At 50.5% G+C, this 57671-nt stretch carries 51 protein-coding genes (2 of these 51 cut by a window edge); 11 read left to right on the forward strand and 40 right to left on the reverse strand.

Annotated elements, in window-relative coordinates; translation table 11 throughout:
• The 24 genes from GN111_RS05630 to GN111_RS05745 all read right to left on the reverse strand — a co-directional run.
• Positions 1 to 1166 carry the 5' portion of a tetratricopeptide repeat-containing sulfotransferase family protein gene (locus GN111_RS05630; RefSeq protein WP_155302815.1) on the reverse strand. 694 nt of this gene lie to the left of the window's left edge, so only the first 1166 of its 1860 coding nucleotides appear in the window; it begins with the start codon at positions 1164 to 1166; its stop codon lies off the left edge, out of view.
• Positions 1167 to 1179: 13 nt separating this feature from the next.
• The gene (locus tag GN111_RS05635) at positions 1180 to 3657 is read right to left on the reverse strand and encodes a tetratricopeptide repeat protein (protein ID WP_170302145.1); all 2478 of its coding nucleotides are present in this window, start codon (positions 3655 to 3657) and stop codon (positions 1180 to 1182) included.
• A gap of 238 nt (positions 3658 to 3895) precedes the next feature.
• Entirely contained in the window at positions 3896 to 4843 is a 948-nt protein-coding gene (locus tag GN111_RS05640) for a tetratricopeptide repeat protein (protein WP_155302817.1), read from the reverse strand.
• A gap of 143 nt (positions 4844 to 4986) precedes the next feature.
• Positions 4987 to 7326 (reverse strand): tetratricopeptide repeat protein, encoded by a 2340-nt coding sequence (locus GN111_RS05645; RefSeq protein ID WP_155302818.1) that lies wholly within the window; start codon positions 7324 to 7326, stop codon positions 4987 to 4989.
• 360 nt (positions 7327 to 7686) lie between these two features.
• Positions 7687 to 9555: a motility associated factor glycosyltransferase family protein gene (locus GN111_RS05650; RefSeq protein WP_170302146.1), complete on the reverse strand. Its 1869-nt coding sequence runs from the start codon at positions 9553 to 9555 to the stop codon at positions 7687 to 7689.
• Positions 9556 to 9780: 225 nt separating this feature from the next.
• On the reverse strand, positions 9781 to 10839 hold the full coding sequence (locus GN111_RS05655) for a sialidase family protein (RefSeq protein ID WP_155302820.1): 1059 nt from the start codon (positions 10837 to 10839) through the stop codon (positions 9781 to 9783).
• Positions 10840 to 10868: 29 nt separating this feature from the next.
• Complete coding sequence (locus tag GN111_RS05660) at positions 10869 to 11663, reverse strand: glycosyltransferase (protein ID WP_197740497.1); 795 nt, start codon at positions 11661 to 11663, stop codon at positions 10869 to 10871.
• Positions 11664 to 11999: 336 nt separating this feature from the next.
• The gene (locus tag GN111_RS05665; RefSeq protein ID WP_155302822.1) at positions 12000 to 13769 is read right to left on the reverse strand and encodes a B12-binding domain-containing radical SAM protein; all 1770 of its coding nucleotides are present in this window, start codon (positions 13767 to 13769) and stop codon (positions 12000 to 12002) included.
• The gene (locus GN111_RS05670) at positions 13751 to 14629 is read right to left on the reverse strand and encodes a hypothetical protein (RefSeq protein WP_155302823.1); all 879 of its coding nucleotides are present in this window, start codon (positions 14627 to 14629) and stop codon (positions 13751 to 13753) included. The genes GN111_RS05665 and GN111_RS05670 overlap by 19 nt, the downstream gene beginning before the upstream one ends.
• Positions 14602 to 15399: a glycosyltransferase family 2 protein gene (locus GN111_RS05675; RefSeq protein ID WP_155302824.1), complete on the reverse strand. Its 798-nt coding sequence runs from the start codon at positions 15397 to 15399 to the stop codon at positions 14602 to 14604. The genes GN111_RS05670 and GN111_RS05675 overlap by 28 nt, the downstream gene beginning before the upstream one ends.
• 2 nt (positions 15400 to 15401) lie before the next feature.
• The gene (locus GN111_RS05680; protein WP_155302825.1) at positions 15402 to 16130 is read right to left on the reverse strand and encodes a class I SAM-dependent methyltransferase; all 729 of its coding nucleotides are present in this window, start codon (positions 16128 to 16130) and stop codon (positions 15402 to 15404) included.
• An 83-nt stretch (positions 16131 to 16213) separates the two neighbouring features.
• Positions 16214 to 16945 (reverse strand): cytidylyltransferase domain-containing protein, encoded by a 732-nt coding sequence (locus tag GN111_RS05685; RefSeq protein ID WP_155302826.1) that lies wholly within the window; start codon positions 16943 to 16945, stop codon positions 16214 to 16216.
• A 74-nt stretch (positions 16946 to 17019) separates the two neighbouring features.
• Positions 17020 to 18057 carry a glycosyltransferase family 2 protein gene (locus GN111_RS05690; protein ID WP_155302827.1) on the reverse strand — a complete coding sequence of 346 codons (1038 nt, stop codon included), beginning with the start codon at positions 18055 to 18057 and terminating at the stop codon, positions 17020 to 17022.
• A 3-nt stretch (positions 18058 to 18060) separates the two neighbouring features.
• Complete coding sequence (locus tag GN111_RS05695) at positions 18061 to 18801, reverse strand: WbqC family protein (RefSeq protein ID WP_155302828.1); 741 nt, start codon at positions 18799 to 18801, stop codon at positions 18061 to 18063.
• On the reverse strand, positions 18798 to 20018 hold the full coding sequence (locus tag GN111_RS05700) for an aminotransferase class I/II-fold pyridoxal phosphate-dependent enzyme (RefSeq protein WP_155302829.1): 1221 nt from the start codon (positions 20016 to 20018) through the stop codon (positions 18798 to 18800). The genes GN111_RS05695 and GN111_RS05700 overlap by 4 nt, the downstream gene beginning before the upstream one ends.
• Entirely contained in the window at positions 20015 to 21205 is a 1191-nt protein-coding gene (locus GN111_RS05705) for a DegT/DnrJ/EryC1/StrS family aminotransferase (protein ID WP_155302830.1), read from the reverse strand. Before GN111_RS05705 ends, GN111_RS05700 begins: the two co-directional genes overlap by 4 nt.
• Positions 21206 to 21214: 9 nt before the next feature.
• On the reverse strand, positions 21215 to 22027 hold the full coding sequence (locus GN111_RS05710; protein ID WP_155302831.1) for a sulfotransferase family protein: 813 nt from the start codon (positions 22025 to 22027) through the stop codon (positions 21215 to 21217).
• Positions 22012 to 22722, reverse strand: a complete 711-nt coding sequence (locus tag GN111_RS05715) for a class I SAM-dependent methyltransferase (RefSeq protein WP_155302832.1) — start codon at positions 22720 to 22722, stop codon at positions 22012 to 22014. Before GN111_RS05715 ends, GN111_RS05710 begins: the two co-directional genes overlap by 16 nt.
• The gene (locus GN111_RS05720) at positions 22700 to 23722 is read right to left on the reverse strand and encodes a hypothetical protein (protein ID WP_155302833.1); all 1023 of its coding nucleotides are present in this window, start codon (positions 23720 to 23722) and stop codon (positions 22700 to 22702) included. The genes GN111_RS05715 and GN111_RS05720 overlap by 23 nt, the downstream gene beginning before the upstream one ends.
• The gene (locus GN111_RS05725; RefSeq protein ID WP_170302147.1) at positions 23722 to 24600 is read right to left on the reverse strand and encodes a sulfotransferase family protein; all 879 of its coding nucleotides are present in this window, start codon (positions 24598 to 24600) and stop codon (positions 23722 to 23724) included. Before GN111_RS05725 ends, GN111_RS05720 begins: the two co-directional genes overlap by 1 nt.
• A gap of 311 nt (positions 24601 to 24911) precedes the next feature.
• Positions 24912 to 25649: a glycosyltransferase family 8 protein gene (locus GN111_RS05730; protein WP_170302148.1), complete on the reverse strand. Its 738-nt coding sequence runs from the start codon at positions 25647 to 25649 to the stop codon at positions 24912 to 24914.
• Between the two features lie 220 nt (positions 25650 to 25869).
• A complete protein-coding gene (locus GN111_RS05735) occupies positions 25870 to 26808 on the reverse strand; it encodes an N-acetylneuraminate synthase family protein (protein WP_197740499.1) in 939 nt (312 codons plus the stop codon).
• A gap of 9 nt (positions 26809 to 26817) precedes the next feature.
• Positions 26818 to 27441, reverse strand: coding sequence for a winged helix-turn-helix transcriptional regulator (locus GN111_RS05740; RefSeq protein WP_155302836.1), 624 nt, complete (start codon positions 27439 to 27441; stop codon positions 26818 to 26820).
• 375 nt (positions 27442 to 27816) lie between these two features.
• Positions 27817 to 29058, reverse strand: coding sequence for a tetratricopeptide repeat protein (locus tag GN111_RS05745; protein WP_155302837.1), 1242 nt, complete (start codon positions 29056 to 29058; stop codon positions 27817 to 27819).
• Between the two features lie 323 nt (positions 29059 to 29381).
• On the opposite strand from GN111_RS05745, the gene GN111_RS05750 reads away from it, so the two are divergent.
• Both GN111_RS05750 and GN111_RS05755 read left to right on the forward strand, forming a co-directional pair.
• Positions 29382 to 30581 (forward strand): ATP-binding protein, encoded by a 1200-nt coding sequence (locus tag GN111_RS05750; RefSeq protein WP_155302838.1) that lies wholly within the window; start codon positions 29382 to 29384, stop codon positions 30579 to 30581.
• Positions 30582 to 30650: 69 nt separating this feature from the next.
• Positions 30651 to 31211, forward strand: a complete 561-nt coding sequence (locus tag GN111_RS05755) for a hypothetical protein (RefSeq protein ID WP_155302839.1) — start codon at positions 30651 to 30653, stop codon at positions 31209 to 31211.
• Here GN111_RS05755 and GN111_RS05760 read toward each other — a convergent pair.
• The 4 genes from GN111_RS05760 to GN111_RS05770 form a co-directional block, all read right to left on the reverse strand.
• A complete protein-coding gene (locus GN111_RS05760) occupies positions 31208 to 31474 on the reverse strand; it encodes a PilZ domain-containing protein (protein ID WP_170302149.1) in 267 nt (88 codons plus the stop codon). The two genes, GN111_RS05755 and GN111_RS05760, sit on opposite strands and share 4 nt — an antisense overlap.
• Positions 31475 to 31651: 177 nt before the next feature.
• The gene (locus GN111_RS05765; protein ID WP_170302150.1) at positions 31652 to 32080 is read right to left on the reverse strand and encodes a DUF3783 domain-containing protein; all 429 of its coding nucleotides are present in this window, start codon (positions 32078 to 32080) and stop codon (positions 31652 to 31654) included.
• A 44-nt stretch (positions 32081 to 32124) separates the two neighbouring features.
• Complete coding sequence (locus tag GN111_RS33320) at positions 32125 to 32511, reverse strand: hypothetical protein (protein WP_170302151.1); 387 nt, start codon at positions 32509 to 32511, stop codon at positions 32125 to 32127.
• Between the two features lie 189 nt (positions 32512 to 32700).
• On the reverse strand, positions 32701 to 33402 hold the full coding sequence (locus GN111_RS05770; protein WP_155302842.1) for a YkgJ family cysteine cluster protein: 702 nt from the start codon (positions 33400 to 33402) through the stop codon (positions 32701 to 32703).
• Positions 33403 to 33696: 294 nt separating this feature from the next.
• On the opposite strand from GN111_RS05770, the gene GN111_RS05775 reads away from it, so the two are divergent.
• The 6 genes from GN111_RS05775 to GN111_RS05800 all read left to right on the forward strand — a co-directional run bounded on the left by GN111_RS05775 (position 33697) and on the right by GN111_RS05800 (position 41024).
• Entirely contained in the window at positions 33697 to 35652 is a 1956-nt protein-coding gene (locus tag GN111_RS05775; RefSeq protein WP_155302843.1) for a proton-conducting transporter transmembrane domain-containing protein, read from the forward strand.
• A gap of 78 nt (positions 35653 to 35730) precedes the next feature.
• Positions 35731 to 36651, forward strand: coding sequence for a respiratory chain complex I subunit 1 family protein (locus tag GN111_RS05780; RefSeq protein ID WP_155302844.1), 921 nt, complete (start codon positions 35731 to 35733; stop codon positions 36649 to 36651).
• Positions 36648 to 37289, forward strand: a complete 642-nt coding sequence (locus tag GN111_RS05785; RefSeq protein WP_155302845.1) for an NADH-quinone oxidoreductase subunit K — start codon at positions 36648 to 36650, stop codon at positions 37287 to 37289. The genes GN111_RS05780 and GN111_RS05785 overlap by 4 nt, the downstream gene beginning before the upstream one ends.
• An 11-nt stretch (positions 37290 to 37300) precedes the next feature.
• Complete coding sequence (locus GN111_RS05790) at positions 37301 to 38722, forward strand: proton-conducting transporter transmembrane domain-containing protein (RefSeq protein WP_155302846.1); 1422 nt, start codon at positions 37301 to 37303, stop codon at positions 38720 to 38722.
• Entirely contained in the window at positions 38722 to 40230 is a 1509-nt protein-coding gene (locus tag GN111_RS05795) for a hydrogenase large subunit (RefSeq protein WP_155302847.1), read from the forward strand. Before GN111_RS05790 ends, GN111_RS05795 begins: the two co-directional genes overlap by 1 nt.
• Positions 40231 to 40280: 50 nt before the next feature.
• Positions 40281 to 41024 carry an NADH-quinone oxidoreductase subunit B family protein gene (locus GN111_RS05800; protein WP_155302848.1) on the forward strand — a complete coding sequence of 248 codons (744 nt, stop codon included), beginning with the start codon at positions 40281 to 40283 and terminating at the stop codon, positions 41022 to 41024.
• Between the two features lie 203 nt (positions 41025 to 41227).
• On the opposite strand, the gene GN111_RS05805 is transcribed toward GN111_RS05800, so the two are convergent.
• Entirely contained in the window at positions 41228 to 42649 is a 1422-nt protein-coding gene (locus GN111_RS05805; protein ID WP_155302849.1) for a transferase, read from the reverse strand.
• Positions 42646 to 43224 (reverse strand): CBS domain-containing protein, encoded by a 579-nt coding sequence (locus tag GN111_RS05810; RefSeq protein ID WP_155302850.1) that lies wholly within the window; start codon positions 43222 to 43224, stop codon positions 42646 to 42648. Before GN111_RS05810 ends, GN111_RS05805 begins: the two co-directional genes overlap by 4 nt.
• A gap of 236 nt (positions 43225 to 43460) precedes the next feature.
• On the opposite strand from GN111_RS05810, the gene GN111_RS05815 reads away from it, so the two are divergent.
• Complete coding sequence (locus tag GN111_RS05815) at positions 43461 to 44015, forward strand: CBS domain-containing protein (protein ID WP_155302851.1); 555 nt, start codon at positions 43461 to 43463, stop codon at positions 44013 to 44015.
• Positions 44016 to 44073: 58 nt separating this feature from the next.
• A complete protein-coding gene (locus GN111_RS05820; RefSeq protein WP_155302852.1) occupies positions 44074 to 45555 on the forward strand; it encodes an SLC13 family permease in 1482 nt (493 codons plus the stop codon).
• A 90-nt stretch (positions 45556 to 45645) separates the two neighbouring features.
• On the opposite strand, the gene folE2 is transcribed toward GN111_RS05820, so the two are convergent.
• The 7 genes from folE2 to lon all read right to left on the reverse strand — a co-directional run bounded on the left by folE2 (position 45646) and on the right by lon (position 52060).
• On the reverse strand, positions 45646 to 46431 hold the full coding sequence (gene folE2 / locus GN111_RS05825; protein ID WP_155302853.1) for a GTP cyclohydrolase FolE2: 786 nt from the start codon (positions 46429 to 46431) through the stop codon (positions 45646 to 45648).
• 92 nt (positions 46432 to 46523) lie between these two features.
• Positions 46524 to 47255 (reverse strand): PP-loop family protein, encoded by a 732-nt coding sequence (locus GN111_RS05830; RefSeq protein WP_231715682.1) that lies wholly within the window; start codon positions 47253 to 47255, stop codon positions 46524 to 46526.
• A 28-nt stretch (positions 47256 to 47283) separates the two neighbouring features.
• Positions 47284 to 47484 (reverse strand): DNA-directed RNA polymerase subunit omega, encoded by a 201-nt coding sequence (gene rpoZ / locus GN111_RS05835; protein WP_155302854.1) that lies wholly within the window; start codon positions 47482 to 47484, stop codon positions 47284 to 47286.
• A 14-nt stretch (positions 47485 to 47498) separates the two neighbouring features.
• A complete protein-coding gene (greA, locus tag GN111_RS05840; RefSeq protein WP_155302855.1) occupies positions 47499 to 47966 on the reverse strand; it encodes a transcription elongation factor GreA in 468 nt (155 codons plus the stop codon).
• Between the two features lie 186 nt (positions 47967 to 48152).
• On the reverse strand, positions 48153 to 48821 hold the full coding sequence (locus GN111_RS05845; RefSeq protein WP_155302856.1) for a phosphatidylserine decarboxylase family protein: 669 nt from the start codon (positions 48819 to 48821) through the stop codon (positions 48153 to 48155).
• Between the two features lie 88 nt (positions 48822 to 48909).
• On the reverse strand, positions 48910 to 49590 hold the full coding sequence (gene tsaB / locus GN111_RS05850; RefSeq protein ID WP_170302152.1) for a tRNA (adenosine(37)-N6)-threonylcarbamoyltransferase complex dimerization subunit type 1 TsaB: 681 nt from the start codon (positions 49588 to 49590) through the stop codon (positions 48910 to 48912).
• A 10-nt stretch (positions 49591 to 49600) separates the two neighbouring features.
• Entirely contained in the window at positions 49601 to 52060 is a 2460-nt protein-coding gene (gene lon / locus GN111_RS05855; RefSeq protein ID WP_155302858.1) for an endopeptidase La, read from the reverse strand.
• A 139-nt stretch (positions 52061 to 52199) separates the two neighbouring features.
• Between lon and GN111_RS05860 the strand changes: the two genes are divergently transcribed.
• A complete protein-coding gene (locus GN111_RS05860; protein ID WP_155302859.1) occupies positions 52200 to 52976 on the forward strand; it encodes a prepilin peptidase in 777 nt (258 codons plus the stop codon).
• 119 nt (positions 52977 to 53095) lie between these two features.
• Here the strand turns inward: GN111_RS05860 and GN111_RS05865 are convergent, their stop codons facing one another.
• The 3 genes from GN111_RS05865 to GN111_RS05875 form a co-directional block, all read right to left on the reverse strand.
• A complete protein-coding gene (locus GN111_RS05865) occupies positions 53096 to 54454 on the reverse strand; it encodes a PAS domain-containing protein (RefSeq protein ID WP_155302860.1) in 1359 nt (452 codons plus the stop codon).
• Positions 54455 to 54520: 66 nt separating this feature from the next.
• Positions 54521 to 56851, reverse strand: a complete 2331-nt coding sequence (locus GN111_RS05870; protein WP_155302861.1) for a putative nucleotidyltransferase substrate binding domain-containing protein — start codon at positions 56849 to 56851, stop codon at positions 54521 to 54523.
• A 290-nt stretch (positions 56852 to 57141) separates the two neighbouring features.
• On the reverse strand, positions 57142 to 57671 hold the 3' portion of the coding sequence (locus tag GN111_RS05875) for an Mrp/NBP35 family ATP-binding protein (RefSeq protein ID WP_231715683.1). 319 nt of this gene lie beyond the right edge of the window; only the last 530 of its 849 coding nucleotides appear in the window; the start codon falls outside the window, past its right edge; the stop codon is at positions 57142 to 57144.

Genomic DNA, 57671 nt, shown 5'->3' on the forward strand with positions numbered 1-57671 from the left:
GAACGCGGCATTCCTATGATAAAAATGGGTGTCTGGTCGTCGCAACCGTATCCATTCCTCTCTTTGATCCAGTCTTCACGAAAAACAGTTTTTATCGAGGCGACTTCATTCTTAATGATGGTTTCATCATAATCAAAAGTCTTTCTTCTCAACCGATTTCCCTCCGCCATCAGCTGGAAAGACCGATCATAATTCTTAAGATCTCCATACGCTTTGGATAGTGCAAAATTCAAATGGATTTTCTGGGAAACTGAAAGTTTTGGATCTGCAAGCAATGTTTCCATTGCAACAACAAACCGATCCTTTTTCTTGAAATGCCTTAGAGCTACGATATGAGCATAGGCTTGAACATGATCGGGCTTTACGCCAATTGCATTTTCCCAGCAAGATATGGCCGCTTTATCATCACCCAAAAACATAAATGCATTGCCCATATTGCCAATCGCGCGATGGAAGTCAGGCTTGTATTGGATTGCTTTTTGATAAAACTGGACGGCTACTTGAAATTGCCCTTTATCTTTCAGCAGGTTCCCCAAATTGAAATAGGCTTCGGGAAAATCTGGCCGATTTTCAATTGCCTTTTTATAATATTGTTTGGCTTCATCCAACTTACCGAGTTTATGGTTAAGAAGACCGGCTTGATGCAGTGCTTCAGGAAAGTTAGGGTTGATCGACAACGCCTTGCGGCAAGCCAGCATTGCTTTGTTGCGATCTCCTTTCTTGCGGAAAACAATCGATAAATTGTGATGCGTATCCGGCAAATTTGGGTTGATAATAAGCGCTTTCTGAAAAGCTTTTATGGCTTTTTCCAGAGAATCGAGTTTCAGGTACAGGATTCCGATGTTGTTGAGGAGAACAGGGTTGTTGCTGTTGAATCGCAGGGCAATTTGCAAGTGATGCAATGCTTCGTCCAATTTTCCCAACGACTCTAGGGAGACACTCATGAGATTTCTAATGTCAGAATTTTCGGGTTGCCTTTGTACGCCAAGGGTTAATGCTTTGACGGCCTTTTCATGGTCTTCTTTTTTTTGCAGCGATCTAACGTATTCCAGATATGCAGAAAAATCATCCGGTTGCATTTGCATAGCTTGACGATACAATCGTATCGCCCTTTCGATTTTTTTGCGGCCCTCTGGCACGGCTTCCCTCAACTTATTTCTGATCATCTTAAAGTAGACATCATTTCAACAATTTTCCGTCATAAGCTGCAGTGACGGCACGCTCGAAGAAAGATTCAAGTTCTCTGACATCTTCAAGATTCTCAAACAATATACTGGATTTTTGTTTTATTTTTTTTCCAATCTGTTCCCTCCAGGGATGGTCATGGGCCAACCGGTAAGCGATCTCAGCATACTCGTCTGCATCCTCGGCGATGCAGTCCGACACACCGATTCGACGATAATATCCATAAGTGAGCCGGCCGGCCATCTGTGAACTCGGCCAGGTGACGACCGGAACACCAAGTGCAAAACACTCTAAACTTGTGTGACCACCGCTGAAATAGATTGAATCGATAACGGCATCTGGCAATAGGAACAATGATACAAACTGCTCGCGCGGCAATCTTGGAAGAAAAAAGATCTTTTGACGTGCATCCGGATCAATCATCTCCAACCTTTTAACAATGAGTTCGTTCCAAGCGCTATGCTGCCCGTCTAGCAGCAAAAGCATTGCATCCGGGTCCCTTTTGAAAATTTTGCCAATAAAATGATCAAAGTCGGGGTGAAGTTTAAAAAGGCTCTGCAGGCATGCATATGTGGTCTTGTCGGTAGGCAAACCCAGTTGTTCCGATGTCAGCTTCTTTTTCGGAAGTGTTGGTCGCTGGATAAAATAGCCAAGCGTATCAAGCTGGACCAACTTTTCCGAGTAATTTTCTGCAGCGTTCGAAGGTTCGGTAAATTTTGATGAAATGAAATAATCGATAGCCGGGATCCCCATGGTAACCCCGAAACCCTTTTTGCATTGTACCGGTGCAAAGCGTGTGAATGCGATAAAGTAAGTGAGCGGATCGAGCCCTATCTCAGGATAGAACACGACATCCATTGAATATCTGGCAATAATTTTCCTGGCAGATTGAAAATCATTAGGCAGATGAACCAACTCGTCCGCAGATTTGGCTATTAATCGGGAAAGTGAATCGTCTTTCCAGTCAAAGGCAAACAGAATCAGTTCAAACTTGTCCTTGGCAAGGTTATTGATGATCCCATGATAGAGATTCCCGATCGTACATGAGTGAAAATAACGGGACACCATGCCAATTACAATTTTATCGGTTTTTTGCTTTTTTAATGACGGTGAAGTCCAATTTAAATCCGGACAGACCTTCAGATAAAATGAGGCGATTTTCTTTCTGATGTTTTTCTCATTATACCCATGAAGGGCCAGAGAAAAATTGGCTATTCCCACTTGGGAAAAAGGGTCTTGGATGGTATCTTCTCTGTCAAGCAGTCGATCCAATTCAGTATTGAATCGTCCTCTAATATCATCAATCTCGCTTTTGGATGTATAAATCTGGGGAATAAGCATGCATTTTTTGATTTCAGTGGCAAAGTCGCGCCGGATCATTAACGATTCCCCAAGGCAGGCGATCGCTTCTTCGTACTGATTGGTATCGTGATAAACCAAGGCCAAGTTATGATAAGCCGAAATCAAGTCCGGGTTTAAGGTTATCGCGTTTTGAAAATGCCCGATTGCTGCTTTGTAATCTTTCATCATTTTATAAACGACGCCCAACCCGTTGAACAGTCGTGCATCGGATGGAGATTCATCGATCAACTGGCGATATTGTTCCATTGCCGCGGTGTATCTTCCATTCTTTCGCAAACAATTGGCAAGATTATAACGCGCTTCCCTAAAGCCGGGTTGGGCGGAAGTGGCCTTTCGATACCAGGTTAGCGCTTCTTCCGACTTGCCCTGCACCAAACAAAGGTTTCCCAGATTGTTCAGGGCCTCCGGAATATCCTTTTTAATAACAAGAGCAGACTCATAGGCACGCCGCGCCGATTCGATCTCTTTATTAACCATATAAATGGTGCCTGTGTTGACATGTGCCTCGTAAAGCTTGGGATCGATGTCCAGGGCTTTGCGGTAGTGGTTCAATGCCAGGTGATATTTGTCGAGTTTTTGCAAGGCCAGCGCCAGGTAAAAGTGGTTCCCACTATTTTCCGGTTGTATTCGAACGGTTTTTTCGAATGCTTGGAAAGCCTCTTCAAATTGTGTGTTGTTCAAATGAATATTTCCAATTAGAAGGAGTGCCTCAACGCAGTCCGGCTCCAGGAGCAGCGCTTTTTTCAGCATGGCCATCGCTTCCTCGGGCATGCCTTCAGCAGACAGGGAGTGAAAAAGGCCGATGAAGACGCCTGCGTCCAGCGAACCCAGAACAAGCGTTTTTCGATAGCACGCCGTCGCCTTAAGAAAGTTTTTTTGGCGCCTGAAGGCATCACCGAGGCTTTTCAAGTATCCGGCTTGTATGCCATCTGCAGCAATTGCCTTTTGTATCAGCCTAATGGCTTTTTCTGGTTTTCCGTTTTCGATTTCCAGCCGGGCCAAATGATGCAAGGCCGTAAATTGGTTCGAATCCAGAGCCAAGACTTTCTCATACCATTTCATGGCTTCCATGGGCATCCCCAGCTTTTCCGATGCAATCGCTTTTTGCATATATGGTCCGATTATAGCTGGGCGGCCCGTTCTTTCATTTGGATTCAGATTTGATTGCAACCATTCTTCTCCCGGCCATGCTAAGACGAACGAAAACATGAAGCCCTAAACAAGGGGTTCTCGACACTGTCATGCTAATCTTGACAACATCCTAGCTTCGGTTCCGTCAGTTCTTCCCCTTGACACCCCTTTTTAAAAACATTCCCAAAAGATGCTATCCTTCCATATTAACGGCTCTTTATTGTTCTGGGCTTTTCGCCAGTTTATCAAGTGCCTCACTGGCTTCTAGATTCCAAGGTTCCACATCAATTACACGCTCATAAAATGTTTTTGCAGATTCCGTTTTACCCATTGCAGAACAGATTTTACCGGCAACCATCAACACATCGATATCCTCAGGATCGTCGGTGAGTACCGACAAATAGATCTCCAGCGCATTTTCCACTTCGCCGTTTTCGATAAGATAAAAATCGGCCAGATTTTTCTTGAAATTCGCATTCTCGGGCTGCAATTCCACCGCCTTTTCGTAAAACTGCTTGCACAACTGCTTGTCCCCACGCTGATAATACAACACCCCCAGATCGTTATACGCTATCGCGAAGTCTGGGTGTTTTTCCACCAATGTTTCAAGACCGGCGAGTGCGGCATCGATCTGCCCGCTGTCAACTAATTCCTGACAGCGCCTGTAATCGGTCACCGGATCCATATCCCCATCGACATGTTCCCCCTTCTGCTGGATGCGGTCCACGAACTGTTGGGCCTCGTCATTCCAGGGTTCGATATCCAAAACCCGATTGTAGTGATCCAGGGCATCTTCGAACTTCTCGAGGGAAACGCACAAGTGTCCGGCAATCATCAATGTCTGAATATCGTCGGGCCTTAATGAGAGAATACTTTCGTACAATTCCAATGCTCGGGCCACATCCTTCTTTTCACTGTATAAAAGATCCGCTAGATTTTTCAGGTATAACGGATTCTCCGGTTCCAATTGAACGCTTAATTCATAATGTGTCAGCGCCTTGTCCAATTGGCCAGCCGTATAGTATAGGTTTCCAAGATCGAGCTGAGCCGGTGCAAAACCATTGTATTTGGTCACCAACTGGTCCAGTGCTGCGATCGCCTCGTTGTATTGTTGCTGTCCAATCATCTCTTGAATTTGTTTGTACCTTTCCTCGCAAGTCGGCATTTCTTCACCTTTCTTTTTTCGGTCATCAAAACATTTCTACGCCATTCGGCGTTTTGGTTTCTCCGTTGAAATAAGATCGACTATAGATTCCATTCGTTTGGCGGTCATCTGTTGCCTGATGCTTACACTTTTTAAGGCGTCCTTCATGCGCACCGAAGGCACTCCTGTACCTCTATCCGGCGAAGCAGTTGACCGGATCGATATCTATGGATCATTTCCTGATAAGCACTTTCAAGATTCCTTGTGAATCGGGAAGTATCGAACAGCGGCTCCGTCAACCGATTTTTGCCGACTTTTTGTTTCAACATTCCAAACAGCCCCGGATCGGTTGCGAGCTTCACGGCCAGATCCTCGTATTTTCCTATTTCATCAACGATCAATTCGGGAAGAGCGATGGCTTGCAGAATGCTCGCCGAAACCCGGGATGCGAAATGGTCCCCCTTTAGCGTCAGCACCGGTATGCCGGCCCACAGGGAATCGCTGGTGGTTGTATGGCCGTTGTATATTCTCGTATCGAGCGACACGTCCATCAATTGCAGTCGTTTCAGATGTTCGTCCTTAGGAAGCTTTTCGAGGAAAATCAAACGATCCGGAGCCACATCAGCCCGGATCGCTTCGCGTTTGATATTCCGCATAAGGAACCTTTCTCCCGTTAATAAACACAAAACACTCTGGGGAACCCGCTTCAATATCCGCATCCAACAATCGAACATCACGGGCTCCAGTTTGTAATGGGTCGCGAACGAACAGAAAACAAAAGCGTCTTGGGGGATGCCGAATTCACCGCGATACATCGTCCGGTCGGAGATTTTCTGTAAGTTGTCATTGGCTTGATAACAATGCGGCATATACACAACGGATTCTCCGAAATGGGAGGCATGATTGGCCGGCACGACGATTTTATCGGCAATGATATAATCGATGTAATCCGCTCCCGTTGTTCCGGGATATCCCAAGTAGGCGACGTGGATCGGCGCCGGTCGTAGCGCGTTGATTCCCAATCGGCTTCCTTGTGTAAACCCCCTCAAATCAACCAAAATGTCGATTTGTTGTCTGTGAATCAAATCCGCCGTCTCTCCGTCGCTTAACCGAAAAATATCGAAAAACCGATCACTATCCTTCTCGATCCGTTTTCGGTAGATACTTCCGTCATTGGCACCGTAAGAGAAGCAATAGATGCCAAATCGGGAACGGTCATGATGCCGAAAGACACCGGAAATCAACTGAGCCCCCGGATGATTTCTGAATGTGTTTGAGAGATATCCGATCCTTATGACTTCACTGCCCCCCCCACCTTCATCGAAGTTATATTGAGGAGACCTTTTAGTTTCTGCCATCCTCCGGCTCCAAGATGAAGCTACCTTCATATTCAAGGCAGGGTCGGCGTGCCTGGTAATATTCTGGAAAGGGGTCTCGTCTGGAACTGCACCGGCTTCCAACGACCGATGGGTGAAATCGTCCAGTTTTTTGTCTAACACCTTTAAATCTTTCCAGGAACAAAGTTGGTAGAGCAACCTTACAAGGTACGCACATGCCTTGGTGTAGGTCGGATCGATCCGCAAGGCCTTGCGATAACAGGAAAGCGCTTTGCATTTTTTGTTTAAATATCCCCAAGTGATGCCCATATTCAACCAGGCAACGGCATTTGATGGTTTGAGTTTCAAGGCTACTCTGTACCAATGCAATGCCCTTTCATAGCGTCCTTGTTCCTGCAACGCATTACCCATATTTGCATGCACCGCATCGGAACCGGGATTGAGTTTGATCGCTTTTTGAAAACATTCGATGGCCTTGTCGGCCATATTTAAAACCAGATAGGCGGTTCCCATGTTGTTGTAGGCATCGAAATGGTTCGGCTTATATCGGATGGCATCGCCATAATACCTTATGGCCTCTTCGAATCTGCTGGTCTCTTGATAGGCCAATCCAATGAAATAATGGGTTTGGGCGTGTCCTGGTTTAATACGCAGTACCTGTTTATAACTTGCTATTGCTTTCTCGAATTGCTGCTTTTCATGGAAAAGCATGCCCAAATTGAAATGCGCCCTCAAAAAGTCTGCATTCGTGCGGATAGCCATCGTGTAATACTTCCGTGCGTTCTCGCCATCCTTTAGCATATGGAAAGTCTGGGCCAAATTGCAGCATGCATCATCATATTCCGGTTTCAACCGCATCGCTTCGCGGTAGCAGGAAAGCGCTTCTTCATATTTCCGGCCCTTCCTGAGTACCGTACCAAGATCATTGAAAAAATGTGGATTGTCAGCTTTTACAGCAATTGCCTGCCGGATCAGGTGCTCAGCCTTATTCAGGCTTCCTTTTTGATATGCGGAGGTACCCAGCCTATGCAGCTGTTCAGCGGAATCGGCGCCCTTGAGGAAAATGTTGTTCACGCAGGCCCCTTTATCTTTGCGGTGCTCCATCGAATAAAAAGGATTTCGATTCATCCGTTTTAGCACCGTCTTTTTTTCGGGTTTTCTCCACATGATTTCCGACAGATGCCAGTCATTTTCCTGTGCTATAATTTTCTTTTATGCCAACCTTAGTCCTCGCCGGATATGTCATTATAATGACCTACGCCCGTTGTTCCATTGACACTGATCCGGCCAAATGGCCTCCAATATGAAGCCAGAGGCCAATACAACTCTATTTTCATAACTTAGCGAAAATTATGAGCAACACCTATGCCAAATTATTTCACCTGGATTTGCATCCTATGTTTTCCAAAAAGTACACTTAATATCAAAAACCAAAGGGGCTGGCATAATCTGCCAAGCCCCTTCGGGAAAAACCACAATATCTTATCTATCCTTATATCAGAAAACGTTGCCTTTGATGTTGCTCTCTCATAAGCCGTTTTTATTGACTTCCTGCAGCGAACCGATCAGGATCGAGACATGTTCGGCGAATTCCGTCAACACACGATACCGTGCCAGCAGCGTCTCCAAGCGATCAGATATTTTTTTTTCTCGGGAGCTATTCACACTTGCTGCGATCTCTTCCTCTCTTTTAACGATCGCTTGCTCATCCTGCAGCATAGCTTCAAGAAAAATGCGAATGACACGGTCGTATTTTTTTATTAACCGCCCATAATCATCCATGCATCGATCATACATATCTTTCAAGTCACATTCGACATCTCTGTTGGATAACGTTTGCGACACATTTTGAGCATCCGTATAGCCGTATCCGCAATTATCTTTCAATTCGATCAATCGATCGTTAACCAATGACAATAAGTCTGAAATTGCTGTATGGTCGTGCTGCGGCGACCAGGTTATCGCATCCAACACCCCTTTTACATCAACAGGCTTTTGTAATTCTGTGTCGATGACCTGTTCCAACGGTTTCAGCTCGGCCCCGTTGATTAAAGCGCCTCGTAAACTTGTACTGATAACTCGGCATGGTTGTCGTTGGATGTTCTGCTCCAAAACCAACCGATCGGTAACCAACTGTGGTGGTGAAAAAACTGTATTGCCGTCAGCCCCTGGGATGGCAATCAATTTTTCCTTTGGCGGGATCTGGGTGAAAACCGATCCCTTTGCATGGCTTTGTCCGTCCAGATAGGCTAAATCGACTCCGACCAGAACAATCGGATCGGCCCCCATGGCCATGGCCAGCGATACTGCCAAATGGGTAACCGAAGTCATCGGCGGGACAGCGCATTGAAGATTCAGTTCGGCATCGAACCAATCCAATACCAATTTGCTGTAGGCTGTCATGCCCACCTGCCGGGATCCCAGAAAAGAGTGGACATTCTCAGGGTTGGATTCAACGCCGAATGCAAGGATCGAGTCGCACAGTTTCTCCATATTCGGCTTCAGTTTCGCGATATTGGCCGGATGGATATCGGCGGTGGCAACGATATGGGGGCGAATGCTGGCGCTCAAAAGGCTGCCGACGGCCGAGTCACAGGCAATAAGCAGCGTATTTTTTACCCTTTTCAACAGCGGCAGGGCCTGATTCAAAGAAGGACCTGCCGCTATACATATGGCCGGGATATCCTTAAACCGCCCCCGCAATGCACGTAGTGGTGCTCCCTCAAGCAACCTGGGAAGATTTGCTACGGAATTGGCCAGCATCTGTCCGCCAAAACGTCGGATCGTATGCCACCTGTCTCTGACTGATCGGATCTGGTGCGTTAAATCGGACACTAAATGACCATACCGCTCATCAATCATGTAATGGCGATAGGGATGGATAAACAACAGCGTTCGCCCGACGGGAAGGATATTCTGGCAGTCTCCGATAACGCGCTCCGCATTGGCATCGTTTCCCAAATAGATCTTCAACCGGCTGCAGGCAAGCAACGTCTCAAGATCCGTGTTTTCAAGGGCAAGTTTCAACAATCCCGGAAATGGTTCGACGATAACGATGCGCGGCCTATTCGTATACATCCGGACGGCATCGAGCGCGGCACGTCCAAGCCCGATTCCAATGAAAAAGACGACGTCGTAGGATTCGGGTGAGTTGGCGGCTGCAACTTTTTGACGCAGTTGGTCATCCTCCCCTTTCTGATAAAACGGTTGCGATCTCCCGTCGCCGCATTGAACGTAAATGGTCCGGAGACGATTGTTACCCTCGGCCGTAAAAAAAGGTTGGGATGCGTCGCCAATAGACGCGTCCATGCGCTTAGCGGCTTTGGGGAATCGCTTTTTCAGCAGCGCCGCATTCCTTCGATAAATATCAGCCTGACCCGTTCCAGGAATACTCATTTGACTCCTATTGGATTTCAAATGGCCGATGGATATAAAATGATGATCCAATTTCCGTCGGGACGATCCATTCCACCAAGAATCGATCTGCCAATTATCATTCATACAAACTTCATACCAAAAAAGGCCATGCTTTTCGGCATGGCCTTTTTACAAAAATCATCTACCAACAATGTCAACTTACAATGGAACCCGATTCACCGCCTTCCATGTTACCGAAACCGGTTAAATGCCTAACCAAGAAAGGTCAAATCGAATTAGCGCCATAGAACAGCAATCGTCTGGGGAAGAAGCGATCCCCTCCATAGTGGGGGTTGTCTTGTATATTAAAAGAACGGTACCATCATTGGCTACTGTCATTGAAGAATAATCGAACCATGTCCCCCAAGTGGTAACCTCTTTATGCAAAGGCCAGCTTTTTCCTCCATCGAAGCTGACATGCACGGCACCATGTTCCCGGAATTTTCCAGTGCTGTCTGGATTGGCAAATAATAAAATATCTCGTCCGTCGCACATTTCCGGCGGATAGCGAATCATACTGGCATTGCATCCCTGTCGTATTTCACACAATTGGGCATCCGGTGGACCTTCAATAAAATGGACGCCACCATCTTGACTGACTGCAGTGTATCTTCCTCCGTCATCGAAATAGGCCCGGGCATTGAAATAGATATCCCCGCTTAATCGCTCAGCCAGGCACGCTTCTCCGGTTCCTTGCAAAAAATAATTGGAACTATGGATCGTTTCACCGTGATCATCGCTGTAAAACACCATGCTATAGCATTTCATTCGGCGGTCCGGTATAGAAAGATCATCATAGCCGTCCGAAGTGACGATGGTGCGCGCCGGCCAGAGAATCCGTCCTTTGTGTACCCCATATTGTATGACGATACCGGGAACGCTACCATGGGTGCTGCCTCTGGTGGTGCCTTCGACTTCGTGTACCAGCGGCTGCCAATCCACCCAGGTATCACCATTGTCGGCGCTCTGCAGCCAGCCACCGCCACACATCAGCAGCACTTTTTTGGTATCCGGATCGACGACGGCCGACCCCATGTGGTATTTTTCCCCAGCCTTCTTTCGAAGGTGAATCAGTTCCACCCATGTATTCCCATTGTCCGTACTTTTTTTCATGACAATATGGCATTCCCCCGTATCGTCGCATGGCGAGCACCAACGCTCCTCGCAGAAAGCCAGTATGCTTCCGTCTGGAGCCACGGTTATGGATGGTACATGATAGAAGGCATGCGTTCTTTGGGGAAATATTATCTGTTTTTCAAACATGATAGAACATCCCTGCTTTCAAGGGATATTTACGTATGGTTTTGATTAAGATAATCTCGCGCCCTCTGGGCACAACATCTTGACTCTGCTAATAGCTTTTCATATCGAGCCGGAGCGTGCTGGCCTGTTTTGCGATCGGGTCCATGCCATCGGACCGAATAGAGAATTTTGGGAAGGTGGTAAAATCGGCATCCGGCCATTGCAAAGCGCAGGTAGTGGTCATAGTCGTTGGCCGCCGTATAGGCTTCGTCCATCAGCCCGACGCTTTTGTGCAATCCGGTACGATAGAGTTTGCTGACCCCCAAGTGGAACCAGTCGGCCAGGCAGGTTTTAAAATCGTAATCCGGCAGCCGCATCTGGCGAATTATACAACCGGCATCGTCCACCACGTTCATGTCCGAATAGACGAAGTCGACGTTTTTCTCTTCAAGGGCCGACACCATCCCTTCGATCATGTGGGGATGGGGCATATCATCCCCAACAACATATGTGCAATATTTACCGGTAGCCTTTATTAATCCTTCGTTATACGTCCGTGTCGCTCCGATATCTTCATCGAAGTTAAGAATGATCAGTTTCCGATTCTGGGGATAGATAGTTTTGGGGGCTCGGATAATATCCCCACTCTCGCTCATCGATGATACCGGCTCGATAGTCGTTGTTTCAATTCTCCTCTGGAGAGATTGCAAGTACGCCTTTGTACCATCTTCGGAACCACCATCAACAATGATGATTTCTAAATTTGGATGCGTTTGAAACAGGCAATGGTCGACACATGCCGGCAGGTAATCACCTTGGTTAAAAGCAGGGATGACTATGGTCACTAGAGGTACTTCCTGGCAAGGTGACGAAGGGATTTTATTTTTAGACGGTACCGGATTCATGGCATAGAATCGAAGACCTGATGCATGTCATCTACTATTGCAGATCACTCTTGTCATCAACTAATTGTTCAGGCAGGGCCTTGTCCCACCTATGGGGGGATTTATCAAAACCGCGCCTTCTGGATGCGGATATTTACTTTATGCGCAAACCCTTAAGAGGTTTTATCTTTGCGAAATGTTTTTTGTGATTACAGGGCAGCTCCGTATCAACAGCGCTGAATCGCGTTCAGCCAGAAATGCTGCCCCCCTCATCAATTGATTGTACAGTCTGCTGATTCATGGAATCGGTATATCCCGCCTCATCCCCCTTATCTGTTGATAAATTTCCTTCTTGTAGGTCGAAAATATGAACAGTGGCTTAGGAGGCAGATGTTTCAATTCCTCAGGATCGTGAATACTGACCCCCGTATCGGTCTCGATGCCATGGAGACGTCTATTATTATCGAAGACGTGGCTGATGACGCAACCGTCAAGCAGGGAGGCACTGTCTTTGTAACCCTGTGAATAGCCAAAAACGTAAACCTCCTGCCCCTGCATTCTCTCAGCAACGGCCTCATAGGCCTCACGCTGCTCCTCGTTGGCCTGGATAAAAGTTCTTCGACACTGCATGATGTCGTCAATCGTCAGGTCACGAATAAGGTCCCTGAGTTCGGTATTTGTTGAATTTTCCATAATGTGCTGAAAGTCATCGTCATCCAGTTGAGTACGAAGATAAAGCAGATACCCTCTTCTCAGCCACAGTTCCGGTTCCCTCTCCAACAGAAATTCCATGCCATAGCGTTTAACGATAGGAGATTCTGGAAACGGTGTAAAATAAAACCAATCCAGCCTGTTCTTGGCAAGATCGAACGGCAGTTCCTTAAACAGTGCCAAAGTTTCTTCGAATGTCTCCTCATTCTCAAGCGGATTTCCACCAATCACGTGATACTGGACACCGAGATCATAGGAATGTATAGCACGTGCATGATCGACAATCTTATGATTGGGGATTTTCCGGTGATAAATATCTTTGGCAAATGACTCTGACCCGGATTGAATGCCAATGCTGGTTTCATCCAATCCGGCTTCAAGCATCAAGTGAAAAATGTCTGGATAGTTTTTTAAAACGATGGGATGAACGTGTGCAAAGAATTTGAGCCCAATCTCATCTCGGTATCTTGTCATGAACTCCCTGAAAAAACTGGGGGTAAAAAAGAAAAATTCATCCCGGAAACTGATACGTACAAATCCATTGGCCTTTGCCCTGGCCAATTCATTCATGACGTCATCCAACTCCCGGACCCGTCTGGATGACATTTTCAGTCCTTCATCCGAATAAAGGGTCTTCCAGTTTCCTCCAGAGCAGTAGCTGCACTTTTGCAGGCAACCCCGCCCCACAATGATCGGATACGAAAGATTCCATGGTTCGATCTGAAGGGCCTTGTCATTATCGATAACCGCGATATTTTCACTCCCGTACTCAGGATGCGGATACCTGGACAAATTTTCTTCCGGAGGCCGGAGCGGGTTGTGCTTTACACCTTCGCCGGTCTTAAAGGAAACGTTCCGGATTGATTCGAAACTTCCGTCGTCTCGCACGGCATCCGCAATATCCAGGCACGCTTCCTCACCATCACCGCGGACGACCAGATCAAATTCGGACAGATATTTTTCTGCAGACAATGTCGGCCCGAACCCCCCGGCGATTTTTAGTATCGACGGAAATCGCTGGCCTATTTTCATCGCAAGCACGGTGGCATAATCATCGAACAGAGACCGAGTCCCGACACCGACAATATCTGTGTCGAATTTTCTTATCTCACCAAACAGAAGCTCTTCCTCACTCTCGGATATGGGATTGATATCGTTTCCGCTGGCGAACAACCTTCCGTTTTCCAGCTTCTGATACTGGATTGGATGTTTCTGGACCAAATCGTTTCTTTTCTTCGAAAAGCACTTCAAAAAAACCATCTTCGTTTCATGCCCATTCTCCCTCAAATATGACGAAATGATCCTCAATCCGATTGCGACCTCATCGTAAAACGTCATCAAGAGCACTTTTGACATGAACTGATTCCTTCAATAATCGAACTTTTCGAAACGGAGAACCTGCCGGCGGTTTGCTTTACAAACATGCAAATCGATTCAGCAAACAGTGGCAGGAAGGTATCTTTAACAATTTTAGAGTTAAGGGCGTTGTCCAACTTCTTCTTTTTAGCGACATCTTTCTCAAAAAAACCGTCAATGAATTCTTCCAGCGCCTGCTTTGTTTCGAGGCCATTTCCGCCGGTCATATGTGTCACCAGCAACTGCCGCATGTGTCGGCCATAATGATAAAAGGCCTCGTTTTCGTACTTCACCGGGTGCCTACGGTGAAAAGCTATTCCAGGCTCAATCTGCACCGTCTTGAATCCTGAAAGCAGGGCTGCCATTGGGAGCCAGTAGTCCCACCAAGGCGCCCCGATGCAGAAGTGGCTGTTCGGAATTTTTTCAACCATGGATGGGTCGAATGCGAAAAAATCAAACCCCAATTCGTATAGACATCCATCTGTCTTGTTTATTTCATCGACATCGATACGACTCGAAAAATAGAGATGGTTGTGGATGTAAGACTGGAGCATCCTGTTCAGACCGGGGGAACGAAGCACAATGTCTGAATTTATTATTCCGAATATGGGCCTCTTATTTGTTTTCTCCAGCGAAAAAATGATGTCATCCAAATAAACAAGGGGTCTATTGTGCAGACTTCTGGCATCTCTGATAGCCTCAATGAAGGTCACCTTTGGAAATTCCTGCTTCAGTGAGCCGATTTCTTCCCCGCAATTAACGGAAACCGCATCGAAACCGGCATTCCGCCAGCTTTCAACCGCCAGTTTTTGCAGCGATTTACTGCCTGGCGTCAATGAGGTGCACAGGAGTCCGCGCATTGTAAATCCTTTTTGAGAGGTTTTGTGATAGGTGCGGACCCTTCCCTGAACTCCCGGAATTCCCCATTATCGATCCGACATCGCTCCTCACGAACAATGCCGTCTGCTTCCTCGAAATAGGCGTCGAGGCCTACAGCCGTTTTTTGCATGTTATGATATCTGAAACCGCCGATAAGCGCATCAATTGTATACAACCTGGCGTATCGGAAAAACCGGATCCAGAGTTCAAAGTCTCCGGCATACTGTAACCCAGCATCTAGGTGACCACCAGCCCTTTCCCATAAAGAACGCCTCCAGAATGTGCTCTCCTGTTGTATACAGCATTTGCGGTAAGCACCACCCAGATACTTTTTCCTTGACCAGACAGGCAACGTGTCGAAAACTTTTATCGTCTTCCCATGTTCATCATAAGCAGTGGGCCTTCCTGTTATCCATTCGACAGTTGGATGCTCCTGAAATACTTCTGCAACGATACTGAATGCGCCAAGATGATATTTGTCATCAGCATTGATCCAGGCCATAACATCGCCATTTGTCCTGGCAAACCCCTCCTGTATGGCCTCAAACTGACCACCGTCCGGCTCGCTGCGCCAGTATTTGATCTGTTTTTCATGGCGCCGGATAATATCAACAGACCCGTCCCTGCTTCCGCCGTCGATTACCACATATTCCACATTCGGATAATCCTGCCCGACAACCGAGCGGATGCATTCGTCCAGAAAGCGGCCTTGATTATAGGAAGGTGTGACAATCGAAATTAACGGCGACATCTTTATCTCATTTTTTGCATCAAAATGTTATATGAAAACGGTTTCCCGAAGGCCGCATACTCTTTTTGGGTAATATCCCGCCAGCATGAATCGTATGCCTCTTCCGTCATCATATAAATGTTGCCATCAGCCAACAACTCCTGAAACGGGACAAAACGATTCAGCGTCACTGACTTTTCAAACAGAAACTTCAAAATCGGACTGCTCCAGACAAATTCATTCTTGATGACAAGATCAAGGCAATGCAGAGACAATGCACCTGGAGCCATCACTCTCTCCATGTCCATCAGGATATCGGCAAACGTTATGCCACGGTCCTCCCTAATATGCTCCAAGACGGATATAGAAAATACAAAATCAAAATACTGTTCTTTCAACATGGGGTTGAAATTGCCGATATAGTCCTTTACCAAACGGTTTCCCTTCTCATCCGACGCTTTAACAGGGCCGTTGCCGAGGCCTTCATATTTATCGATGTTCCAGCATTCATATTCGGCAGTCAAGCTTCCAAGCACACGCGAATCGCCGCCGCCGATTTCCAACACCCGGCTCCCTGGTGAAACATTTTCGATAACAAACCCATATACAAGAAGATCCTGGTAGCATTTAAGGTCGCACACGGAGAAATCAACATGACATCCATACAGTCCCACTGCGCAGGCTGCCAGACAAGCCAAGTGCGTCTTTTTTGAATATGTATAGCCGTCGAAACATCCCGGCGATATTTTCATTTTCAAATTATCGTTCATTATTCATTGGCTTAAGGCGGGGTTCTGCAACTCTTCGATCAGAAAATGCTGGGTATTCGCATTTTTTATTCGAAATAGTCAGGATGGGTTTGCAAATAATATTCAATGAAATCTATATCAAATTCCGTATGCACATCCATTGATTCGATTTCTTCGATTTCATAATAATAACGCATCGGCCGCCCGGTGACAGTCAAACGCGGATTTTGAAAAAAAGTGTTCAACAGCGGCTTATATGTTTTTGGGTAATATTGCCGGTTAAGACCTGGATCGTTCCATACGGGGAAAAGGTAACCTTCCTCGTGAGCAAGCATCAGTTGCTCATAGCTTCGTGCTGCAGGAACGACCATCGGTAATTTGTTTTCCTTCATTGTACGAAACATTCCCTGATATGTTTTACTTCGGACCATGCAGTTATTGCAATTCATACTGAATGAATAATCAGAGAGCAACCTGAAGGCCGACCCCCAGTTCCCATTGAATTTTGGGATGTCCAGATTGAGGTCGGACGCGACATGTTCTGCAATTATTTTCCAAGCTTTCTGTAGACTGAATTCTTTATCATTATAACTAATCAGATATCGTGGACGAGGCACCACCCGCCAACCTGTTTCCAGCGCGGTGTCCGCGATTTTGTCATCTTCAGTGAACACATAATGGTAATCTACTGTTCCGCTTTTTTTCAGTTCCGTGAGGGGATAATGAATAAGCGGCTTACCGAGAACCGGGTATTTGTTTTTCCCTGGCAGCGTTGACCCCTTCCCCCTTGCCCAAGTGACACCGATTGTCATACTCATTTCTACCACTCTCTCTAATTCCTTCGGCAATGAGGCATTGGCCAGAATGGCCGAACATGAATTTCGTCTCTTTTTTATCTCTGGATACCCCCGGACCACAAGCAAATCATGGCGTACTTGGACAATTGAACAGACATGGCCCACCTGTTCCTGATCCGATCATTTCTGTTATTCAAAAGAAAAAAAATAATATAAAAAAACGCATATACTGGTTTCTCGCTTTTTTGCATAATATCTTTCAGGAAATAAACGATGGAATTTATGGTCTGCCGGTTGTACCGGTATGCATGCAGCCTGTTCGCATGGTTCCAGATTTCAACATAGGACAAATTGTGCTCTCTCATCCACATCTCAGAATCATCCGGAGTCCATCCCGCAGTGGAAACACCCTTTCCGGTTAGCCGGTAAGCAGCCATAGGTTCATCAATAAAATAAAAATCACCAAACTGCCCAAGAATAAACGAAAGAGCGACGTCTCCGAAAGCGATCTTGTTAAACCAATCAGGGAAAAAGCGATCGTCGACCAAATTTCGGAACATGAGTGTTCTTGACTTCAAACGAAGCCTGTTTTCGAAAATTTCTTTAACTGATGCGACTTTCCTCGGATAATAGCCGTGGCCTTTTTTCGGCGTTCCGACATTCCTGATTCCATTCTCGTACCGATGCTCATGCCAGTGATGGCAGGCGACAACATTATCGTCTCTTTCAAGTATGTCGACCTGTTTCTGCAATTTATCATGATCGGTCCAATAGTCGTCGCCTGGCAGCAAAGCAATGTATTTTCCACGGGAATTTCTCACATTATTCAGGAAATTCGAGCGCCCAGTCGGTCGGCCATTTACATATATTACGTCTTCTCTACTGTTCTGAAATACACGGATTTTGCCTGGATATTTTTCGGCATATTCCAAACAAATTTCTCGCGTTCCATCAGTCGAACCGTCTTCACCTAAAAGAATTTCAAATTCAAAATCCGTATTCTGCATTAGAATACTATCGACCGCCTGTCGGATATACTGGGCATGCTGATACGTTTGCACACAAACTGAAACCAGAATACCGTCGTAATCCTTTCTATTCTTCGGCACCACTGCACCGCAACGGGTCACCATTTCCTACAAGTCACCTAAGATACTGGGTTTAGAAAAAATAGCTTTAAATATTTCCTCTGGAGCATTCCACATCATGACATCGATAATAGATAAGGCGTCTTCAAATTTATACGGATCGCAGTTATATCTGAATGAAAAAAATTCGGTAAACTTCAAATCGATTCCGGCAAGATCCCATTCTTCCTGTCGAAAGATACCCCTGCCACCGGGGGGATTGATATATGCCTCTGCGCCGAGTTGCCGAGAAATTTCCAGCGCCCACTGTCCGGGATGAACAATCCCCCCCAACTCCAGCTCCATTTTTGAACATAATTCCCACTCAAAAGGCAACCCGATGTAACGGCATACAGCTGCAAGGGCTGAGATATTAAGATCCACAAGCAAGTTTGATCTGGACTTTAGAAACGCGTCTTCAACTATTGCTTTTACATGGTGGAAATATGGTGCTCTTTTTTTATAGTGCTCCACCTGGGCTAAAATCAGATCCAGCGCGGAAGGAATATCTTTAACGCGAATGTCCTGAATTCTTGCTTCCCGCGGAGCCTTTTCAACCGGCACATGCACATACTGCCAGCTCGTGTCTGATCGGTTTGAATTCGGCGGACGCAAAATGCGATTCCGGTTCATCCAGCTTTTCCGCTTATACTGGCAGACATCGAATACAACCCATCTATCCGCCCTGCTGATCAATTCAAAATACCCTATATAAGGGAAAAAATAAGGCTGCATTATGCCAAGTCTCATGAATTGACCCCGGAAATCCGATTGTGTATCTTTGACGCGTTTTTCTCGCAAAATCTTAGAAACTCACATAGTCGAGCCACATCCTCAATGGACACGGATTGCCCTACAGGAAGCTGCATAAGCCTGCCACATAAAAAGTCCGTTGCAGGCAGCTTATCGATGCATTCGGCATATTGTTTGGAGAATGGCAGTGTTCGATGCACACCGGGCATGAAATATCTTCTGGCCAAGACATTCTCCGTTTCAAGAATCCGCACGACTTCATCCCTATTCAGGCCGAATGTTTCCGGCTCCACATCGACAACCAGATACTGGTAATTGTTTTGTTCATTTTCGTCGAAACTTGCGGGGAGAGAGATCCCTTCGATACCTGAAAGGTTGCTGCTGTATGCATAATAGAGGGCCTTGTTCCTTTCGCGGTTGGCCGGAAAGTCCTCAAGGCTCAACAATCCCATCACGGCCTGTGCTTCCGACATCTTGCCATTGATCCTCACCGGCACGGGAGTATAACTTTCATTGGCATGAAAATTTCTCATAGTTCTCAGTTTATCGGCCATCAGGTCATCGTTGGTTGCTGCAAAACCTCCCTCGGCAGCATTGAGCACCTTTGTCGCATGCATGGAAAACACTTCAACGTCACCATGGTTGCCAACCATAATACCACGATGGGAACACCCAAAAGCATGCGCTGCATCGAAAAAAAGAGCAAGCTTGTTTTCGCTTGCCAGCGTTTCCAGTTGCCGCGTATCGCATGGGCGACCCCACAAATGAACGCCAAGTATTGCACATGTATTCGAATTGATGAGCTGTGCCGCCTTTTGTGGTGAAATATTATGCGTGGCCGGATCGACATCGCAAAACACAGGTTTCAGACCGGCCCATACGAGTGTTTGAACAGTAGCGATGAAGGTGAAGGCTGGAACAATCACTTCGCCCTGGAGCCCAAGGCAACGGGCTGCCATCATGAGCGATATCGTTCCATTGGTCATGCATACAATATGCTTTACTTTCAAGAAATCTGCAAGGCGATCTTCAAGCTCATTCACCTTGGGCCCATGATTGGTAAAAAAAACTCTGTCAAATATTCCCTGGAATTCTTTCTTGAAGTGTTCCCAGTCTGGGAGGTTGATCTGACCGACATGTTTGTGGTCCTTGAACAGCGGCGCGCCCCCGAATACCGCAAGGTCGTCCGTTGTTTTTTTATGGTCCGCCGTCATAATTTCTCTGAAATTTCTCCATCATTGTCCTTTATGAAACGAAACAGATCAGCAATGCGCCGAATTGTCTCTTCATCAACGAAACGACCGACAGGCATCGACACAAATCTTTTGGACAGTCGTTCCGTGTTTGGCAGAGCAGGCCGATCCTTTATCATGGGTATCTGATGCGACAAGTGTAGCGGCAGTGAATAATAAGGCTTCACATAAGCGTTTTCTTTTGTGCATATCTGGCAGATTTCGTCTCTTGACAGCCGCCAGGCCGAATCAACCTCGAAAATAACGAAGCTATAATTATACTGCGCCCCATCTCTGTATTGTAATATACTGCATCCCGTCATATCTTTAAAATAATCTCGATACAAATCATAGCGGTGTTTATTTTGCTGAACAACGCCCTCAACTTTTTCCAAAGAAGCCAGCGCCAAGGCTGCATGAATTTCATTTAATTTCCCATTCAGCCCGAAGCACGAAATCTTATCTTTTGAAGCAAATCCAAATGTGCTTATTTTATGTAATTTTCTGGCCAAACCGGGATCATTGGTTGTGATGTACCCCCCCTCAAAGCCATTGATAAGCTTGGTGGCATGAAGAGAAAAAATTTCAGCATTCCCGAATCCTCCAATCCTTTTCCCATGATATGTACAGTGAACCCCGTATACAGCATCAAAAATAAGCGGAATTTGTCTTTCTCCTGCTATTTCTTCAATCTCATTTATTGCGCAGGGGCTATTTACTTGGTGGACACCGATTATTGCTACGGTATCGCTATTGACGCTCCGTCTGATCGCTTCGATATCGATTGTATGTGTTTCAAGATCACTGTCGCAGAACACAGGCGTAAGATTGTTCCATATTGGCAAATGTGGAAGGCCCGCATATGTAAAAGCCGGAATAATAACGTTTTTCCCCTTCCGGATCTGCAGGCATGCCTCGATAAGCGCTAAAGTAGCGATACAGGCATTGCAGAAAGTCACACAAAATTCAACGTTATGATATTCACACAATTTTTTTTCTAAAAGACGTACGTTTGGACCAAAGTTTGTAATCCTCCTGTTCAGAAAACTGTCTTTAACGTATTTGAAAAAGGTGGCGGGAGAACCGGCGTCAAGCTGGCCCCTGGGACGAACTTGTGTGAATACAGGTTCACCGCCGAAAATCGCCAGATCTTCTACTTTTTGTTTCATCACAGGCGTCTATAAAAATCGTTCCATGGGAGTGCCACGCACCTCCGACAGGATTTCACGGGCTATATCTTTGGACAAAGCCTGTTCCCACCGGTTCATTACGGTTTTATCCTTAAAAACAGAACGCTTATGGTCGCAGTGTCTTTTCTGCGACTCAATCAGGAAGCTTCCGGTCTGCTCTGTCCAGGCAAGCCCTGTTCTTTCGAAAATCGGCTTGATCACACGCTTCGGATTTTGCACCAATTGATTATAGCTCAGGACAACGAACCGGTTTGGATAGTTCTTTTCATATTCCAGAAAATCCGAAGCAACACGCTTCCAGTCTTCAAACCCCCAGAATTCTTCTTCAGAAGTTTTTCTGCAGGCACCTGACCGCCAATGATGAACGGGGTCACAGTCGGCAGGAAATTCAAGCGGATTATCCAGCCATGAGTGTAAGGCTGCGCAAGGGTGCCTGACAATTCCGACAAAAAACAGGCCGGGATTTCTCTGAATTATAAATTCATTCAAATGATGAAACCGAGTCGATTTGATAACGAGGTTATGGGGAGAATGATGTCTGTCGTTAAATTCCGGCAAAATATTCCGCCCCTGCTTCCGCAGATAGATCTGGTCCATGTATTCGGAAGGTGTCTTATATACTCTCCTGAAAAAGTCACGCCACTCGGCAGATGTACTGCCGGAATTCATCTCATTTTTAAATTCGTATGAGAAAAGAGGACATAATTTCAATCGAACGTCCGGGCATGACGCGAAAATTTGAGATATCCAGTTCGTTCCGGATCGGGGCATCCCGGCCAACCAGATTATCTTTTTGTACACTGCTGTTCTCCAGGTGCAAGGATTGCATCGTATCTGTAGTAGGCTGCGTAAAACTCCCTTGGCATGCTCGAAAATTCAACGGACCACCCGGTCTGCCGAGCCAGGAGACTGAATTCCGATTTCGTTCGCCACAAGCCGATGTCTGAGCTGTGGTCGTTTTCAATACCCGCCGTGTATCGCCTGTTTTCATAAAACCTGGGCATTTCATCTTTATCTGGAAGGTTGCCGACAAATAGACGCTCAAGGGAGGAGAATGTGTCGTGAAGCTTTAAAAGCAGCTCATAAGCCGATTCCCTTCTCAGGTACTGAAACGCCCCGTAACATAAAGCCTTGTTGAATCGTTCCGGGGAATGTTCTTCAGCAACATATTCCACCACATCTTTTACGATAAGAAACTCATGGCCCGGCTTTTTAAAATTCTGATTTGCGACTCCGATTAGCGGAGGGGAATAGTCTACACCAAGACCTGATCTGCATTTGCTGAAAATGTATGTACTGAGAGCACCGTTCCCGCAGCAAAGGTCCAGAACGACATCACTTCCGCAGATCTTCAGCCCCTTGCTGATCGCCTTGACGATCATATCGATCTGATCCGGTGACACCGGCGCCCCATTTACAGTGCGCCTGACCTGGCCCCAGAAATCATCAGGGGCGCATTTTTCAGGGTGAATTTTATAGTTGAACTTTTCCGCCATCTTCTCCCTCCCCCTTGTCCTGAATCAAGAGCCACCCGATAATAGCGGCAATTTTTTCTATTTTCAGCCCATCATACCCGTGATCATCTTTGCAGGGATCTGGCTTAAATTTGAACAGAACGTCCCTTCCGAGATATTTACTCGCAACCCTGCTGTTTGATGCCTCATAGCTGCAAAAGACTTCATACCTCTGCTTTTCAGTCATCAAAGGTGCCTGGCTGAACAACTCGGTGCCTTCCGTCAACCGGCTCAACTCAATGAACTTTTTATGAAACAACCGCTTCTTCTCAGTTGAAACGGGAAGTCCATTCAGGATTCTCTGGAACTCGAGAAGGTCACGATTAATTCGCGTGTTAACCGGTTCAGCCGTCCATTCAAATTTCTCCGGTGACAATCCAACTATCTGAAGGAAATCGTGCCGGGTATCTCCTCCAGCCAAGTCTCCATCCTGGTAAGGTCTCACAATCAGGTGGGCATGACCAAACACCTTGGCCCAATCGTCAAGACGAGCTGCATAGTTCCACAGCAGACGGTTCTCATCAACACTTTCCAAAATTGTCCCTGTATATCCCTGTGCCTTTACCGCCTGATTGTACCAGGACACATGTGCTTCATCCTGGCGCCTGATATAAACAACCACCTTTATTGAACCCGGCGAGAATCCCGCCATATCAATCAGCCCGGCAAGGCGTTCAGGGTCCGGCAGCAGGTAAAAATTTTCACTGCTGATTATCACGCGGGACTTCGTTTTCAAGCAGTCAACCAGCGACCTGGAAATATCTTCCAAGGAAAGCGTTAGTTTTGAAGCCCACTGCGGATATCCACCGCCCAAGAGAAAGGCCAGGTCGTGGTGGCCATATCCTCTGATGTTGACGTCCGGATACGCCCATCCCTCACGGTTCAGATTGGCACGGTTTTTAAAAAGGAATTTCTGTAATGACGTGGATCCGGTTTTGGGTCCCCCTATATGTAAAATACATATTTTACCTTTATTCTCCATCAGGCACAGACCGCTTCGATCAGATCATCATATGAATATCCAAGACTTTCAATTAATTCCGGGCCAATATTCTGCAGATACTGTTTGAAAAAATTTTTCAGCGCTGGCGTGTCCAATATCTCCCGCCATTTCTCCGCCACACATGTTCTAAACTCCCAGCGCTCATTAGAAATGCTTTGATCGCCGAACCTGCTGCTTGGAAGTTTGTGCACCAATTGCTTACCCCTGTTTTCAGGATAAGCTAACCCCAGTTTTATGAAAAGTCTTTTAAGAACCGAATCTGGCGCGGCTACCAACTCTTCATATCGAAGGGTAACCGCTTTCTTGCCGAGCAACCTAATACCGACGAAGAGTTTCTCCGGGCCAGTCAACATATCCAGAGTATAGTTTTCGTCTTGACTGAATTTTTCAAGATCCTTATCGAACCATGTAGACAGCGCAGAAGTCATTGCTGCAAGCGGGTTTCGAAGGAGAATTATGAATCTAGCCTTCGGGAAAATGCGGTCCAGTTCCGGGATGATATTGTAGTACCTGGGTGTTTTGTCGAGAAATATCTTTTTCCCATGAAACGCAAGCGCCCGCTCATACAAAACACTGGCCTGGGCACGAATCCCTTCAACAAGCAGTTCATCAGAGGCTCCTATATGCGAAAGGAATCCGGCAGTAGCTTCCCGGGCCAGAGCAGCGTCATATTCGGTTATAATACCGGTTGATTTTAGAAGATAGGCCAGGTGAAGCATGATCCACGGCTCCGGCAGCGTCGCAATATCAGGATGCCCGCCTATAATCTTCTGAAGCATCGTTGAGCCGGATCTCGGCAGCGAAATCAGGAAGATTATATTGCCGCCCCGCCTGGACCATTGAACAGTTGAATTCATCAGTTCCTCACGGATTTGCATTTCCATTCAAATGGAAAAGTTAAGAACATCCCTGACAATTTGAGGTAATCGTCTCCCCCAGCCTTTAGGGGCTGGGGAGTGACGCACGGTCGTCCTCTCGGTTATAGTTGTTTTGCCGAACAATTATCACCACAAGGAGGACACAATGACCACATCTGAAAAATTAGCACACAAACGACTCACCTTGCTACAACTTGCTGAAAAACTGGTTAACATCTCAAAAGCGTGCCGCATGCACAAAGTGTCTCGCAGTCAGTTTTACGAGGCTGTTGTTCCCACATTTGCCCCCATCACCACTTCTCGTAATACTCGAACCATAATTTTTCCAAGTCCTCATACCCCTTTTCACCACCCAGCCACGGTTTTCCGCCCACAAAATGGATCACATGGTGGTCGATCCTGCCCCAATGCTCAGGCGTTTCGCTGTAGATGCGCTTTCCGGCGTTATATTTGATGTCCAGTTTCTTCCAATCTTTAAAATAGGAGTTCAAAAACCCCTGATCGCCTCCATCGTAGGTGTACAAAGTGTCCTTTTGAGCCATGATATCCTCGAAAACGGTTTTGTCTGGACGGATGACCATCATACCGCTGTTGAACCGGTCCTCCCAGTAGGGGGTGCAGGCACAGGCTGCGAAGTCCTCGCCAATCTCAGAAAAAAGATGGTCGATGCTTTTAACGACGATCAGATCGCTGTCCAGATAGATGACTCTCTCGAATTCGTCGTAACCGAAAACATGAAACTTGGTATAGGTGTAGGTAAAATCATTCAAACGAGGGGCGTTGTCCCCGATCCCTGCCTTGACCGACACGATTTTTTCGACCGGCCGACAGATGATGCCAGCATCGACAAGTTTCTTTTCTCCGTCTTCGGAAAGCTCACAGGTCATGGCAATCAGCGGGAAGCGCGTCTTGTCTCTCAGGGATTTGTACATGCAGACTGCGCCGTCCACATATTTATCCCGGGCCACAAGGGTGACATAGGCAAATTTCTGCAACCCGTTATCTTCAGTACTGCTGGAAAAATTCATAGCTCCGCTTTTTCGATTACATATCGAAAGATCTTGTCTGTCTTCTGCAGATATTGTTGTTGGTCGCTGATAAATAACAAAGCGGCCATTTGACCGTCCATCCATTTAATGGATGATTTATTTGGCGCCAGTGCCCTAAAAAGCTTTACTAACCACTGGCACGATATCGTCCCCGTTTGCCGCATCTCCTTCTGTTGCGTTCACCACTCGGAACGACGCCTTATTTCTGGTGACCTTCGCACATACGGTTTACGTGATTTCTCAGTCTAGCCTGAACCCGTTTTTCACTTTCGTACACTCGCTTAACTCCGTCTCCCATGGCTTGCTCCACTAGACGAATATGATCGACCATGGTTTGTAGTTCATGGGGCTCTAAAGAAATGGCTTGATCACTCCCCCACATGCTTCGATCCAAGGTGATATGGCGCTCTACATAACTGGCCCCTAGTGCAACAGCCGCCAAGGTTGGGGTGATACCCTTTTCATGGCCGGAATAGCCTACAACGAGATCGAATTCCTGTTTAAAACGATTAATTACCTTGAGATTAAGCTTTGCAGGGTCTCCATTATAATCGCTGGTTGTATGCACGATAACCAAAGAACGCCTGTCAAAAATCGAAATTGCCTTCCGAATTTCATCCATGGTCGACATCCCGGTTGACAGGATTACGGGCTTTCCCTGGGCGCAGATACTTTCCAACAGTGGATAGGCGGTAAGACTAGCTGAAGCGACTTTATAGCAATCCGGTGCGTAACGCTTTATGAAATCGACAGAGGCTTCATCCCAGCAAGATGCGAACCAAGAAATACCTTTCTGTTTGCAATGGCTGTCAATGCTGTCATATTCATCGATCGAAAATTCAACTCGATGCCGATACTCAAGATAACTCATCTTTCCCCAGGGAGTTTCACGTATGACGTCACGCTGAGTCCTGGGTACACATTGATCCGGGAATCGTTTCTGGAATTTGACGGCATCGCAACCCGCTTCAACAGCGGCATCGACAAGCGCCAGGGCTGTTTGCAGCGATCCATTATGGTTGATGCCCACCTCGGCTACGATATAGGCAGGATGCCCGCCCCCCACTTTGCGTTGCCCGATAGATATCTCAGCGGGTTTGATATCAATGTGCCAATTGTTTGGATTGAATGGTTTCACGTATGCCTTTTAAATATCCGAGAGTCTTTTCACCTGAGTCGAATTATTTACAATCGACCGGACTTGTTGATATATCTCTTCCTGCCTGCCGAACGATGTAATGACGACGGCATCTGGTTCTATCCCACTGATATCTTGGGGTGCCTTAATTTCCTGACCATTGAAGATCCGGCCCTGCTTGTCCTCGTCACTGTCTACGATACCGATGATCGCTAAGCCGGTTCGTTTCGCGGCCGCATATACGATTTCAGCGGTTTCTGCCGCGCCGAATAGAACGACGGTCCGAATGCCTTCTCTATAGAAGCCATCCAGAATGTTGGATATTTCTTTTTTGGCTGTGCCATATAGCCTCACAATCTCAGCAGAGTAGTCCAGCAACGACTGTCGGAGCATGACATGGCCTTTCTCCGATAGATGATATTGTTGGGTGCGATTCGTTTTCCCGGATACGGTGACGACGCCTTCCTGTTTGAGCCACTTGATGTAATTATTCACCATCGTACTGCTCAAATCCGTTCTCGATGCGATTTTATGCTGGCTGCCACTCGGATTTTCGTAAATACAGTACAATACGGATAAAAGCCGTAACTGCTTGGTGGGGTTCAGATATTTCAGCGGGGAAGCATTTATCATCTGCTTGCCGTTCGGACAAACTTGAATCAAAGCGAAAAGGATTTGAAGTGCACGCTTTTCCCGAGAACTGTCTGAGCAGGTTGCGTAGGCGCTCTGTAGGGGTATTGATCGATCAGACTCGTTTAACCATACACTTAATGGATGGTTTTAATTGACCACAGTCTATTTGTGTTGTCAAGATAATATTTCTCGTCCCTGGAGGTGCTCTCCGGCAAATCCGAAGATGCTCTCTTCGATCCGAGGCCCTGTACGGCATTTATCGATTTTTTTGTTAGGGAATTAGAACCATAACGTGTACTAAATAGCCAGAAAAGGCTCTTCTAAAGAGCTGTCATTATACATGTGTTTCAAGCAGGTCAAGAAGGAATTCACACATCAGCCGGTTCGGGAAAACCCGCTGAATTCATCACCATTTTCATCCATCGGTACGCCATAAATATCCTCGCCGTCAAACTTGAAAACGATGTGCGATGGATCGATGGTGCCGTCGGCGGTTTCGTTTTGGCGAATGGTAAAACCCACCGTGGCCGTCAACGTGTCCTCATCGTAGAGAACATAATCGGGATAGGGATTGAGCGAGACCTCCGTCTCCGGAATCGTGTCACCGAAATTGTAGGTCTCGGCAATATTGTTACTCGAGGCCCTTGAAATGGACCAGTTAAAAATATTTTCCACCGAAGCTCGATCCATATCTTTGGTAAACAAAAATTCCATGGTCATCGATTTTTCGGCACCGGCATTTTCCAGATAGGAATCGATGTTTGAGACCAGATAGCCTTTGGTAGCGGTGTATGGAAATGAACTGTTCGCTAAAGCGAAAGCGATTTGGGGCGGTTCCTCTTCGTTGATGTAATACTTGAGCGTGGCGGCCAGGTCTTTGTCCAGATCGCCAAGATCCGCCTCAATCCCCCTGGCCTTCTCGATCTCGCCCATGTCAGCATAGGTAAATCCGATCTCGGCCATGGCATCATAAAAATCGGGTTGGAGTTTGAGCGCCCGCTCAAAGTGCTCGATGGCTCTATCGTACTGCTCGTCCTGGGCGTACATTTTTCCCAGTCCGTAATCGCCGGCATAGCTCTCCGGATCGAGCCGTTTCACCTGATTGAACTGGTATTCCGCTTCACCGTAGTTGCCAACTTTTATCAGCGCTTCGCCATAGGAGTAGCGATTGGTGGCACTGGGGTTCACCTGGACTGCATCCCGGTATTGTTTGGCAGCCTCATCGTAGCGTTCTTCGGAATAAAAAAGCTGTCCTAACGACGACCGCAGCGTATCATCGTTCGGATTGCGCTGGATGGCCGCCTGGTAAGTTTCGATGGCCTTGTCGGTTTCTTCAAGCTTCAGGTAGGTCTGTACCAGGTATTTGGAAGATTCGATATTGTAATCCGAATACGGGGCCAGGTTAATGGCGGCTTCGAACGATTTGGCCGCTTTCTCGTATTCTTCGTTCAGATACTGGTCGATACCGGTCTGCAAGAACTGGTTGGAAAGATTTTCCATCCCCTCTTGCTGGTTCGAGAGCGCGTCGAAAATCGAGGTAGCGTCCTTTTCTTCGAACAGCCCTGAATTATTGATCGCGTTCAAGGAATTGTTTAAAATGGTGTCTATTCCACTCATCGTTCGGCTCCCGTATGCAAAATGAATGAACGGAACGTCGGCAGCATCCAATCGGACCAGTATGGCCTCTTCTTACCCATTCACTCTATTTCTTTATCGGTTGTTATCAGCCGGCACTTTAGGCCGATTCCTACGACAATCAAGTCCTTTGCAGCATGGCCATTATATTTGAATTGACATGCCAGTCAAAATGCACATTTTCTAAAATAAATAAAAGGACATCACGTTTCTTAAGTTCCCGAATTGCAGACCGATAAATTAATGAAACGCTCCTTGTCGTCGAAACCATACGTCTCAATTTTTCGCTTGGAACTTCCTTATTTATGAATACGATAACACCTGCCCCCACACACCATAATGATCTGAAGCAGCAGTTGCGCCAACTGGAATCCATCGCTGCCCTTTCCGGTGGCATCGCGCACGACTACAACAACTTGCTTACCGCCATCATGGGCAATCTTTCGCTGGCCCTGGAAACCATGGATACCGACACCGAGGTCTCCCATCTGATCGAAAACGCCCTGGCAGCATCGCGAATCGCAAAAACTCTGACACGCACATTGATCACCTTTTCAAAGGGCGGGCTGCCGACAAAATCCCCCACGGATATCGTCCGGCTGGTCGAAAACACCGCTGCGTTTTCTTTCAGCGGCTCCAACATTCGCTGCGAAATGGTGCCCGCTTCGGAGATCTGGCCCGCGCATGTCGATGCACAGCAAATCGGCCAGGCCGTCCACAACCTGATGATCAATGCAGCAGAATCCATGCCATCGGGTGGAACCGTCAAAATCAGTTTCGAAAACACAATCCTGGACAGCCCAAACACCACCCTGCCCCCCGGTAACTATGTCCACATTGCCATCGAGGATCATGGCGTCGGCATTCCCGTCGAAAACATCGACAAAATCTTCGATCCTTATTTTTCGACCAAGGCCAAAGGCGAACAAAAAGGCACCGGTTTGGGCCTTTCCATTTCGCATTCCATCATCGCCAAACATGGCGGAGAAATTACGGTCTACTCACGAGTAGGCAAGGGAAGCACCTTTCACATCCTGCTTCCCGCTTCGGATGACCTTGTGAAAGCCGAACCGCCGAAAAAGAAACCAACACCTTCGGTGCAACCGGGCAAAGCGATCACCGGTCGCGGCAAGATCCTGGTCATGGACGATGAGGTCATGATCCTGGAACTGGCCAGCAATATGCTCAAACATCTGGGTTATGAGGTCGATTCCGCCGAAGAAGGCGAGACGGCTCTTCGTAAATACAAAGCGGCCCTTTCCTCTTCGGCGCCCTACGATGCCGTCATTCTGGATCTGACCATCAAAGGCGGCATGGGCGGTGAGGATACAATCCGGCGGCTTAAGGAGATCGACCCATTGGTAAAGGCGATTGTCTCCAGCGGGTATTCCGAAAATCCCGTCGTCGCCAATTATGCCGATTACGGGTTTCGTGAAGTCGTGGCCAAACCTTACGAAATGGTTGAATTCAGCCAGAAATTGCACCGGGTGGTCAACGCTGAGTGAACGCCTGCCCGGTGATGCCGGAAAAAACTAAAAATCAGTTATCCAGTGTCCTCCGGGAGGCGTCGTCAGTTGACCATCAAAATTTTAAAGAATCTCCATTTTACAGGAATGTTCTTACTATTCCTGTTGCTCGCGTCCTGTACAGGACCCAACCGGGCGATTCGATCCGATCCCTCAGCAAAACCCACTGACCAGCTCATTGCCGACCTGACACCGGATATCGAGGCCCTCTATCTTACCTGGCATGACCTGGATCAGATTTATAAGGATATGAAATTCCTTGAACGGGGATTGCTGTTCGACCCGGACGACCGCCAATTGGGTTACGTTCAAAAAGTCGGGCTCTATATTCAGGACGCCTCGGTCCGAATCCATCACCGCTGGGAGCAACTGTCGATATTGGCGTACATCCGACCCGACATGCTGGACGACTACCTGACTTTGAACGTCAAGGCATTGACGGCTACCATCGACGAAATCGGCTACGACGACCGGTTCATTGCCATCTATGCTGGCTTTATCCACCAAAAGGCCTTTATTGGGGACATCGACAGGGCACGGGCCAAAATGAAAGAGGCGGTGGGTTTGCTGGAACGGCTTCGCGGGAAGCTGATGCCGGTTGGGGGTTAAAAGAATTCTATCGCGAAACCTTCGTTGTTGGTCCACAAAATCCGGCCTTTGCGCTTGACGCTTTTCTTGCCACTGGTAAACGGTATGCTCAGGATGGCCACATCCCCCTTGTCAACCTGGTTGACTGCCTGGGTCATCACAAAAGCACCGCCTAAACTGATATCCTTCAGCGTCCCGGCATAGGCTTTTCCTTTTGCCGAAAAGATTATCTCGCTGCCGTATAGTTTGCGTTCATACCGCCTTCTGAATTCACCGGACTCCATGCTTCGGCGCATCCTTTCGCAAAGGGCCGGGCGGCAGTTTCCATTGAAGGGTAATCGGATATTCCATAGGTACTGTTTCGGCAGATGTCAGCGACAACCTAAATGGTAAAACGGATTTCTTTTCAAAAACGGGCGATTCCGGACAAAGTGGCGGCTGTAATCGACAACGCCCCGGTTTCATCCCCTCTTTTTTCCTGAAAGCGCTTTTCTCTCTTTATTCAGTTCGTTCAGGAGTCCGTCCAGGGTCCAGGTTTCGGAAGTCGGGGTCAATGCGGCCCACAGGGCCTGCTTCATACCAGACTTGCGGCAGACGGCCATCAGGGAATGAAGCTGGTTTTCGGTAATGCCGGAGACGATCACGGCGCGTGAAAGCCTTGAATCGCGGCCGCTGCCGGTGCCATCGGAAAGCTGGAGCAAAGTGGACAGGGTTTCACCGGCATTCTCGTGATTGGCCCAGACAACTGGGGTTTTTGCAAGGCCGGCCATTTCGAGCACAGCGGCGAATTTGGACTGGGCCTCAGCGGGAAACCCGCACAGCAGCAGCTTTTCGGGGCCGTACATGGGCGTGTCGGATCTTTGGACTTTTTCGAAGGTACCGTCGGTCATCTCAGTCTCCATTACCAGAAGAGGAAAGTATCGATAAAGATGCGTCAGAAAGGCCGAACTTTGGGCCATCGGGCGACAATCTGTAAAAGTTCTCGGATAAAGGCGCAGCTGCATTTCTGCGGACAGGGCGTAAAATCCGTTTTATTCAGGCAATATCCGGGGCAGTCGTCATTACCGTGACGATTGCTCTCGTATCTCGGCCCATCATAGAGATGTTCGAACTGTCCGACAACACATGCCAATGTCGTTCCACAGCGGTGGTTGAACAGTAGCAGGCCGTTGGTCAGTTCATCGAAAGTGGGCATGTATCCAACCAGTTCGACAGTCGGATCCCGCATAAACGCATATACGGTTTCCCATCGGGTCTGGCAATTATTGCAGTTTTGAAATTCGGGGCGAAGACTGGCGCTGGCGGTAGCACTTGCGGTCATGAATCAGCATTCTCCGGTTCAGGTCAACATCGTGCATACTACATACGATAATTTGGTAAATGACGCAATCCGTCGAAACCACAACAAACCCTTTAAAAAGCACAACCGGACAAGCAAGAGGCCCAAAAAGAAGGGCCCTAAACCCATGGACATCGAGCGACGCCGGGGAATCTGACTTTGCTTCCTGTTTCAGACCCCTTGGCATCCTGTCATACGGGCATGCTTGCGGGTGCCTGGATATTGGCGGCAGATGGCGGGTCGAACGTCGTGGATCGTGCAGATATATCTGTTCGGGACGTCACCGCGTTTCAACCAGGGGCAGGTTTCCGCATACCGATTGGTTCCGGGAACCATCCAGATCCGGCAGGCCGTAACCAAGCCGTCCTGCTTAGTCGTACCTACCCATTTGAGGATATCGGTGCGCCCCAATTCAACCCAACGCCGGTAGTCGGCTACGGTGCAACCGTCCTTGTAGGCCAGTTTTCGGCAGCAGCGGCCGCACTGGAGGCAGATAAAATCGTCCATCCCGGTTTGGATCCATAAGCCCGGCAAAGATCGACCTTCCTTGCTCCGACCAGGCTTCACAGGGGTCTGGAATACCCGGGCGCATATTTTGGCCATCTGCTCCGGAAGTGGAAGCTGCCGGTCAAGCTGCTTGAGGATGAATTCACCAAGTCGGTCGACAGGCAGTGGCAACGGTTTTTTCAGACTGGATGATTTTAACCAGACCCTTTGACGATTTGGCTCTTGTATCAGATAGGCGTCATCGCCAAAAACCAGTGGGACCAGGGAGGCCAGAAGTTTCAGTTGATCGGGGTACTGGGAAAAGTCACTGGCAATGGCGGCCACAGCCTCGTCAAGCGTAAGGAAAAGTTTCTCCCTATAGGGCATCTTTAATTAACCTTGGCTTGTTACACATGGGGGACATTCCTTTCATACTCCGACGAATCCGTTCAAATCAAGGCTCTTGCATTGTAACCGCAAAAAGCGTCACCGTTTTTTTTAAATCCGATGTTGACTTGAAGGTCGTTTTTGAAATAGGTTCCTTGAAATTATTTTCCGACGTTTCACCTTCGCAACACCAATCCCCTAATTTTGCATATAAAATCTTGATTTCCGGCAATCGGGCACTGTGATCGGCAGACAATAACGCCTGGAGTCAGAGCAGGAGGGTCTAAAGGGCAAATGAATCTATTTTTTCTTTCGATCTGGGTCATCGGCTCCGGCGGAGTTCTCGCTCTTTTGCTGTCCGGAAAATTCAGCGCCATGAAAACGGTGGCCGCCCTTGTGATCGGCGCAGGCTGCTGTACGGGTATGCTCGATGCCCTGTCCAGACTCATGCAGGAAGGATCAGTCCAAGCATCTTTTGCTTATCTCAACACGCTCTCATTGGAGTTTCGGATCGACGGGCTGGCAGCGTTTTTCCTGCTTGCCATCTTTGCCATCAGCATGCTGGCCGCCCTGTACAGTTTCCACTACATGACCGAATCCGGCAAACCGTTGCGTACGGCGGCCAATTATCTCTTTTTCAGCCTGCTGATCGTTTCCATGGCCCTGGTCGTAACGGCCGCCAACATGATCACGTTTTTGCTGGCCTGGGAAATCATGTCCCTCTCCTCTTTTTTCCTGGTGATCCATGACTATCAGACCGCGGAAAACAGAAAAGCCGGTTATCTTTATTTTGTCTTCTCCCATGTGGGCGCCATGTTCATCTTTGCCGCATTCGGGGTCATTTACAGCCAGACCGGCAGCTTCGGATTCGATGCCGCCGGACTCTCTCCCGCATTGAAAGTCTTGGCCTTCGTTTTCGCTTTCATCGGCTTCGGTTCCAAGGCCGGCGTATTTCCGTTTCATGTCTGGCTGCCCCACGCCCACCCGGCGGCGCCCTCCCACATTTCCGCCGTCATGTCGGGGGTCATGATCAAAACCGGCATTTACGGCATCTTGCGAATGTACATGTTCCTCGACCTGCACGCGCCGTCGGTGGGTATCATGGTCCTTGGTTTCGGCATGGTCTCGGGGATCCTGGGGGTGGTTTACGCACTGGGACAGCACGATCTCAAACGACTTTTAGCCTACCACAGCGTTGAAAACATCGGCATCATTCTCATCGGCATCGGCATCGGCATCATCGGCGTGGAGGCCGAAAACCCGATCATGGCCGTGCTGGGATTTGCCGGCGGGCTGATGCACGTGCTCAACCATGCGATATTCAAATCGCTGCTGTTCATGGGCGCGGGCGTGGTGCTTCACCAAACCGGTACCCGTACCATCGACGCGCTGGGCGGCCTGATGAAAAACATGAAAATTACAGGCATCACCTTTCTGATCGGTTCGCTGGCCATCTCCGGGCTGCCCCCGCTGAACGGATTCGTCAGCGAATTTTTCATTTACATGGGCAGTTTCCGTGGCATTTCGTCACAAACGCTTGTCTTCGTTCCCAGCCTGCTGGCCGTCGTCAGCCTGGCCATTATCGGCGGTCTTGCCCTGGCCTGTTTTACCAAAGTCGTTGGCGTTGTTTTTCAGGGCGAACCGCGAAGCCCGGCCGCTAAAGACGTTGCCGAAAAAGGGCCGGCCATGCTGGTACCCATGGTCCTTCTGGCCGGCGCCTGCGCGGTCATCGGCATCTATCCCGGCGCGTTCATGTTCATGGTATTAAAGGCGGTGGCGGCCTTAGGGCTGGATTATGGCAGGATTCCCATGGAACCTTTTGCCAGCATGTCGGCCCATATCACCCTGGGCGCGACGATTTTTCTTGCAGTCCTGCTGGGCATTGTGGCCCTGCGCCGATTCTTCTACCAGGGCAAATCCGTCACCCGCAGCGGCACGTGGGGCTGCGGCTTCACTCGGCCAACGACGCGGATGCAATACACGGGAACCTCCTACGCCGCATCGATCCTGGAATTTTTCAAGCCGGCGGCGCCCCTTGAAGAAAGCCACCCGCCGGTAAGCGGCCTTTTTCCAAAAGGAACCCACTACCACAGCCACATCCACGATATCGTCGAAAAAAGTCTGGACCCGCTTATTGTGCGCCCGGTCGGTTGGCTGTTCGACCGGCTGCGCTGGATGCAGCACGGAGACATTCACCTGTATATCGGCTACATCCTGCTGGCCATCGTGGTGCTGCTGTTTTTCATTTAACGGTTAAATATGAATTGGTTACACCCCTGGAGAAAAGCGTAGCATAATGGTACCTTTCAAATCTTACGGAAAACGCTTATGATCGAATCTATCCTCTTGTGGGTCTTTGCTCTGCTGACGGCGCCCCTGTTTGCCGGCGTCATTTTCAAGGTAAAAGCGTTCTTCGGCGGGCGCAAAGGCTCGCCGCTGCTCATCAACTATTACACGCTGATCAAGCTGTTTAAAAAAGGCTCGGTGTACAGCACCAGCACCACCTTCATTTTCAAAATGGGGCCCCTGGTGTCCCTGGCCGCCGCCGCCGTGGCCCTGCTCTTTCTGCCCCTGGCCGGCCATGCCCCGGTGATTTCCTTTCACGGCGATGTCATTTTCGTTCTTTATCTGCTGGGGCTGGCCCGCTTTTTCACCATCGCCGCGGCTATGGATACCGCTTCACCCTTCGAAGGCATGGGCGCCGCCCGGGAGGCCTACTTTCCCATCATCTGCGAAGCCAGCATGTTCATGATCCTGATCCTGTTTTACCGGCTCACCGGCGACCTGAACCTGGCCGCTTATTTTTCCGTGGCCCAGCCCTTCGGTTTCTGGCAGGCGGCCGGCTCGTCCATGCTTTTCGTGGTCATCGCCTTTTTCATCATTCTTTTAACGGAAAACGCCCGCGTACCGGTAGACGATCCGGCCACCCATCTGGAGCTGACCATGATCCACGAAGTCATGGTGCTGGATCACAGCGGTCCGGATTTCGGCCTGATCGAAATGGGAGCCTTTCTCAAAATGTTCTTTTACGCGTCAATCGTCTCCCGACTGATTTTCCCCTTTGAACTGGGCAGCCCGATTCTTAATCTGGCCCTTTTCTCCATGGGGGTCCTGCTGGTTTATGTGGCCGTCGGCATCGTGGAATCGATCATGGCGCGCTACCGCATGGACCGGGTGCCGAAATTCGTGCTCACCTCTTTTGCACTGGCCTTTTTTGCAACCGTCATCACCCTGGAGTTTTTAAAATGAATCTACCGGTCGATACGATTTTATCCCTGGCCCTGTTGTCGATCCTTTTCTCGTTCGGCTCCAGTCGGCTGCCGGGCCTGATCAAGGTGCTGGCATTCCAGGGTGTGGTGGTCTGCATCGTTCCGCTGTTCATCGATCATGAGATGACCACCGGCGGCATTGTCTTTACCATTGCAACCCTGGCCATTCGGGGCATCGTCATCCCCGGCTGCATCTTTCTGGCCATCAAAAAAGTCGCCATCGGCCGTGAGGTGGAGCCCATCGTCGGCTACCATGCCTCCATGTTCGCCGGTCTGCTGCTCATTGTCGGAGCCACCTTTGCCAGCCACCGCTTCGAGGTCGCCTCAGCCGGCGTTTCCATCCTGCTGCTGCCGACGGCCATCTCCCTTCTGGGAGCGGGCATGTTCCTGCTGATGGCCCGCCGCAACGCCATTGCCATGGTACTGGGCTATATCATGATGGAAAACGGCATCTACCTGGTGGGTACCACTTTTTCGGTGCGGGCGCGACACATCGTGGAGTTCGGCATTTTGCTGGATGTCCTGGCCGGCGTGATGATCATGGCCGTCATCCTGCAAAACATCAAACAGACATTCGATGACGTGGATACGGCACGATTGCGAACCTTAAAGGAATAGGTGATCATTTGATGCTCGAAATCGTTTTTCTGATACCGTTTGTTACCGGAGCGGCCGCCTTCTTTCTTCCCGCTGCCATCGGGCGGTATTTACTGGTGCTCACCGGGGCCGCCCACCTGCTTTTCTCCGTGTTTGTCTGGTCCGGCAATCCGGCGCCCCTGCTTCCCGAATATTTTGCGGTGACGCCCGAAGGCCTTTTGTCCCTGCTGGTGATCTCGCTGCTCTTTTTCCTGATTTCGATTTACACCATCGGCTACCTCAAAGCCTCCGACATCCAGAGGGAAACCGTCTTCATTGGCTCCATGCTATTGTTTTTGTCCACCATGACCATGGTGACCCTGTCCGACCATATCATGGTGATGTGGATCGCCATCGAGGCCACCACTCTGGCCAGCGCGCCCCTGATCTATACCCATCGTTCGGCCGCCTCGCTGGAGGCCACCTGGAAATATGTGCTGATCTGCTCGGTTGGCATTGCCATGGCGCTGTTGGGTTCGGTGCTGATCACCGTGGCCATGGACGTGGGCAAGGTGGACGCCCCCGTCTCCTTTTCAGGTTTGACGGAAGTGGCCCGGCGCCTGGATCCCTCGTGGCTCAAGGCCGGTTTTGTCTTCATTCTGGTCGGGTACGGCACCAAAATGGGTCTGGCCCCCATGCATACCTGGCTGCCGGACGCCCACAGTGAGGCCCCCAGCCCGGCCTCGGCCCTGCTCTCCGGCGTACTGCTCAACTGCGCCTACCTGGGGATCTTCAAAACCAGCAAAATCATGCATGCCGCCGGCCTGTCCGGTTTTTCAGGACCGATCCTGACCATCTTCGGCCTGATCTCGATCATGGCGGCGGCCACCTTCATCCTCAAGCAGACCGAATACAAGCGCATGCTGGCCTACTCCAGCATCGAAAACATGGGCATTATCGCCTTCGGAACCGGTATCGGCGGGTTGGGGGCCTATGGTGCCATGATCTGTTTGATCCATCACAGCCTGATCAAATCCAGCCTGTTTCTCACCTCGGGCAATATCCTGCTGGGTTTCGGCAGCCGGCTGATCGCCCAGACCGGCAACCTGGCCCAACGCATGCCCAGGACCTTCGTGGCCTTCTTCGGCGGTTTTGCCGGAATCTCCGGCTTTCCCCCCTTCGGTATCTTTATCGGCGAGCTGATGATTATCATCGCTGCCTTTCGCACCGGCAACCCGGTATACGCCGGCCTGTTCATCTTCAGCCTGTGCGTGATTTTTGCCGGATTTGCCAACAACGTCATGAAAATTTCTTTCGATACGTCGGATGCCGCCATTCGGATCGAAGAATCGGCCAACCTGGTGTGGCCCCAGTATGCCCTGCTGGCTACCTCCCTGGTACTCTGCTTCTGGATGCCGGATCCCCTGTACCAGACCATCGTTCATGCCGTGACGCCCATCGGCGGAGGATTTTAATGACCATGACGTTCAAACCCATTGCCAACGGCGAATCCATCCCCTTTCAAAACATCCCCTGCCTAGCCTTCGACGATTTTGCCGATCAGGCGGTCGACATCGTAGCCGGCGGCGGCAAGGTGGTCCACTTTTTCGCATTCCAAATGGATGGCAAGGTCCGGTTGCTGGCCGTCCTGCGTACCGACACGCTGCTTGTGGCCGGTTGCGATGCCCCGGAAACCTATTCTGCCCTTTCCGCCCGGTGCGAACCGTTTCACATGTTCGAACGGGAAATTGCCGAACAGTACGGCATTCGGCCCGAAGGCCACCCGTGGCTGAAGATGGTTCGCTACCACGCCAATTGCCGCGGTGTAGAAGACGTTTTCGGCAACGACTACAACGAAGACATCCCTGGCCGTTACGACTACTACTGCGTATCCGGAGACGAGATTCACGAAGTGGCCGTGGGGCCGGTGCACGCCGGCGTGATCGAACCGGGCCACTTTCGCTTCAACTGTATCGGCGAGCGGGTGCTGAATCTGGAAATCCAGTTGGGGTACCAGCATCGCGGGGTCGAGAATCTTTTGCAGACCGCAGCCGTCAACCGCCTGGCGTTCATTGCCGAAAATACCGCCGGGGACACCTCCTTGGGGCACAGCCTCTGCCATGCCCAGGCCATGGAAGCCCTTTCCGGCATCCAGGTCGATCCCGGCGCTAAGATTATCCGCACCATCGGTCTGGAATTGGAACGCATCGCCAACCACGTTGGGGACCTGGGCGCCTTGAGCGGCGACGTGGCCTTTTTACCCCCGGCCAACTATTGCGGCCGTATGCGCGGCGATTTTCTCAACATGAGCCTGCTGCTTTGCGGCAACCGTTTCGGCAAGGGCCTGGTGCGTCCCGGCGGCGTTCGGTTTCCCATGAACGACGAAAACCGCCGGGACCTGACCGCCCGCATCGGCGAACTCAAACCCCAGGTTCAGCACACCATCGAGCTTCTCTTTTCCACCTCCAGCGTGCGTTCCCGTTTCGAGGGCTGCGGGGCGGTCAGCCGCAGCGATGCGGAAAAACTGGGACTGGTGGGACCGGCCGGACGCGCCTGCGGCATCGCCTACGATGTGCGGCGCTGCTTTCCGACGGAACACTACGATCAACTCGACATTCCGGAAAATGCCGAGCCCACGGGGGATGTCTATGCCCGGGCCAAGGTCAGGGCCGACGAGGTGATTCAGTCCATCGAAATCATCGAATCACTGCTGACAGATCCGGTGGAAACCGAAGTGATCGACGTTGCCGATCCGCATCCGGCGCCAGATTCGTTCGTGGTCACTCTCAACGAAGCCTGGCGCGGGGAGCTGTCCCATTGCATTCTCACCGATGCCGACGGCAGGATCATGCGCTACAAGATCAAGGACCCTTCCTTTCACAACTGGAACGGGCTGTCCATGTCCTTGAGAGATACGGGCATTTCGGATTTCCCGCTGAATAACAAGAGCTACAACCTCTCCTATTGCGGGTTCGATCTTTAACGGCAACAATTTTCTTACGAGAACTTCGATAACGGCAAAGCGAATTCATCATGTTAAATGTACTGAAAAACAGGTTCGAACAGGGGTGTAAAACCTCCCGCTATCCGAAAGAAACGGTTCAGTTGCTGCCCCGCTATCGGGGACGACCGGTCATCGACCAAAACGCGCCGGCGGATGTCGTATCCGCTTGTGCCCAGGCCTGCCCTCAAGCAGCCATCGACCCGGCCGCTAAGACCATCGACATGGGACGCTGCGTCTTCTGCGGCACCTGCGAACGAATTTCCAAAGGCAGATTCATTACCTTTACACAGGATTTTGGCATTGCCGTGGCCGAAAAAGAGCACCTGCTCACAACGGGCAGTATTCCCGATCTCGCCGCCCACGCCCGTGGCCACTTTAAAAAGCTGTTCGGTCGGTCGCTTCAGCTCCGGCAGGTATCGGCGGCCGGTTGCAACGCCTGCGAGGCGGATCTCAACGTGCTGGCCACTCCGTTTTTCGACCTGGCCCGCTTCGGCATCAACTTCGTGGCCTCGCCGCGCCATGCCGACGGCATCGTGGTCACCGGCCCCATTTCCCGCAACATGAAAACCGCTCTGCTGCAGACCTACGAGGCCACTCCGCAGCCCCGGGTGGTCATCGCGGTGGGCAGCTGCACGCTTTCCGGAGGGCCGTTTCGCGGCAGCGACGAAATCACCGAGGGCCTGGACACCCTGCTGCCCGTAGACCTGTTTATTCCGGGGTGCCCGCCGCATCCGATGACGAACCTGCATGCGCTGTTGAATTTCTTTAAGTAGTGTCCATCCAGAAATGGCCAATTTGCCCGATATCTTTGTTGTCCGAAAAATTTACTCCTCGGAATATCGACTATATACCTCCGGAAAAATTTTTCGTGCGCCTCGATATCGACCAAATTTGCCTATACCCGGATGAACACTATTTTTAAGATACGAAAAGAAGAGCGCCCCGGTCGATGCACATCGACGGGGGCGCTGTTTCTTTATGGCTGGATAATAATGGTGGGGTACATGCCTTCTTTATCACCCTCCGGATACGGCTGGATGGTATTGAAAGAGATGTTCTGGTTTCGCTGGGCGTGCCCACGCTTGCTTTTTCCATCGTAAAAAGCGCCGTTGGCTTCCAGGATATGATGAATCCTCTCCTGGAAGGCCGTCACGAAACTGTTTCCGCTGCCCTCGAAAAGCATGCTGCCTTTGCAAAAACGGGACTTGATTTTGGCGAATTCACTCAGGCTCATGCTGTTGGCCGTCAGTTCTTCTTGATTTCTTACCAACCCCCAGACCAGGTGTCCTGCGGGCACCGACAACGATCTGCGCACGTCGATGATGGTATGGGGCATTACGATGCTGTCCTTTCCGATGGACAACCGCGCATCCGGCCGTCCCCGCAAAAAGCTGTTAAACCCCACGAAAACATTCGTGCCCATATCCGCTTCGATAATTTTGGCCCCATGTGCCGTGACATTGTTGCCCTGCAAATGCGAATTGATGATGTAGCAGTTTTCCTGGGCGTTGGCGCCCTTCCCCAGCGTTGAATTCTGTAAAAAGGCCCGCTGGGCAACCAGCACGTTTTCACCGATCTTGGTTTTGGGTTTGATCACGGCAAAACGGTCCAGCGAAGTGCTCGACGGGATGTTGACCGGAGAATCGATATTGACGACGCTAAATACCCGTTGAAACGCCTCCTTGCGATCCTCCACAAAATCCATGAACACGCCCTGCGGCGGGCTGCCGGCGGCAAAGTAGATGTAGTTGTTCAAATCCCCTAAGGGATACCGGTACATGAAGTTGAAATCGTCCTGTTTGCGCACCCAGACCGTCCCCGGTTCGACGTTCAGGTGGCTGACTTCGCCGGCCTGGACATAGGAGAAGGCGCCGATAACGCAATCCTGGACGGTGGTGAGATCGACGGTCGAAAAGGGGCCCAGAAAGCTGCCGTCGGTGGGCGACCCGTGGATATTGGCATAATGGGTCGAAACACTGTTCTGGATAAAAAAGGTCTCCAGCGTTTCCGGGTCGTGGGAGTAATTGTGCACCAGGGTTTTAATCAGAAAACAATCCTCGATGTCGATCTCTTCATCCCGGTCCACGGGGATGTTGAAATCCTGGTACTGAAAAAGATCGCCGTTTTTCTTCAGTTCGTCGCCGCGGATGTCGCTCTTGTAGAGCAGGGAGTTGGTTACTCTCACTTTACCTAGAAAGTAGCTTCCGGACAGATTGGCATGCTTGAAAACCAGGTTTAGTGGATGGTGTGGGGTAATGCCGTAAAAGGCATAGAATTTTGTCATCTGGTCCTTCGGGACGAGTTTGTTGATCAGGGGATGGGCATCGAATTCCAGCTCCCTGAGGTTGATGTTCACCCGTTGGATGATCCTGTCGAATAGTTTACCCAGTTCTTTCATCCTGCCTCTCCATTTCCTTGAAGTGATTCAGATTCTTTCATGGTGTGGTAAACCGCAGCGAAGACGTCTGCCAGTCTCAGGATGCCAACGATTTCCGATTTCCGTGCCACCAGCAGCGAAAGGTTCGACTCCGCCGTCAATTGATGCAGGGCCATCTCCAGGGTAGCATTTTCATCCACATACTCCCCCTCGGTGGGCCGTTGCATAAATTCCGTGACACGCTTTTTGGCCACCTTGGAATAGAGATCCGGGATGGGCGGCGACGCCTTGAGATATTCCTCTTGCTGCAGCGCGACGGCTTTGCGGCTGAAGCCGAACCACTTGAACCTTCTGATCCTTTCCAGGTTGGCGTCTTTAGGTTCCAGTGCCGTTAGAAAATCCATCTGGCTGAGCTTGCCGATCACTTTTTTGTTTTTGTCCAGAATCAAAACCGCCCGATGGGAATAGCGGTTCTGCTGGAATTTTTCCTGGGCCTTTTCCAGAGCCAAGACGGCCTCGAAAAGCGTTGCCTCTTCCGGAACCGTGGCGTATTCGGAAATCGGAACCATCAAGTCCTTAACAATGTAATTCCTCACAAAAGACCTCCTTCCTGCCCTCTGGACGATATCGACTGTAGGCCCAAAAGAGGGGGTTGAAAATTTTCGCATAATTATCATGAAGATGAGTCAAAAGCAAATGTCATTCTCTTGATATTCACCCTCTCCTATGGTAGACAACCGCTGGCGTGTTCTAATCGAACTTAATCGCCGGATTCAATACGATCTAAACGGGTTGCCAAGCCCAGTTGAATAATCGCGGAAGGAGGATACCATTGAAAACGAAACGGGTAAAAGATCTGATGGTACCGCTGTCGGCCTACGCCACGGTATCTGAAGACGCAACGCTCACCGATGCCGTTGCGGCCTTAAAACAGTCCCATGAGGATTTCGACAAGGCCAAATATCGTCATCGGGCAGTCCTAGTCCTGGGTAAAGACCGGAAGCTTTCCGGCAAAGTCAACCTGCATGCCATTTTCAAAGCCTTGGAACCCAAGTACGAGGACATGTTTTCCGACACCGGCTCGATGCATTTGGGGTTCACCCGCAAATATCAAAAGGCCATCTTCGATTCCGTGAAGCTGTGGCAGGACCCCATGGATCAGATCTGCAGGAAAGCGGCTCAAGTCAAGGTCAAAAATTTTATGGTTACACCGACGGAAGGTGAGATGATCGAACCGGACGCTTCATTGGGAGAAGCCGTCCATCAACTGGTTTTGGGGCAATATCAATCCCTGCTGGTGGTGCAGGACAAACAGGTTGTCGGGGTGTTGCGGCTTACGGATGTGGCCGAAGCCGTCATCAATGAAATTCTGGCCTGCAACCGGTAAGTTCGATTCAAACCCATTGTACGCAAAACATGGATGTCTATAACGGAGGGAAGGTTAGATGAGCAGCGATACAGCAGCAGCGCCGGCAATCGGGCTTAGCTGGAACAAATATCTTTTCATGGCCATTGGCATTATTTTATTCGTCGTCGTTTACTACTCGCCACCCTGGCCGAATGCCATCGACCCCGAGGGCAAGGCCTTCGCCCTGTCGCCGGAAGGCAAAGGCGCCTTAGCCGTGTTTCTGCTGGCCGCCACCTGGTGGGTGTTCGAAGTGGTCCCCATTGGCGTAACCAGTCTGACCATCGGGGTGCTCCAGGTGCTTTTCTTCATCCGCCCCGCCAAGGATGCCTTCAAGGATTTCATGGACCCCAGCGTTCTGTTTATCTTCGGCTCCATCGTGGTGGGTTTGGTGTTTACCAAAACCGGGTTGACCCGTCGCATCGCCTATAAAATGCTGGCCATCGTTGGCGAGAAAACCAGCATGATCTACCTGGGATGCTTCGTCCTTACTGCCGCGCTGACCCATATCATGGCCCATACGGCCGTGGCTGCCACCATCTACCCGCTGCTGGTGGCCATCTACTCCATGTACGGAGAGGGCGACAAACCCACCAAATTCGGCAAGGGGCTTTTCATCGGAATGGCCTACATCGCCGGTGCCGGCTCCATCGTCACCCTGCTGGGAGCGGCCCGCGGAGCGGTGGCGTTGGGATTTTTCAGCGAGGTCGCCGGTAAGACCGTCGGTTTTTTCGAGCTGAGCTATTACATGTTTCCCATCGGCTGGCTGATGACTTTTCTGCTGTGGGGATTTTTCATGGTTGTCATGAAACCGGAGAAAAAGACCATTCCCGGCCTGCGGGAAAAAGCCAAGAGGCTGAGCGCGGAAATGGGCGCCATCAGTAAAAGCGAAGTGATTGCCGCGGTTATCGTTGGCTCCGCCATTCTGGTATTGGGGGCTTCGGCGGTGATGAAATCCACCATGCCCGATTTCGTTCCGCCCCATAAAACAGCAGTACTGCTCACTTCGACGATTCTTTTCTTTGCCACGGGTCTTTTGGACATCAACGACTTGGAAGAGATTCCCTGGAACATCATTCTGCTTTTCGCCGGCGCCATGAGCATCGGTTTCTGCCTCTGGCAGACCGGCGCGGCCGAATGGATGGCGGTCAACTGGCTGACCATGTTCAAGGAATCCACCGGATTCGTTTTCATCATGAGCATCGCCTTTTTCGTCATGATCATGACCAACTTCATCATGAACGTGGCGGCCATTGCCATCTCCCTGCCGGTGGCCCTGGTCATCGCCCCTTACCTGGGCGTGGCCGGCGAGGTCATCGTCTTCGCGTCGCTGGTCGTGGCCGGCATGCCCTTTTTACTGCTGGTGGGGGCGGCCCCCAACGCCATCGCCTACGACTCCAAGCAGTTCACCACCGGCGAATTTTTCCTGTGGGGGATTCCGGCCAGCATCATCCTGATGATCGTCACCGCCTTTGCGGTCAAGGTGCTCTGGCCCATCATGGGCATGCCGACCACCATCTGACGATCCAACGGCTTTTTGTCCGACCGTAAAACAAAAAAAGCGTGGATGGAAATTGTTTCCTCCACGCTTTTTGTTTATTCTTGGAAAATTTTAAATCGACGGCAGGGCACCCTGAGTGATATGGGCGTAGGCGCTGTGGTTGTGGATGGATTCGTAATTCTCCGCGCTCACGGAGAACCAGGTGATGTTGTCGTCGGCATTGAGGCGTTCAGCCACGTCGCGGACCACATCCTCGACGAATTTCGGGTTGCCGAAGCCCTGCTCGGTAACGTGTTTTTCGTCCACCCGCTTCAACACGGAAAAGACATCACAGGAGGCGCAGGATTCCACCAGTTCGATCATGTCCTCCAGCCAGATGAATTTCTTGAAGCGGGTTTGCAGCCGCACGATCCCCCGCTGGTTATGGGCGCCCTGGTCGGAGATCTCCTTGGAACAGGGGCATACCGAAGTAATGGGGACATTGACTTCGGAGATCAGGTCGATTTCGTTGGACGAATTGCTGGATCCGGTGATGCGGCAATCGTAATCCATCAAACCCGGAGCGCCGCTCACCGGCGCCTGTTTTTCGATAAAGTAAGGAAAACTCACCTCGATATGCGCCGAGGCGGCATCGAGTGCCTGCTTCATGGTTTCGAGAAGGACGGAAAATTTATTCAACGAGATTTCCGGTTTGAGCAGGTGCAGCATCTCCACGAACCGGCTCATGTGGGTTCCCTTGTACTCCTGTGGCAAATCCACATACATGTTGATGGAAGCGATAGTGCTCTGCGATCCGTCACGGCGATCCTTGACCCGGATGGGATAACGCAGGTTCTTGATGCCTACTTTGTCGATGGGGATATTGCGATGGTCTCGCTGGTTCTGCACATCTTTCATAATCGTTCTGCCTGGTGCGGGGGCCTCGTTGTTGAAATTGAACCACAACTATAATCTGCGCCGAACTTTCGTCTCATTGACGGCTTTCAGATCTACTTTAACAGGTATTTCGGCTTGACGTGACTCATGGCCCGGTAGATGTTGCCCCTGATTTTGCGGTTGCTGCGGTAAAGCGTTTGCAGCATGCCCTTGATCTCCGAACGTTTGGTGTTCCCGGCAGACGGACAGGGGTTGGCGAATCGGGGGAAGTCCTGCGCCCTGGCAAAACGCTGGATGCTGTTCTCGTCGACCATGGCCAAGGGACGAATGACGGTGAACCTGCCGTTGAAGAACTCCTGACGCGGCACCATGGTGCTGATTTCACCGGCATAACAGATGTTCATAAAAAGCGTTTCGATCACATCGTCCTTGTTGTGCCCCAGAGCCAGCTTGCTGCAACCCAGTTTGTCGGCAATTTGAAACAATCGCTTGCGCCGCATCCGCGCGCAGAGAAAACACGGGTTTTCGCGGTTCGCGTCACTGTGAGCCATCGGTCCGTGGTCCGAATAGTCGACATGCAGATCGAAGCCCATCTGCCGGCAGGCCATGGACAAGTTCTCGGCGAAGCCCCCCGGAAAACCGGGATCCACATAAATCGGCAGCAACGTGTAGTCAACCGGCACCCGCTTGAGGCGTTCGGCCAGGGCCCACAGCAGCGTCATGCTGTCTTTGCCGCCGGACAACCCCACGGCGATACGATCCCCGTCTGCAATCATCCCGTAGCGGTGGATGGCCTTTCCGACCAGGCTGTTCAGCGCTTTATAGGTATAACTGTGCCTGGGCAAGGGAAGCGCTCGCTCTCAAAGCATCCGTCTATTGTTCGTTTTCGGTCTTCTGGATCACCTTTCCGGCGGCAATTTCCCGCAGGGCAACGACAATGTCTTCGTTTTTCGGGGAGCTGACGAGATATTCGGAGCCTTCCCGAATCTGCCTGACCCGCGCGGCGGCCATATGGACCAACTTGAACCGGTTGGGTACTTTTTCCAAACAATCTTCTACCGTTATTCGTGCCACGAAATTCCTCCTGGTTATACGATTTCCACAAGTTCATAAACTCTTTTGCCGGCCGGTGCGTTGAGCACGATCTCCTCGCCCGGTTTTTTGCCGAGGATGGCTTTGCCCAACGGGGAAGTGACCGAGATGCGTCCTTTTTCGATATTGGATTCCTCGGGTCCGACAAGCTGATATTCCACATCTTCGCCGGTATCTATATTTTCCAGTACCACGGTGCACGCGAATACGGCCCGGTCCTTGGGCAGATTATGTACGTCGATGATCTCCGCGTTGCCCAGTTTATAGCCCAGTTCGCTGACCCGCCCTTCAATGAAGGCCTGCCGCTCTTTGGCCGCATCGTATTCGGCGTTTTCGCTGAGATCGCCGTGGGAACGCGCCTCTTCAATGGCTTTGATGACCTTGGGGCGCTCGACGGATTTAAGATGCTCCAGCTCTTTTTTAAGTTTCTGATACCCCTGTCTGGTAATGGGTATTCTTTCCAATGGGCAACTCCTCGAAGATTTATCAGTTTATCGTATTTTTATCCGCAAACAGAAAAAACAGAACCCCACGGCAGGTGCCATAGGGAGATCGATTGGTTCCGTATTGTGCAATCGCTGCAGGGTCGTTGAAGCGCTTTCTAAGGTTTTAAGCAACGACCGTTGTTTTCGTCTCGGTGTTCCGGGGCCTTACCACTGGCCCAGAACACTGCTTCCAGCCTGAACTTTTTCTCCCACGGCAACGCGAATCTCAGTATCGTTGGGCAGATAAACATCCAACCGCGAACCGAAGCAAATCAACCCGAATCGCTGTCCTCGTTTGCGCTCGTCTCCGGGTTGCACCCAGCAGATAATCCGGCGGGCCACCAGTCCTGCAATCTGAACACACCCGAGCTTTTTTCCAGATGGCCCTTCAATGGTCAACGCGTTGTGCTCGTTGTCCTTGGACGCCTTGTCCAGGTTGGCCGAGAAAAACTTTCCCGGATGATAGTTAACCTGCCGGATCGTCCCCTCAGAGGGCATCCGGTTGACGTGGACGTTAAAAATGGACATGAAAACACTGATCCGGGTGCAAGGGCCGTCGAAATAAGGCGTCTTTTCAACCGACTCCACCTTGATCACCTTGCCGTCGGCCGGCGAAACGACGAGCCCCTCACCGGACGGAATCAGTCGATCCGGGTCCCTGAAAAAAAAGCAGATGAACCCGGTGACCAACAGCCCGAAAATTGCCAGGAAATCAATGCCCAGCAACGCGAAGACAGCAGTGGCAAAAGCGGACGCGAAAATGAATGGATAGCCTGCCTTTGCCACTGGAAACGCGGTCTGACTGGGCGCATCGGACCAGTTCGCTTGTTCCATATCGTACTCCCCGACTGCCCTGCAAGCCGGACCGTTGGATTATTCAACCATTTTAAAAGTTTGTTTATAACCAATGCCTGCAGCCGTGTCAACAGCTTGCCATATGAATCTGGGCGTCTGACTTGCGGATATATTTCGGCACCAGGACATCGGCGGGATCGGCGGCTTGATTTTCAAAACGATGCATCGCCAGCATGCCCACCGAAGCCGCACGAATCACGTGGGCCGTCTCGGGGGCCAATCGGATATCCGGCCTTCGGCTTTCCCACACCTCCCGGTAGAGAACGGCTCCGGACCCCGCCAGAACAGCCCCTTCGGGCAGCGTCTTTGCCGCCTCTTGCGGACCGCTGACCCGCTCCTTTCCCGATGGCTCCGATCCGTTGCCGCCGGAAAACCGGGCGTGGTAGATCTCTCCCCTGCGGGCGTCGATCATTGCGACCACCGGCTTTCGGGTCCATGCCAGGGGAAAGGCCAGTGCGGCCAGGCTGCTGACGCCCACCACCGGCTTTGCGATGGCCGCGGCCAGTCCTTTGACCGTGCTGAGGCCGATACGCAGACCGGTGAAGGTCCCCGGACCGCGTGTAACGGCGATCCCATCAAGATCGGCAGGTGCAATTTCACATCGGTCGAGGATGTGGTCGATGATCGCCATCAGGTGGCGAGAGTGGGTCTTGCCGGCCGTGTACACCTCTTCCGCAATCAAACGGCGGTCTTTTAAAAACGCCACGCTGCAGCTTCCGGTCGCGGTATCGACTGCCAGTATATTCATGAGTTTATATTCATGGCCGCCGGTTAACCATGGGCTTTTTCCTGGCCCCGGTCTTAATTTTGGGTTTGGGCTTTTTTTTCGGCCCATTTTTGGACGGTAGGTCCTCTAAGGCGATGGCCAGCACCTCATCCATGTTTTGCACGGGAACGAACTTGAGCTTGCGTTTTACATTTACGGGAATGTCGGCCAGATCCTTCTTGTTCTTCTGGGGAATGATGACGGTACGGATTCCTGCCCGAAGGGCGCCCAGGGCCTTTTCCTTCAACCCCCCGATGGGCAGCACCCGCCCCCGCAGGGTGATCTCCCCGGTCATGGCGACGTCTTTGCTGACCGGCCGTCCGGTAAGCGCCGAAATCAGGGCCGTGGCCATGGCGATCCCGGCCGAAGGGCCGTCCTTGGGGATCGCGCCGGCCGGTACGTGGATATGAATATCCCGACTGTCGAAAAGCCGATCCTTAACCCTGAACAGATTGACGTTGGCCCGGGCGTAACTCAGGGCGGCCCGGGCGGACTCCTGCATGACCTCACCCAACTGACCGGTAAGAATCATCTCCCCTTTCCCGTTGATCAGCGACGCTTCCACGTAAAGCACTTCGCCCCCGACCTGGGTCCAGGCCAGCCCCGTGGAAAGTCCCACCTGGCTGTGTTCCTTGTCCATCTCCGGGTAATACCTGGGCGGGCCCAGATACTTTTCCAAGGATCGCCGGGTGATCTGAAAAGGTCCTTTCTCCCCTTCGGCGATGCGGCGGGCCACCTTGCGGCACAGGCTGCCCAGTTCGCGTTCGAGGTTGCGCAATCCCGCTTCGGACGTGTATTCGTTGATCACCTGGACCACGGCCTGTTCACTGAAGCGGATCTGCCGCGACTTGATCCCGTTTTCCTTGATCTGGCGCGGAATCAGGTGGGTAGTGGCAATAATTTTCTTTTCGCTTTCGGTATAGCCGGAAAGGTTGATCACCTCCATGCGGTCCAACAGCGCCGATGGGATGGTATCCGAAATGTTGGCCGTCAGGATGAACATGACTTTGGAAAGATCGAAGCAAAGATTGAGATAATGGTCGCTGAACTCGGCATTCTGCTCGGGGTCCAGCGCCTCTAACAGGGCCGACGAGGGGTCCCCCCGAAAATCGGCGCCCAGCTTGTCGATCTCGTCCATCATGAATACCGGGTTGTTGGAGCCGGCCTGTTTCAACCCCTGGATAATCCTTCCAGGAAGGGCCCCGATGTATGTACGGCGGTGGCCCCTGATTTCCGCTTCGTCGCGAATGCCGCCTAAAGAAATGCGAACGAATTTTCGTTTCATGGCGTTGGCGATGGCCCGGCCCAGGGAAGTTTTGCCCACGCCGGGAGGGCCGACGAAGCAGAGGATGGGGCCTTTGGTTTTCGGATTGAGCTTGCGCACGCTCAAGTATTCCAGAATGCGGTCTTTGATCTTGTTCAGGCCGTAGTGGTCCTGGTCCAGGACCGATTTGGCCTTTTTGATGTCGATCACATCCGTGGTGGACTTGCTCCAGGGCAGTTCCACCATCCAGTCCAGATAGGTCCGCACGACCGAGGATTCCGCGGAATCGGGATGCATCTGCTCCAGCCGTCGAAGCTGCTTGTCGGCCTCTTCTTTGGCCTCCCGGCTCATTTTGGCGCGTTTGATCTTGGCCTTGTATTCCTCGATCTCCTGGGTGCGCTCGTCCAGTTCCCCCAGTTCCTTATGGATGGCCCGAACCTGTTCGCGCAGGAAATAGTCCTTCTGGCTTTTGGAAATCTCGTCCTTGACCTCGGACTGAATCTTGGCCTGCATGGAAGAAAGCTCCACTTCCCGGAACAAAAGGTCATTGACTTTCTTCAGTCGCTGGAACGGATCGATAATTTCGATGATTTCCTGGGCCTCTTCGATCTTCAGACGAAGGTTGGAAGCCACCAGGTCTGCCAACCGGCCGGGATCGTCGATGCTTTCGAGAATGGACCCAACTTCGTTGGTGAATTCCCCGCGCAAGGTGAGAATCTTTTCCGAGTATTCCCGGACGTTGCGCATCAACGCTTCGGTTTCCAGATCGATTTCGGATAAATCCGGTTCTTCGATGATTTCGATTTTTACCCTGAAAACGGAGCGTTTGCGCACGTACTTGACGATTTTGGCTTTGGCGATGCCCTGCACCAACGCCTTGACACGTCCGTCCGGCAGCTTGAGCATGCGCAGAATGCGACTGACTGTACCGATCCGATAGATCTGGTCGGTTTTCGGTTTTTCGATGCCCGGATCGAACTGTGTGGCAACGAACAGGTAGCGGTCTTTGGCGATGGACTCTTCAATGGCGTTGACCGACTTTTCCCGCCCTACGAAAAGCGGCAGCAACATATCCGTAAATACGACCACGTCCCTGAGCGGCATCATGGGCAGGATCGTTGGTATAGCCGCCTCGGGATCGTCTTCTTCGATGATACTGATCAGATCGTCTTTATCTGTTTCACCCATTCTGGCTCCTGATGATGGTACTTAACTCACTCTTGTACAAAGCGCCGACTTTTAGCTGCCGTCACCGCAAAATGGTTAATAATAAGACGTAATTTTTCTTTGACAATGGGTGCCGGCTTCTTTTAGAAGATGGAACCTTATGATACCCACTACGTTTCTAATCATTACGGCTTTCGTTTTCGGTGCCTGCATCGGCAGCTTCCTCAACGTATGCATTTACCGCATACCGGTGGGCGCGTCCATCGTTCGCCCCGGTTCGAGCTGCCCGCGATGCAAAACCGAGATCGCCTTTTACGACAACATCCCCATCCTCAGCTGGCTGCTGCTCAGGGGAAAATGCCGCACATGCGGTGCATCCATCGCCGTCCGCTACCCGTTGGTGGAATTGCTGACCGGGCTGTTCGCCGCAGCCTGCATCTTCTTTTTCGGCCCCACCTGGCAAGCGCTGGCGGCCTTTGCCTTTATCGCTGTGTTGATTACCGTTGCTTTCATCGACCTGGACCACCGCATCATTCCCGACACCATCTCCCTGCCGGGGATACCGATTTTCTTTATCGCCGCAATTGCCGTCACCGACCTGACCTGGCGATCCAGCGCCATCGGTATCCTGGCCGGTGGCGGCTCTCTTTTTGCCGTGGCCTGGGGGTATCAACTGGCGACAGGCAGGGAGGGCATGGGCGGCGGCGATATCAAACTGCTGGCCATGATCGGCGCCTTTATCGGCTGGCAGGGCATTTTGTTCACCCTGTTCGCCGCCTCGGCCATCGGCACCCTGATCGGTATTCTGGCCATGGTCCGATCCGGAAAAGGAATGAAGCTGGCCATCCCTTTCGGTCCATTTCTGTCCATGGGAGCCGTCATCTATCTTTTTTTCGGCGACCCCATCGTCCACTGGTATCTCGGTATTCTCCGCTGATCGGAGGACTGAGGTCGGAGGGCAGAAGACAGAAAACGGAGGGCGGATGGCGACGCATCGCCTCCGTTCTTCAGATTGTAATTATCCGACCTCCGTTATCGGACATCCGACCTCCGTTTTTACTGCAGCGAAAGCAGATAAGTTCGCAGGTTGACTTTTTTCCCTTTGATTCCGAGCCGTTCCCGGATGGCGTAACGGTAGCCTTCCACCGTACGGGTGGAAATACCCATCAGATCTGCGATCTCTTTGGCTTTGCGGCCCTGTTTGACCATACTGGCCACTTTGATTTCGGTGGGGGTAAACCCCAGGTAGTCGAAAGACAGGGCACGGCTGAGCGGTGAAACGATTTCATCGAGGTTGGATTCCAGAATCTTGAGATAGGCGTTCTGTTTGGAGTTGATCCCACTGGTTTTCAACTTGTTCAAATAGGGGCGAATCAGGGATTTGACGTTGTATAAAACCTTGTCTTCCAGGATCTTGCGGTCCTCGTCTCTTTTTTTCAGCAGCACTTTCAAAGCGGTGTTCACCTCGGACAGGCTGTCCGTCCTGCTCTCCAGTTCCCTGCCCTTGGCTGCCAGGGCTTCATTGCTTTCCACCTGTTCGGTGATATCGAACATGATACCGTTGGCGAACCGGCCGTCATCCTGGTCGACAGCTGTCGCAATAATATGGAGCCAACGCCACCGGGCCTGATCGGCGCGCCAGACCCTGAACCGCTGATTGAACTTGAAACCCGTAAATCCTTTGACGAAAGCATATCGCAGGGCTTTGACATCGTCCGGATGAACCCGAAACCATTGATCCACCTGTTGTGGTTGGGTGATGCCGGCAATGTCTCTGGCTGAGGGGCTGAGAAAGACAACCTTGGCGCCACGAGGACGAACCGGATTGATCTGCAGCCGGAACACAGCGAAATCGGAGGCGGTTTCCATCAGCAATTTCTGGCTGGCGCGGCTTTCTTCCAGGTCTTTTTGAATCTCCCGTTCCCGTGTGATGTCCCGGCCGCAGCCGACCGTACCGATCATCCGGCCCGATTCGTCAAGAAGCGGCGCCTTGTGAACATCCAGAACCAGATACTGTCCGCGGACCAACCCGTCTTCAACGAAGCGCATGGCCCTGTTTTCAGTTTTTACGACCTCGTCCGAATCGATACAGATCTCTCCGAAGGTATGCCGCTGCCCTTTGGCCCTCTCGCACTCGGCGAAATAGATATCTTTTTTTCCGATGGCCGCTTCCGGGTGACTGCACATCAGCAGCCTTTCGCAAATCGCCCGGTTGGCGAACAGATAACGGTTGTCCATATCTTTGGCCCAAATCATGTCCGGTGCATTATCCGCGATGCGCCGTGTAAATTTGGCCAACGAATCCAACTCTTTCTGACGCTCATCAAGCAGTCGCCTCAACCGGTTGATCTCCTGCTTCAACTCATCCTTGCGCATTTCCGAAGAATCGACTGAACGCTCTTTTACTGATCTCATAAAATTGATGGTCTCGTAAGATGCCGCTTTCCGGTTCGATGGTTTCCTTTCGACAGTCACATCCGATCAGGCAATGCCGATAAATTCAAAATTCATCTTGGCCTGAAATTTCTCCACCCGTTTGAAGATCTCCTTTAGCATGGTCTGCTCGATATGGGTCAGTTTTTTGGGATTGATGTAGTTGTCCGGCTTTGCGGCTTCATCCATGACCGCGGTAATCTGCCTGACGAAACGCAACTGCATGAGAAAACTGTAGGCCTTTTCCATTTCCTCATATTCCTGGGAAGAGAGGACCTTTCTCAGACGCAACTGATCGAGTCTGGCAAGGGTATTGGTCTCTTCGATACCGTTTTTCAAGGCATAAATCCGGGCAAAATCGACAATGGGTGTCATGGCGCTTTTGATGTCCAGGGCATTTCGATGCCTTCCTTTGGATTCGACCACGAAATTCCGGAAGAAACCTAGCGGCGGCTTGAACTGAAGGGCGTTTTCAGTCATGTGCCTGAAAAACCCGGACCACCCTTCCAACGAACGAAACAAATGCTGACGCAGTTCGCTAATCAGCGATTCTTCTCCATATCCATGCCGGAAGTCGAAAAAAATGCTGGCCTGAAGGAGATCTTCGGCCTCCGCGGCATGAATCCAGTCCTGGAAATAAAGTTTCCATTGGGAAAGCGGTTGGCACCATTGGGGATTTTTAGCCATCACCCCTCCGGTACAAAAATCGTAGCCCACCTGGTTGAGCAAGGTGCAGGCGATGGTGCCGAATTGATGAAAATAGTCTTCGGCTTTCTGCGCCATGGCCGGTTCCGGGTCACGGTAGACAATGGCATTGTCCTGATCGGTTTTCAGGGTCTGCTCCTGGCGTCCTTCGCTGCCCATGATCATGAAAACGAAGGGAAGCGGCGGCGGTCCCAATTCGTCCAGGGTCATGGCCATAAGCTTATTCAAGATCGAGTCGGAAACCGTGGTGATAAAATGGGTAACGTTATTGGCAGTCGCACCGCTGTGAATCAGGCTGCGCACCAGGCCGGGCAGTTGCCGGTATTTTTCGGTGATTTGATCGATGCCGGACGCAATCTTGATTTCGCGAAGCAAAAACAGCGGCGACTGCCCCTGATAGGCAAGAATATCTTTGTTGGACAGCATTCCGACAACCCGATCATTCGAATCGACGACGCCCACATGCTGGAAGTTCTGCTCCATCATGGCCATCATGGCTTCGAACACCATGGCTTTTTCGGAAATGGTTTTAAGGGGGGCCGACATGATGGTGCCGACCGGCTTTTCGATGGGATACCCGCGGGCAATTACCTTTCGAGTAAAGTCCTCTTCGGTGACAATCCCGACCTGTTCCGGTTTTTTTGAACGAATGAAGGCATAGCTGCTTTTCGCCCGTGCCATGGTTGCGGCGGCATCCCGGATGGAGGTGTCCGCATCGCAAAACAAGGGATTTCGAGAATATATCTGGGACAGGGGCTGGTTGAAAAATTGAAGGCTGTCCTCTTCGGGCCGAAGGGTTTTGGCGATAATTGCGGCATAGGATCGGCTGAGCATCCGTTTGCCGAAGGTGTCCGAAAAAAAATCCGAAAACGCGCTGTATCGTTTACAGATATCCAGAAACACCTGACTGGGCAAAATGTGGAAAACCGAGTCTTCCACCACCTCGATGGTTCGAAGCGAGATGCCGTCGTTCAGCAGCATTGAAATTCCGCCGTAGATGTCTCCTTCGGCGAGATATTCCCGCAACCGTTTCTCACCCTTTTCCTCATAATATCGTTCTGCGGCACCTTTTTTCAGGATATAGAGGTATCCGACCCGCGTCTTTCCCTGAACGAAAAGAACGGTTCCCCGACGATGGGAAATGGTGGAAAGCGAACGGGCGGCGTTGTCGATTTCCTCTTCCGGCAAAAATGAGAAGGGGTCGATGCCGGACAAAAAAAGGCGTGCCTGGACAACACGCGTTATAGCATCCAGGGATTTGTCGAAAATGTTATGGCTGAAATTGGCTAAAAAATACTCGTAAAAGGCCTTGTTTTGCGTACAGGTGTCCATGATGACGGTGCTGGGTATCGAAATGCAGTGCACCTCGGTATCGGCTTTTGCCGTCCGCAGAGAGATGCCGGAATTGAGCATGACGGTAATCCCGCCAAAGACCTCTCCCTGCTTGATATAACCGGTCAATTCGGGCTTGCCCTGCTCGTCCTGATAAAGAGAGAGCTGGCCTCTCATGATCACCAGCACATTCTCGACTTTTGTTTTGTCCTGTTCGGCAACCAGATGGCCTCTGGGAAGCTTGACAAGTTCGGATTCGGAAACGATCCGATCCATTTCTTCCTTGGTGAGAAATGAGAAATGAGGCATGCTGGAAAGAAAACGGAAAATGCCCTGTTTCATCGGTTCATCCTTTAAACCGTCCCTGACGCTTGGAAGCTTGGGCCGTCGTTTCGTCTGTATTGGACAACCAACTGAAGGCGACTGCGGATAATTATATCGATTAAATCACCAACGCCCATCGATGTCAACCGATGGAGAAAGTGATATCATTTTATTCAGGGATGTTATGAACTTCGAAAGGGTTGGCGGGCAATATAACAGCTGTCTTGCAGCCTATGTTCCGGATGCCGGCACGGCATCCAACCGCGCCGGCAACCCATTTCCGAATATCGGGCGTTTTTTTAAAGTCGTCAGGCTTGGACCAGTCGGGCCATTTGTTTGGCAATGTCGTCAAAAGCCTTGGATACCGGCGTCTCTCCGTGCTGCTTGCGGTAAGACACCCCGGCATCGCCGCATTCGACCACCCGTGTGTCGAAGGGAATTCTTCCCAGGAAGGGAATCCCGGCGGCCGCAGCAGTTTTCTCGCCGCCCCCGGATCCAAAAAGTTCGATCACTGACTGGCAGTGCGGGCATGCGAACCCGCTCATGTTTTCGATCAGCCCGAAGATTTCCATCTTGACGGTTTTGCAGAAACTGATGGATTTTCTGACATCGGCCAGGGACACTTCCTGGGGCGTTGTGACGATGATGGCTTTGGCTTCGGCAATGGTCTGGGCCACGGTCAACGGTTCGTCGCCGGTTCCCGGCGGGGAATCGATCAGCAGAAAATCCAGGTCTCCCCACTCCACGTCGCCGATGAACTGCTGAATAGCGGAAAATTTTACGGGACCACGCCAGATAATGGCATCGTCCTTGGAAGGCGTCAGGGATTCGATGGAAA

Origin of the sequence: Desulfosarcina widdelii (assembly GCF_009688965.1) — a bacterium.
GTDB lineage: Bacteria > Desulfobacterota > Desulfobacteria > Desulfobacterales > Desulfosarcinaceae > Desulfosarcina > Desulfosarcina widdelii.

What these genes read in the sequence shown, in the direction of transcription:
- GN111_RS05635 (WP_170302145.1), bottom strand. Translation starts at nt 3,657, where the DNA reads ATGCAAAAAGCGATTGCATCGGAAAAGCTGGGGATGCCCATGGAAGCC.
- GN111_RS05640 (WP_155302817.1), bottom strand. Translation starts at nt 4,843, where the DNA reads ATGCCGACTTGCGAGGAAAGGTACAAACAAATTCAAGAGATGATTGGA.
- GN111_RS05645 (WP_155302818.1), bottom strand. Translation starts at nt 7,326, where the DNA reads ATGTGGAGAAAACCCGAAAAAAAGACGGTGCTAAAACGGATGAATCGA.
- GN111_RS05650 (WP_170302146.1), bottom strand. Translation starts at nt 9,555, where the DNA reads ATGAGTATTCCTGGAACGGGTCAGGCTGATATTTATCGAAGGAATGCG.
- GN111_RS05655 (WP_155302820.1), bottom strand. Translation starts at nt 10,839, where the DNA reads ATGTTTGAAAAACAGATAATATTTCCCCAAAGAACGCATGCCTTCTAT.
- GN111_RS05665 (WP_155302822.1), bottom strand. Translation starts at nt 13,769, where the DNA reads ATGTCAAAAGTGCTCTTGATGACGTTTTACGATGAGGTCGCAATCGGA.
- GN111_RS05670 (WP_155302823.1), bottom strand. Translation starts at nt 14,629, where the DNA reads ATGCGCGGACTCCTGTGCACCTCATTGACGCCAGGCAGTAAATCGCTG.
- GN111_RS05675 (WP_155302824.1), bottom strand. Translation starts at nt 15,399, where the DNA reads ATGTCGCCGTTAATTTCGATTGTCACACCTTCCTATAATCAAGGCCGC.
- GN111_RS05680 (WP_155302825.1), bottom strand. Translation starts at nt 16,130, where the DNA reads ATGAAAATATCGCCGGGATGTTTCGACGGCTATACATATTCAAAAAAG.
- GN111_RS05685 (WP_155302826.1), bottom strand. Translation starts at nt 16,945, where the DNA reads ATGAGTATGACAATCGGTGTCACTTGGGCAAGGGGGAAGGGGTCAACG.
- GN111_RS05690 (WP_155302827.1), bottom strand. Translation starts at nt 18,057, where the DNA reads ATGGTGACCCGTTGCGGTGCAGTGGTGCCGAAGAATAGAAAGGATTAC.
- GN111_RS05695 (WP_155302828.1), bottom strand. Translation starts at nt 18,801, where the DNA reads ATGAGACTTGGCATAATGCAGCCTTATTTTTTCCCTTATATAGGGTAT.
- GN111_RS05700 (WP_155302829.1), bottom strand. Translation starts at nt 20,018, where the DNA reads ATGACGGCGGACCATAAAAAAACAACGGACGACCTTGCGGTATTCGGG.
- GN111_RS05705 (WP_155302830.1), bottom strand. Translation starts at nt 21,205, where the DNA reads ATGAAACAAAAAGTAGAAGATCTGGCGATTTTCGGCGGTGAACCTGTA.
- GN111_RS05715 (WP_155302832.1), bottom strand. Translation starts at nt 22,722, where the DNA reads ATGGCGGAAAAGTTCAACTATAAAATTCACCCTGAAAAATGCGCCCCT.
- GN111_RS05720 (WP_155302833.1), bottom strand. Translation starts at nt 23,722, where the DNA reads ATGGAGAATAAAGGTAAAATATGTATTTTACATATAGGGGGACCCAAA.
- GN111_RS05725 (WP_170302147.1), bottom strand. Translation starts at nt 24,600, where the DNA reads ATGAATTCAACTGTTCAATGGTCCAGGCGGGGCGGCAATATAATCTTC.
- GN111_RS05730 (WP_170302148.1), bottom strand. Translation starts at nt 25,649, where the DNA reads ATGAATTTTTCCAGCAGTACTGAAGATAACGGGTTGCAGAAATTTGCC.
- GN111_RS05740 (WP_155302836.1), bottom strand. Translation starts at nt 27,441, where the DNA reads ATGATAAATGCTTCCCCGCTGAAATATCTGAACCCCACCAAGCAGTTA.
- GN111_RS05745 (WP_155302837.1), bottom strand. Translation starts at nt 29,058, where the DNA reads ATGAGTGGAATAGACACCATTTTAAACAATTCCTTGAACGCGATCAAT.
- GN111_RS05750 (WP_155302838.1), top strand. Translation starts at nt 29,382, where the DNA reads ATGAATACGATAACACCTGCCCCCACACACCATAATGATCTGAAGCAG.
- GN111_RS05760 (WP_170302149.1), bottom strand. Translation starts at nt 31,474, where the DNA reads ATGGAGTCCGGTGAATTCAGAAGGCGGTATGAACGCAAACTATACGGC.
- GN111_RS05765 (WP_170302150.1), bottom strand. Translation starts at nt 32,080, where the DNA reads ATGACCGACGGTACCTTCGAAAAAGTCCAAAGATCCGACACGCCCATG.
- GN111_RS33320 (WP_170302151.1), bottom strand. Translation starts at nt 32,511, where the DNA reads ATGACCGCAAGTGCTACCGCCAGCGCCAGTCTTCGCCCCGAATTTCAA.
- GN111_RS05770 (WP_155302842.1), bottom strand. Translation starts at nt 33,402, where the DNA reads ATGCCCTATAGGGAGAAACTTTTCCTTACGCTTGACGAGGCTGTGGCC.
- GN111_RS05775 (WP_155302843.1), top strand. Translation starts at nt 33,697, where the DNA reads ATGAATCTATTTTTTCTTTCGATCTGGGTCATCGGCTCCGGCGGAGTT.
- GN111_RS05780 (WP_155302844.1), top strand. Translation starts at nt 35,731, where the DNA reads ATGATCGAATCTATCCTCTTGTGGGTCTTTGCTCTGCTGACGGCGCCC.
- GN111_RS05785 (WP_155302845.1), top strand. Translation starts at nt 36,648, where the DNA reads ATGAATCTACCGGTCGATACGATTTTATCCCTGGCCCTGTTGTCGATC.
- GN111_RS05790 (WP_155302846.1), top strand. Translation starts at nt 37,301, where the DNA reads ATGCTCGAAATCGTTTTTCTGATACCGTTTGTTACCGGAGCGGCCGCC.
- GN111_RS05795 (WP_155302847.1), top strand. Translation starts at nt 38,722, where the DNA reads ATGACCATGACGTTCAAACCCATTGCCAACGGCGAATCCATCCCCTTT.
- GN111_RS05800 (WP_155302848.1), top strand. Translation starts at nt 40,281, where the DNA reads ATGTTAAATGTACTGAAAAACAGGTTCGAACAGGGGTGTAAAACCTCC.
- GN111_RS05805 (WP_155302849.1), bottom strand. Translation starts at nt 42,649, where the DNA reads ATGAAAGAACTGGGTAAACTATTCGACAGGATCATCCAACGGGTGAAC.
- GN111_RS05820 (WP_155302852.1), top strand. Translation starts at nt 44,074, where the DNA reads ATGAGCAGCGATACAGCAGCAGCGCCGGCAATCGGGCTTAGCTGGAAC.
- folE2 (WP_155302853.1), bottom strand. Translation starts at nt 46,431, where the DNA reads ATGAAAGATGTGCAGAACCAGCGAGACCATCGCAATATCCCCATCGAC.
- GN111_RS05845 (WP_155302856.1), bottom strand. Translation starts at nt 48,821, where the DNA reads ATGGAACAAGCGAACTGGTCCGATGCGCCCAGTCAGACCGCGTTTCCA.
- tsaB (WP_170302152.1), bottom strand. Translation starts at nt 49,590, where the DNA reads ATGAATATACTGGCAGTCGATACCGCGACCGGAAGCTGCAGCGTGGCG.
- lon (WP_155302858.1), bottom strand. Translation starts at nt 52,060, where the DNA reads ATGGGTGAAACAGATAAAGACGATCTGATCAGTATCATCGAAGAAGAC.
- GN111_RS05860 (WP_155302859.1), top strand. Translation starts at nt 52,200, where the DNA reads ATGATACCCACTACGTTTCTAATCATTACGGCTTTCGTTTTCGGTGCC.
- GN111_RS05865 (WP_155302860.1), bottom strand. Translation starts at nt 54,454, where the DNA reads ATGAGATCAGTAAAAGAGCGTTCAGTCGATTCTTCGGAAATGCGCAAG.
- GN111_RS05870 (WP_155302861.1), bottom strand. Translation starts at nt 56,851, where the DNA reads ATGAAACAGGGCATTTTCCGTTTTCTTTCCAGCATGCCTCATTTCTCA.